Raw genomic sequence first — 57,671 nt, forward strand, 5'->3', positions numbered from 1 at the left:
AGGAAATCATCGGTGAGCCCGTGCACCTCGGTGGCGGCCGGGGGCACGGGCACCCCTGGATCGATCAGCCAGCGCGTCACCCTCGGCCGGGCGCCCGCCATGTCCTGGACGACCAGGGCGGCCGAAACGATCCGGTCCTCCTCGACGTCCACCCCCGTCGTCTCGGTGTCGAATGCGGCCAGTGGCCCTTCGTACCAACACGTCATTCCCGAACTCCTCGCGCATGAGCGGCAGATGTTCCGGCTCTGCCCGAAAAGGGGATACCCGGACAGGTCGTTCGGTACGCGCCGTGTCCGGTGGGCGCCGTACGGTGACCGGCCCGGCGGGCAGCGCCCCCCGGGCCGTCCGCCGGCCTCCCGGCAAACCATTTCGCACGTGGTCCTCCGGGCTCGGTACGATTCAGAACGCGCAGTGTCCGCTGTCGCGCCCCGTGAGTCAGGAGAGACCGGTGTCAGACGTCCGTGTGATCATCCAACGCGATTCCGAGCGGGAAGAGCGCGTGGTGACGACGGGCACTACGGCGGCCGAGCTCTTCCCCGGTGAGCGCACCGTGATCGCCGCGCGCGTGGGCGGTGAGCTGAAGGACCTCGCGTACGAGATCGGTGAGGACGAGGTCGTCGAGCCCGTCGAGATCTCCTCCGAGGACGGCCTGGCCATCCTGCGTCACTCCACCGCGCATGTCATGGCACAGGCCGTGCAGGAGCTGCACCCCGAGGCCAAGCTGGGCATCGGCCCGCCGGTCAAGGACGGCTTCTACTACGACTTCGATGTGGCGACCCCCTTCACCCCCGATGACCTCAAGGCCATCGAGAAGAAGATGCAGGAGATCCAGAAGCGCGGACAGCGCTTCTCGCGCCGCGTCGTCACCGACGAGGCGGCCCGCGAGGAGCTGGCGGCCGAGCCGTACAAGCTGGAGCTCATCGGCATCAAGGGCGCCGCCTCCACCGACGACGGCGCGGATGTCGAGGTGGGCGGCGGCGAGCTGACCATCTACGACAACCTGGACGCCAAGACCGGCGAGCTGTGCTGGAAGGACCTCTGCCGCGGTCCCCATCTGCCCACCACCCGCAACATCCCGGCGTTCAAGCTGATGCGGAACGCCGCCGCGTACTGGCGTGGCAGCGAGAAGAACCCGATGCTCCAGCGCATCTACGGCACCGCGTGGCCGTCGAAGGAGGAACTGAAGGCGCATCTGGAGTTCCTCGCCGAGGCCGAGAAGCGCGACCACCGCAAGCTCGGCAGCGAACTGGACCTGTTCTCCTTCCCCGACGAGGTCGGTTCGGGTCTCGCGGTCTTCCACCCCAAGGGCGGCGTCATCCGCCGGGCGATGGAGGACTACTCGCGCCGCCGGCACGAGGAGGAGGGCTACGAGTTCGTCTACACGCCCCACGCCACCAAGGGGAAGCTCTTCGAGAAGTCCGGGCACCTGGACTGGTACGCCGACGGCATGTACCCGCCCATGCAGCTCGACGAGGGCGTGGACTACTACCTCAAGCCCATGAACTGCCCGATGCACAACCTGGTCTTCGACGCGCGGGGCCGCTCCTACCGTGAGCTTCCGCTGCGGCTCTTCGAGTTCGGGACGGTCTACCGGTACGAGAAGTCGGGCGTCGTGCACGGACTGACCCGGGCCCGCGGCTTCACCCAGGACGACGCGCACATCTACTGCACCAAGGAGCAGATGGCGGACGAGCTGGACTCGACGCTCACCTTCGTGCTGAACCTGCTGCGTGACTACGGTCTGACCGACTTCTATCTGGAGCTGTCCACCAAGGACCCGGAGAAGTTCGTCGGCACGGACGAGGCGTGGGAAGAGGCCACCGAGGTCCTGCGGGCGGTGGCCGAGAAGCAGGGCCTGCCGCTGACCCCCGACCCGGGCGGCGCCGCGTTCTACGGTCCGAAGATCTCGGTGCAGGCGCGGGACGCCATCGGCCGTACCTGGCAGATGTCGACCGTGCAGCTGGACTTCAATCTGCCCGAGCGCTTCAACCTGGAGTACACCTCGCCGGACGGCTCCAAGCAGCGTCCCGTCATGATCCACCGCGCGCTGTTCGGCTCGATCGAGCGCTTCTTCGCGGTGCTCCTCGAACACTACGCGGGCGCGTTCCCGGCGTGGCTGGCGCCGGTGCAGGCGACGGGTATCCCGATCGGCGACGCGCATATTCCGTATCTCCAGGAGTTCGCCAAGGCGGCGCGGGCCAGGGGGCTGCGGGTCGAGGTGGACTCGTCGTCCGACCGTATGCAGAAGAAGATCAGGAACGCGCAGAAGCAGAAGGTCCCGTTCATGATCATCGCGGGCGATGAGGACATGGCCAATGGCGCCGTCTCCTTCCGCTACCGCGATGGTTCGCAGGAGAACGGGATCCCCGTCGACGAGGCCATCGCGAAGATCGCCAAGATCGTCGACGAGCGCGCCCAGGTCTGACAGGACTTCGGACCTACTCGTCTAGACCCCCGGGGAGCCCGCGCTTCCCGGGGGTCTGTCTTTGTCCTCCCTGGCGAAGACCTGGATCAGCCACGACGAGAACGAACCGGTCACCGCGCCGAGCAGCGCCAGCCCGCACGCCATCAGGAACACCGCGAACACCCGGCCGAGCGGCGTCACAGGGGTGACATCGCCATAGCCGACGGTGGTGATCGCCGAGCAGGCCCACCAGACCGAGTCGCCGAACGTGACGATCGTGGCCCCCGGCGCGTCATGCTCCTGCTGGTAGACGGCGAGGGCCGCGGCGAAGCTCAGCAGGACGGACGTGATCCCGGCGTACGCCATCACCCGCGCGTACAGACTGAGCCGGGGGCGGTCCCGGCGCCGCTGGAGCGTCTCATAGGTGTTCACCATCCGCAGCGGTCGCAGCAGCGGCAGTACCAGTACGACGGTGTCCAGCCAGTGCGTACGGACGAACCGGAGCCCCTGGTCGCTGAGCACCAGCCGCACCCCGTAGTCCACCACGAAGAGCAGCCAGATCAGCAGGGCCAGGGCCATCGCGAGGTCGCGCCAGAACGGAGTGGCGCCATGGTTCAGGACGCGTACCGCGTAGCAGAGGAGGAACAGCACCGAGGCCACGAGCAGCGGCAACTCCGTACGCCGCTCCCAGCCGAGCTGCCGGTCGGGCCCATTTCGGACATGCATCGCCCCAGCATCGCGGGGGGCCGTCGGGCGTGGGCCCGGCGACACGCTCCGCGGGGCCTAAGTCATATGCTGCACAGCATGACGAGTGAGCCGGAGCAGCAGATCGGAGTGGGGACCCCGGACGCGTTCCAGCGGCTGTGGACTCCCCATCGGATGGCCTATATCCAGGGCGAGAACAAGCCCACCGGGCCGGGCGCCGAGGACGGCTGTCCCTTCTGCTCCATCCCGTCCAAGTCGGACGAGGACGGACTGGTGATCGCGCGCGGCGAGCGGGTGTACGCGGTGCTGAACCTCTACCCGTACAACGGCGGGCATCTGATGGTGGTGCCGTTCCGTCATGTCGCCGACTACACGGAGCTGGACGAGGCGGAGACCGCCGAGCTGGGCCTGTTCACCAAGCGGGCGATGACCGCGCTCCGTACGGCGTCCGGCGCGCACGGCTTCAACATCGGGATGAACCAGGGCACGGTGGCCGGAGCCGGGATCGCCGCCCATCTGCACCAGCATGTGGTGCCGCGCTGGGGCGGCGACACCAACTTCATGCCCGTCGTCGGACATACGAAGGTGCTTCCGCAGCTGCTCGCCGACACCCGGGCGATGCTGGCCGATGCCTGGCCGCACCGCCCGTAGGCGCGGCACCGCCCGTAGGCAGCGCCGCTACGCGTCGTAGGCGTCGGCCTTCTTCGGTGACAGGTCCTGCACCGCGCCGCTCAGCGAGGACGCGCGGCCCCGGAAGCGCTCGGTGTCCACGCCGTGCTCCTCCAGCACCCGCAGGGCGGCGTTGTGAGCCACGCGCAGCACCGGGGTGGCGGCGCGCATCGCGTCGTCGGCCATGAAGCGGTGGCGCCAGGGCTGATCGGCCCAGGCGTGCCGCAGGCCGAAGGGCTCGGGCAGCGACAGCTTGCCGCCGAGGAAGTCCAGGATCGGCGGATACCAGGTGAAGGGCGCGCGGACCGCGAGCCGCACCACCTCGGGCGGCTCCACCAGGGGCAGCGTGCGCGAGGTGGTCTCCCAGAACCGGATCGTCTTGGCGACCGTGACCGTCTTCGGCGAGGACTTCGTGGTGAACAGGGAGTGCACCGGGCCCAGGGCATGGCCGGTGACCTCGACGCGCAGGGTCTCGTGGAGCACGGTGACCGTGATCATCATGGTGATCACCAGCTGGCCGTCCCAGAGGACGAACTGCACGCCCAGATAGTGCCGGTCGCCGCTGCCGAACTGCTGGTGGTTGCAGATCCGCTGTATCTCGTGCGGCTTGACCTGGAAGGCCTCCACGTCCTGGCCCTCGCGCCGGGACACCGAGCCGGCGCCCTCGCCGACCGGCGACACGATCCAGTGCTTCACCGAAGGCGTCGGGAAACCACCGGAGTTGAGAGGGCCGCGCTCCAGCAGCTTCAGCTGGTCGTGGATCGCCCGTATCACGTCGTAGGCGCGGAACTGATGGATCTCCTTGCCCGCGTCCTTGGGGACCAGTTCCTCGGCGAGCTGCCAGCTGCCCCAGCGGGTGCCCATGCCGAGTATGCCCTTGGGACCGGCGTAGAAGACCATGTTGGACCGCTGCTCGGCGGTGAGCTTCTCCAGGCCCTGGCGCAGCGCCTCGCGAGTGGCGTCGCCCGGGTTCCCCGGCACGGCTTCGGGGATCTTGGCGCCCACCCCGCCGCCCGAGAGGAGATCGTCCCAGCGGGAGCGCAGATCCTTCGCGGTCGTCTCACAGATCCGCCTGGCCACCAGCCAGCCGACGGCGGGCGCGACGATCATGCCGCGCAGATACCAGCCGAGGACGCCGTTGAACGGCAGCGCGACCATGACGATCACGGCGAGCACCGCCACCGCGAGCAGCAGGGCGCCGCCCACCATGCCGGCCCGCTTGTCCTTGGCCCCCGCCAGCGTACGGCGCAGCTGGAACACCCCCAGCCAGAGCAGCAGCCCCGGCAGGAACAGCACCCCGAACACCACGGTCACGGCGGTGAGTTTGGAGTCACGCTCCTTGCGGATACGCGTCGCCGCCAGGGCGTGCTCCACCACGGTCTGCGGCTCCATGCCGAAGGACTGGATCAGCGCGCCACGGCCGCCGCCGAGCATCCTGAGCTGTACGGCACGGGCGAACGCCTCGCCCAGATTCGGCTCGAAGAGCGAGAACTTGCCCTTCGAGACCTTGGACTTGTGCCATTCGTTGTCGGCCTTGAGGATCTCCTCGACCGGGCTGTCCCGGTACGCGGCCGAGGCGAGGGCATGCGTCGCCGCGGTCTGTCCCGCCGAACCCAGGAGCGGGACCTGTGCCCCCGGGCTGAAGTCGAATACGTCGTCCGCCACTGACGCCCCTTCGCCACAAGGATCCGCTGCCGCCGCCGACTTACCGGCGCACGTGCCCCGCACACCTGCTGAGCTGGGCACCACAGCGTAACCGGGCCGCACCCTCCGCGTCAGGAGACCTGGCGCTCTTTCGCCACCCGCGTACCCCGAAAGCCCGGAACAGGGCAATGAACAGGGCAACACCCCGCCCTCGGAACGGACTTGCCGGAGTGGGCTCAGACCGCGACCTCCTCCTGCCCGCGCAGTCGGTCCACGACCGCGGGCGGCATGGGCTCATGGCGCGCGTACGACCGGCTGAACCGGCCCGTGCCGTGCGAGACCGACCGCAGGTCCACCGCGTACCGTCCGATCTCCAGCTCCGGCACCTCGGCCTTGACCAAGGTCCTTCCCGGACCCGCCTGTTCGGTGCCGATCACCCGGCCGCGCCTGCCGGACAGATCGCTCATCACCTGACCCACGTACTCGTCGGGGACGAGGACCGCCAACTCGGCGACCGGCTCCAGCAGATGGATGGAGGCGCCGCCCGCCGCCTCGCGCAGCGCCAGGGCGCCCGCCGTCTGGAACGCGGCGTCGGAGGAGTCCACCGAGTGGGCCTTGCCGTCCAGCAGGGTGATCCGGATGTCGACGAGCGGATGACCCGCCGCGACCCCGCGCGCCGCCTGGAGGCGTATGCCCTTCTCGACGGAGGGAATGAACTGCCGCGGTACGGCGCCGCCCACGACCTTGTCGACGAACTCGATCCCGGACCCGGGAGGCAGCGGATCCACCTCGATCTCACAGATCGCGAACTGTCCGTGGCCACCGGACTGCTTCACATGCCGGCCGCGCCCCGCCGAACTCTCGCCGAAGGTCTCCCGCAGCGCCACCCGGTACGGTACGGCGTCCACCTGCACGCCGTACCGGCTGCGCAGCCGGTCGAGCGCGACCTCCCGATGGGCCTCGCCCAGGCACCAGAGCACCACCTGATGGGTGTCCTGATTCTGTTCGAGCCGCATCGTCGGGTCCTCCGCGACCAAACGCGCGAGCCCCTGCGACAGCTTGTCCTCATCGGCCTTGCTGTGCGCCTCGACGGCCAGCGGCAGCAGCGGGTCGGGCATGGTCCAGGGCTTCATCAGGAGCGGATCGTCCCTGGCGGACAGCGTGTCCCCGGTCTCGGCGCGGGACAGCTTCCCGACACAGGCCAGATCACCGGCGACGCAGTGGGCCAGCACGCGCTGCTGCTTGCCGAACGGGGAGGAGAGCGCGCCGATCCGCTCGTCGACGTCGTGGTCCTCGTGCCCCCGGTCGGTGAGGCCATGACCCGAGACATGGACCGTCTCGTCCGGCCGCAGGGTGCCGGAGAAGACCCGTACGAGAGAGATCCTGCCGACGTACGGGTCCGAGGCGGTCTTGACCACCTCGGCGACCAGCGGACCCTGCGGATCGCAGTGGATCTCCGGGCGCGGGGCGCCCTGTGGAGTGGTCACGGCGGGGGCCGGCCGCTCCAGCGGGGTCGGGAAGCCGCCGGCGATCAGGTCGAGCATCTCGACCGTACCCAGCCCCTGCCGGGCGCCGGGCGGCGCGGGGGCCGCCGCGAGCACCGGATGGAAGACGCCGCGCGCCACGGCCTTCTCCAGATCCTCGATCAGCGTCTTGACGTCGATCTCCGCGCCGCCGAGATAGCGGTCCATGAGGGTCTCGTCCTCGCTCTCCGCGATGATCCCCTCGATCAGCCGGTTACGGGCCTCCTCGATCCGCGGCAGCTCGCCGGGCCCCGGCGGATTCTCCCGGCGCTCCCCGGCGGCGTAATCGAAGATCTTCCGCGACAGCAGCCCCACGAGCCCGGTGGCCGGCGCGTGCCCGTCGGGGCCCTCCGCGCCGTACACCGGGAGGTACAGCGGCAGGACGGCGTCCGGGTCGTCGCCGCCGAAGATCCGCGCGCAGATCCGGGTCATCTCGTCGAAGCCGGTGCGCGCCGTGTCCAGATGTGTGACGACGATCGCGCGCGGCATCCCGACCGCCGCGCACTCGTCCCAGACCGTACGGGTCGCACCCGCCACGGCCTCCGCCTCCTGGGCGGCCGAGACAACGAAGAGGGCCGCGTCCGCGGCACGCAGACCGGCCCTCAGCTCCCCGACGAAATCCGCGTAGCCGGGGGTGTCCAGTAGATTGATCTTGTACCCGCCCCACTCCAGGGGCACGAGGGAGAGCTGTACGGAGCGGTGCTGGCGGTGCTCGATCTCGTCGTAGTCGGAGACCGTCGCGCCGTCCTCGACCCGGCCCGCCCGGTTCACCGCTCCCGCGGTGAGCGCGAGGGCCTCGACCAGGGTGGTCTTTCCCGAACCGCTGTGGCCCACCAGCACCACGTTCCTTACGGACGCGGGCCGGTCGGCCGTCGGCGCCCTTCCGGCGGCCCCGGGCTGTATACGCGCCTTGTCGCCCATGATTCCTGCCTCTCGATCGTCCACGCGTCCACAGGGGGACGGTGGAGAGAGGAGCGGGCCGGGTGAGCCGCGCGGCAGCTCCGGCGAGGCCCGCGCTGGTCCTTCGAGCTTCGCACTCCGGCCATGGTGCGTCCATACGTCGTACGCGGCCGCATGGTGTGGGTGCCCGGGAGTGAGGCGCCGGGGTCCTGGCTACGATGGGCCAGGTCCTGTCCGAAGGCCCACGGAGACCCACCGGACAGGGCCCAGCCGGTGGCCGTCGGGGCCACTCGGCCCACCGAACCTCGGGAAGGCCATGCTGAACAAGTACGCGCGTGCATTCTTCACGCGTGTTCTCACACCGTTCGCCGCGTTTCTGCTCCGCCGTGGAGTCAGTCCGGACGCGGTCACGCTCATCGGTACGGCCGGAGTGATGGCGGGAGCGCTGGTCTTCTTCCCTCGCGGGGAGTTCTTCTGGGGCACCATCGTCATCACCGTCTTCGTCTTCTCCGATCTCATCGACGGCAACATGGCCAGACAGGCAGGGATCTCCAGCCGCTGGGGCGCGTTCCTGGACTCGACCCTCGACCGGGTCGCGGACGGCGCGATCTTCGCCGGCTTCGCGCTCTGGTACGCGGGCACGGGCGACAACAACACGCTGTGCGCCGTCGCGATCTTCTGTCTGGCCAGCGGCCAGGTCGTCTCGTACACCAAGGCCCGGGGCGAGTCCATCGGGCTGCCGGTGGCCGTCAACGGACTGGTCGAGCGCGCCGAGCGGCTGGTCATCTCCCTGGTCGCGGCCGGGCTCGCCGGGCTGCACGGCTTCGGGGTACCCGGTATCGACATCCTGCTGCCGATCGCCCTGTGGATCGTCGCCGTGGGCAGTCTCGTCACACTCGGCCAGCGCGTCGTCACGGTACGCCGCGAGTCCGCCGAGGCCGACGCCGCCGCACGGGGCAGCGGGGCCGCCTCATGAGCGGGGCGCGCGACCGTGTGACCGACGCCCTGTACGGACTCGGCTGGGGCACGGTCAAGAAGCTCCCGGAGCCCGTGGCCACGGCCCTCGGCCGGACCATCGCCGACACCGTGTGGAAGCGGCGCGGGCCGAGCGTGCTGCGCCTCGAAGCCAATCTCGCGCGTGTGGTGCCCGACGCCGGGCCCGAACGGCTCGCCGCGCTCTCCAAGGCCGGGATGCGCTCGTACATGCGCTACTGGATGGAGTCCTTCCGGCTGCCTGCCTGGAGCACGGAACGGGTGCGCGAGGGCGTCGAGATCAAGGACATCGACCTGCTGATGGACGGACTCGCCTCCGGCCGCGGCGTCGTGCTCGCCCTGCCGCACATGGCCAACTGGGACCTGGCGGGAGCGTGGCTCACCCGCGGTCGGGGCGTGCCGTTCACGACGGTCGCCGAGCGGCTCAAGCCCGAGACGCTGTACGACCGGTTCGTCGCCTACCGCGAGAGCCTCGGCATGGAGGTACTGCCGCACACCGGCGGCTCCGCCTTCGGCCGGCTCGCGCGACGGCTGCGGGGCGGCGGTCTGGTCTGTCTGGTCGCCGACCGCGATCTGTCGTCGTCCGGTATCGAGGTCGACTTCTTCGGGGACGCCACCCGGATGCCCGCGGGCCCCGCGCTGCTCGCCCAGCAGACCGGGGCGCTGCTGATGCCGGCGGCGCTCTGGTTCGACGATTCGGCGGTCATGCGGGGACGCGTGTATCCGGCGATCGAGGTGCCTCGGACAGGTACCCGCGCCGAGAAGACGTCTGTGATGACACAGGCGATGGCCGATGCCTTCGCCGACGGAATCGCCGAGCACCCGGAGGACTGGCACATGCTGCAGCGACTGTGGCTCAAAGACCTGGAGCGGGGGCCCGAGTGAGGATCGGCATCGTCTGCCCGTACTCCTGGGACGTGCCGGGCGGCGTCCAGTTCCACATCAGGGACCTGGCGGACCATCTGATCGGGCTCGGACACGAGGTGTCCGTACTGGCCCCCGCGGACGACGAGACCCCGCTCCCGCCGTATGTCGTCTCGGCCGGCCGCGCCGTGCCCGTCCCGTACAACGGCTCGGTCGCCCGGCTGAACTTCGGCTTCCTCTCGGCGGCACGGGTACGGCGCTGGCTGCACGACGGCGCCTTCGACGTGATCCATATCCACGAGCCGACCGCGCCGTCGCTCGGGCTGCTCACCTGCTGGGCCGCGCAGGGCCCCATCGTCGCGACGTTCCACACGTCGAACCCCCGCTCGCGCGCGATGATCGCGGCGTACCCGATCCTCCAGCCCGCGCTGGAGAAGATCAGCGCGCGGATCGCGGTGAGCGAGTACGCGCGACGGACGCTGGTGGAGCACCTCGGCGGCGACGCCGTGGTCATCCCGAACGGCGTCGACGTCGACTTCTTCGCCAAGGCCGAGGTCAATCCGGCCTGGCAGGGGCGGACCATCGGCTTCATCGGCCGGATCGACGAGCCGCGCAAGGGTCTGCCGGTGCTGATGAACGCCCTTCCGAAGATCCTCGCCGTCTACCCGGAGACGCGGCTGCTCGTGGCCGGGCGCGGGGACGAGAAGGAGGCGGTGGAGTCGCTTCCCAAGGAGATGCGGGAGCGCGTCGAATTCCTCGGCATGGTCAGCGACGAGGACAAGGCGCGGCTGCTGCGCAGCGTCGATCTGTATGTCGCGCCCAATACGGGCGGCGAGAGCTTCGGCATCATCCTCGTCGAGGCGCTGTCCGCGGGCGCGGCGGTGCTGGCGAGCGATCTGGACGCGTTCGCGCAGGTCCTGGACCAGGGGGCGGCGGGCGAGCTGTTCACCAACGAGGACGCGGACGCGCTGGCGGGGGCGGCGGTACGGCTGCTGGGCGACACCGAGAGGCGCGCGGAGCTGCGGGAGCGGGGGAGCGCGCATGTGCGGCGCTTCGACTGGTCGACGGTCGCGGCGGACATTCTGGCGGTGTACGAGACGGTGACCGACGGGGCGGCGTTGGTGGCGACGGACGAACGGACGGGGCTGGTGGGGCGCTTGTGGCGGCGGGGGGAGAGCGGCTCGTCGTCGGGCGAGGCGCTGTTCGCGGGCGGGTAGTCCCGGGGGGCGTTGCTCGGGGTGCGGGTGCGTTTCGGCGGGGGCCGGTGGTGCGGTGCCCCGGCCCTGGCCACGCGACCGCGACCCACACCGCATCCGCCCCCCTGCATCCGTAGCCCGTATCCGTACCCCTGTACCCGGCGGCTCCGCCGCCCCGCCGGGAGGCGATACCGTTGCCCGTTGTGATCGAGACCCTTATCTGGATCGTCGTCGCCGTCGTCGCGATCGGCCTCTACCTCAGCTGGACCGCCGGCCGCCTCGACCGCCTCCACGCCCGTATCGACGCCGCCCGCGCCGCCCTCGACGCCCAGTTGCTGCGGCGCGCCTCGGTCACCCAGGAACTGGCCTCTTCCGGCGTGCTCGATCCCGCCGCGTCGATCGTCCTGTATCAGGCCGCGCACGCCGCCCGGCAGGCCGAGGAGGAGCAGCGGGAGGTCGCGGAGAGCGAGTTGAGCCAGGCGCTGCGTGCCGTCTTCGGGGAGGCCGCGCAGGTGGAGGCGGTGCAGGCCGCCCCCGGGGGCGAGGACGCCGCCGGGGAGCTCGCCGCCGCGGTACGGCGCGTACCCATGGCGCGGCGGTTCCACAACGACTCCGTACGCGCGGCCCGCGCGCTGCGGCGGCACCGCAAGGTCCGCTGGTTCCGGCTCGCCGGCCACGCGCCGTTTCCGCTCGCGTTCGAGATGGACGACGAGCCGCCGGTCGCGCTGGCCGACCGGCCGGCCTGAGTCCGCGAAACGAGCCACCGCCTGATTATTGGCCCTTGCTGTGGACTGGTCGCGGGGCGTTCTCTTGGGAGGCACTTCCCCAATCATTTTCAGCCAGTGAGGTCGCTCCGTGTCCACCACGCTTCCCACCGTTCCCCAGTCCCCCGAAACCGGCACCGCGCGTGTGAAGCGCGGGATGGCCGAGCAGCTCAAGGGGGGTGTGATCATGGACGTCGTCACGCCGGAGCAGGCGAAGATCGCCGAGGACGCCGGAGCGGTCGCCGTGATGGCGCTGGAGCGGGTGCCCGCCGATATCCGTAAGGACGGCGGCGTCGCCCGGATGTCCGACCCGGACATGATCGAGGGCATTATCGACGCGGTCTCGATCCCGGTGATGGCCAAGTCCCGGATCGGTCACTTCGTGGAGGCCCAGGTCCTGCAGTCGCTCGGCGTGGACTACATCGACGAGTCCGAGGTGCTGACCCCGGCCGACGAGGTCAACCACTCCGACAAGTGGGCGTTCACCACGCCCTTCGTCTGTGGGGCCACCAACCTGGGTGAGGCGCTGCGCCGGATCGGCGAGGGTGCGGCCATGATCCGCTCCAAGGGGGAGGCGGGCACCGGCAATGTCGTGGAGGCCGTCAGGCATCTGCGGCAGATCAAGAACGAGATCGCCAGGCTGCGCGGGTTCGACAACAACGAGCTGTACGCCGCCGCCAAGGAGCTGCGCGCGCCGTACGAGATCGTCAAGGAGGTCGCGGCGCTCGGCAAGCTGCCGGTGGTGCTGTTCTCCGCGGGCGGTGTCGCCACCCCCGCCGACGCCGCGCTGATGCGCCAGCTCGGCGCCGAGGGCGTCTTCGTCGGGTCCGGCATCTTCAAGTCCGGTGACCCGGCCAAGCGCGCCGCGGCGATCGTGAAGGCCACCACCTTCTACGACGACCCGAAGGTCATCGCGGAGGCGTCCCGGAATCTCGGCGAGGCCATGGTGGGCATCAACTGCGACACCCTTCCCGAGGCCGAGCGCTACGCGAACCGTGGCTGGTAGCCCGCGATGAACACCCCTGTGATCGGCGTCCTGGCGCTCCAGGGCGACGTCCGGGAGCATCTGACGGCCCTGGCGGCGGCGGGAGCCGAGGCACGGACCGTCAGGCGCCCGGCCGAGCTCGACGGCGTCGAGGGGCTGGTGATCCCGGGCGGCGAGTCCACCACGATGTCCAAGCTGGCCGCGCTCTTCGACATGCTGGACCCGCTGCGGGAACGGGTACGTGCCGGGATGCCGGTCTATGGCACCTGCGCCGGGATGATCATGCTCGCCGAGAAGATCCTCGACCCGCGGTCGGGTCAGGAGACGGTCGGCGGGATCGACATGATCGTCCGCCGGAACGCCTTCGGCCGGCAGAACGAGTCCTTCGAGGCGGCCGTCGAGGTCAGCGGTGTGGACGGCGGTCCCGTGGAGGGCGTCTTCATCCGGGCACCCTGGGTCGAGTCGGTCGGCGCGGAGGTGCGGGTGCTCGCGGAGTACGGGGGCCATGTCGTCGCCGTACGGCAGGGCAACGCCCTCGCCACCTCGTTCCATCCGGAGCTGACGGGCGACCACAGGCTGCACCGCTTCTTCACAGACATGGTGCGCTCCGCACGGTGACCGGATCCCGGTAGGATCGCTGCCGAACGGAGCAGGATGGGTTACGCGAAGGAGACAGGCAGATGTCCGGCCACTCTAAATGGGCTACGACGAAGCACAAGAAGGCCGTGATCGATGCCAAGCGCGGCAAGCTCTTCGCGAAGCTGATCAAGAACATCGAGGTCGCGGCCCGTACCGGGGGCGCCGACGTCGACGGTAACCCGACCCTCTTCGACGCCATCCAGAAGGCGAAGAAGAGCTCGGTGCCGAACAAGAACATCGACTCGGCCGTCAAGCGCGGCGCCGGTCTGGAGGCCGGTGGCGCCGACTACGAGACGATCATGTACGAGGGATACGGCCCGAACGGTGTCGCGGTGCTCATCGAGTGTCTGACCGACAACCGCAACCGCGCCGCCTCCGACGTCCGCGTCGCCATGACCCGTAACGGTGGCTCGATGGCCGACCCGGGCTCCGTCTCGTATCTCTTCAACCGCAAGGGCGTCGTCATCGTCCCCAAGGGCGAGCTGGGCGAGGACGACGTCCTGGGCGCGGTGCTCGACGCGGGTGCCGAGGAGGTCAATGACCTCGGTGAGTCCTTCGAGGTGCTCAGCGAGGCGACCGACCTGGTCGCGGTCCGTACCGCGCTCCAGGAGGCGGGAATCGACTACGACTCCGCCGACGCCAACTTCGTCCCGACCATGCAGGTCGAGCTGGACGAGGACGGCGCGCGCAAGATCTTCAAGCTGATCGACGCCCTGGAGGACAGCGACGACGTACAGAACGTCTTCGCCAACTTCGATGTCTCCGACGATGTGATGGAGAAGGTCGACGCCTGACGGCCACGGCTGACACGGCTTCATCTGACGGGCCGACGGGACACGCCCTCCCGTCGGCCCGTCGCGTTGTCGGTGGCGACCGATACTGTGCTGATCAGCGGGAACATTTGACCGAGGGAGGGGGCGCCATGCGGGTGCTGGGAGTTGACCCCGGGCTGACCCGGTGCGGTGTGGGCGTCGTCGAGGGCGTCGCGGGCCGTCCGCTGGCCATGCTCGGCGTCGGCGTGGTCCGTACGCCCGCGGACGCGGAGGCGGGTGCGCGGCTCGTCGCCATCGAGCAGGGCATCGAGGCCTGGCTGGACGAGCACCGGCCCGAACTCGTCGCGGTGGAGCGGGTGTTCGCCCAGCACAATGTGCGTACGGTCATGGGCACCGCACAGGCCAGCGCGATCGCGATGCTCTGTGCCGCGCGCCGCGGTATTCCCGTGGCCCTGCACACCCCCAGCGAGGTCAAGGCGGCCATCACCGGCAGTGGACGTGCGGACAAGGCCCAGGTCGGCGCGATGGTGACGCGGCTGCTGCGGCTCGACGCCCCGCCGAAGCCGGCCGACGCCGCCGACGCCCTGGCGCTCGCCATCTGCCATATCTGGCGTGCCCCCGCGCTGAATCGGCTTCAGCGGGCGCGGGAGGCGGCCCGCCCGTCCCGTATCCCCACCACCGCATCCGTACGGAAGGTCACGCGATGATCGCCTTCGTCAGCGGCCCGGTCGCCGCCCTCGCCCCGACCACGGCCGTGGTCGAGGTCGGCGGCGTCGGCATGGCCGTCCAGTGCACGCCCGGCACGCTCGCCGGACTGCGCGTCGGCCAGGAGGCGAGGCTCGCCACCTCCCTGGTCGTGCGGGAGGACTCCCTGACCCTGTACGGCTTCGCGGACGACGACGAACGCCAGATCTTCGAGCTGTTGCAGACCGCGAGCGGGGTGGGCCCCAGGCTGGCGCAGGCCATGCTCGCCGTGCACAGCCCGGACGCGCTGCGTATCGCCGTCTCCACAGGCGACGAGAAGGCGCTGACCGCGGTCCCCGGCATCGGCAAGAAGGGCGCCCAGAAACTGCTGCTCGAATTGAAGGACCGGCTCGGCGAGCCGGTCGGCGCGGTCGGCCGGCAGGGTGTCGGCTCCGCCGTCTCCGCCTCCTGGAGCGACCAGCTGCACGCCGCCCTGATCGGACTCGGCTATGCCACCCGCGAGGCGGACGACGCGGTCGCGCTGGTCACCCCGCAGGCCGAGGCGGCGCTCGCCGAGGGGGCGCGGCCTCCCGTGCCGGCGCTGCTGCGGGCCGCGCTCCAGAGCCTGAACAGAACGCGTTGAGCCGGCGCTGTCCGCTCCTCAGTGCCGTACGTCAAGGCGCCGTCCAGCGACGCGCCCCTTTCCCGAGGTGAAACAGAGTGAACTGGGACGACAGCAGCGGCGGGACGCCGCCGGACGATATCGCCGATCGGCTCGTCGGCTCGTCCGCCGATGGCGAGGACCAGGCCGTCGAGGCGGCGCTGCGGCCCAAGTCGCTGGGTGAGTTCGTCGGGCAGGAGCGGGTGCGCGAGCAGCTCGACCTGGTGCTGAAAGCGGCCCTGGCGCGTGGCGCGACCGCCGATCACGTACTGCTCTCCGGCGCCCCCGGGCTCGGCAAGACCACCCTCTCCATGATCATCGCCGCCGAGATGAACGCCCCGATCCGGATCACCTCGGGCCCCGCCATCCAGCACGCGGGTGATCTCGCGGCGATCCTCTCCTCCCTCCAGGAGGGTGAGGTTCTCTTCCTGGACGAGATCCACCGGATGTCCCGGCCCGCCGAGGAAATGCTCTACATGGCGATGGAGGACTTCCGGGTCGACGTCATCGTCGGCAAGGGCCCGGGCGCCACCGCCATCCCGCTGGAGCTGCCGCCGTTCACCCTGGTGGGCGCCACCACCCGGGCCGGACTGCTGCCGCCCCCCCTGCGCGACCGCTTCGGTTTCACCGGCCATATGGAGTTCTACGAGAGCGCGGAGCTGGAGCGCGTGATCCACCGCTCCGCCCATCTCCTCGACCTGGAGATCGATGCCGAGGGCGCGGCGGAGATCGCGGGACGCTCCCGTGGCACGCCCCGTATCGCCAACCGGCTGCTGCGGCGCGTACGGGACTACGCGCAGGTCAAGGCGGACGGCGTCATCAACCGCGAGGTGGCGGCCGTGGCCCTCGGGGTCTACGAGGTCGACGCCCGCGGCCTGGACCGGCTCGACCGCGCCGTGCTGAAAGCCCTGCTCAAGCTCTTCGGCGGCGGCCCGGTCGGTCTGTCGACCCTGGCGGTGGCCGTGGGGGAGGAGCGTGAGACGGTGGAGGAGGTCGCGGAGCCCTTTCTCGTACGGGAGGGACTGCTCGCCCGCACTCCGCGCGGCCGGGTCGCCACCCCCGCCGCCTGGGCACACCTGGGGCTCGTCCCCCCTCAGCAGGCCCCGGGAGCGGGCGGACAACCGGGTCTGTTCGGGGCGTGAGGGCGTCGACACTCGCGCGGTCAGGAACCCCGGTGCGATGCTGGGCGTTGTTCCAACGAAGCGGACTCGCTTAGACTCCGCCGATGCCGCCCTTCCGGGTCGGCATGCCCACCCCCGTATACCAGGCCGCTCGACAGCGCGGTCGTGCGAAGGAAGTTCCCTCCCGTGAGTCTCGTGACCCTCCTCCCCTTCATCGTGCTCATCGGGGCCATGTTCCTGATGACCCGGTCCGCCAAGAAGAAGCAGCAGGCAGCCGCACAGATGCGCGACGAAATGCAGCCCGGCACCGGCATCCGCACCATCGGGGGCATGTACGCCACCGTCAAGGAGGTGCACGACGACATGGTTCTTCTGGAGGTCGCTCCTGGCGTCCACGCCGTCTACGCCAAGAACGCCATCGGCGCCGTCCTGGACGACGACGAGTACAACCGCATCGTGCACGGCGAGGACGACCTCAAGAGCGATCTCGACGCTCCGGTCGTCCCGGACGACGCCTCCTCGCTGACCGAGACCGACAGCACCCCGGACGACGCCAAGATCGACCTGGGCAAGAAGCCCGAGGCCGACGACGCCGAGCCCAAGGACGGCAAGGCCGACGGCGAGGCCGGCGCGAAGTAGTCCCGACCGTGCCGACGGGCCGCCCTGCGGCCCGTCGCGGCGTACGGTTGCGCTGGAATTCTGCGGGGGCAGGTCCCCACAACACTTCGTGGCCGCTCCGGCGCACACCCGGCGTGGGGCGGTTGGACAGGGAGAAACGAGAAGGTGGCAGCACCTAATAAGGGCCGCAGGCAAGCGGGGTCCCCAGGCAGGCCAGGGCGCACCCTGGCACTGTTCCTGATTGCCATGGTCGCCCTCACGGGCGGGATGTTCTGGTCCGGTCATGTCACGCCACGCCTGGGGATCGACCTCGCCGGCGGCACGAGCATCACGCTCCAGGCGAAGAACACGCCGGGCAAGCCGAACGCGATCAACAAGACCAACATGGACACCGCCGTCAGCATCATCGAGCGGCGTGTCAATGGTCTTGGTGTCTCGGAGGCCGAGGTCCAGACCCAGGGCAGCAGCAACATCATCGTCAACATCCCCAAGGGGACGAACGAGAAGCAGGCCCGTGATCAGGTCGGCACCACGGCCCAGCTGTACTTCCGGCCGGTACTGACGGTCGCCGCGGGCGGCCCGGCCGCTCCGGCGCCCTCCACCAGCGGCTCCCCGAGCGGTTCTCCGAGCGGCTCTCCCTCTCCCTCCGCGGGCGACCCGTCGAGCGACGAGTCGGCCGGCAACCCCGACCCGTCGGCGAGCTCCACCGCTCAGGGCCGTGCCGTCACCGACGCGCTGAAGGACGAGACGCCCTCTCCGGGCGCGTCCGGCTCGGACAAGCCCGCCTCCTCCGGGAGCCCCGACCCCTCCACCACGCCCTCCGCAGACCCGGCCACGGCCGCGCTGGAGAAGAAGTTCACGGACCTGGACTGCACCGACGAGGCCGCGCGCACCAAGGCCAACCAGGGAGCCACGCCCAAGGACACGATCGTGGCCTGTGGCACCAACTCGGCCGGTGAGTGGGAGAAGTACATCCTCGGCCCCGCCGAGCTGGAGGGCACGGACGTCGACGACGCCAAGGGCGTTCTCGACCAGCAGCGTGGCATGTGGATCGTCACGATGGACTTCACCGGTGGCGGCACGAAGAAGTTCCAGTCCATCACCGGCAAGCTCTCCCAGCAGCAGCCGCCGATGAACCAGTTCGCCATCGTGCTCGACGGCAATGTCGTCTCGGCGCCCTCGGTGAGCCAGACGCTCGGCGGCAGCGCCGAGATCTCCGGCAGCTTCACCCAGCAGTCCGCCCAGGACCTGGCCAACATCCTGTCCTACGGCGCGCTGCCGCTTTCCTTCCAGGAGCAGAGCGTCACGACGGTCACCGCCGCGCTCGGTGGTGAGCAGCTCCAGGCGGGTCTGATCGCCGGCGCGATCGGCCTCGGACTGGTGGTCATCTACCTGGTGGCCTACTACCGCGGCCTCGCGGGCATCGCGATCGTCAGCCTCGGCGCCTCGGGCATCATGACGTACACGATCATGTCGCTGCTCGGCCCGGGTATCGGCTTCGCGCTGAACCTGCCCGCCGTGTGTGGCGCGATCGTCGCCATCGGTATCACCGCGGACTCGTTCATCGTCTACTTCGAGCGCATCCGCGACGAGATCCGCGAGGGCCGCACGCTCCGGCCCGCCGTCGAGCGCGCCTGGCCGCGCGCCCGGCGCACGATCCTGGTCTCCGACTTCGTATCGTTCCTCGCCGCCGCCGTGCTGTTCCTCGTCACGGTCGGCAAGGTCCAGGGCTTCGCGTTCACCCTCGGTCTGACCACGCTCCTCGACGTGGTCGTGGTGTTCTTCTTCACCAAGCCGGTGATGACGCTCCTGGCGCGCACGAAGTTCTTCGCCAGCGGCCATCCCTGGTCCGGACTGGACCCGAAGCGGCTCGGCGCCAAGCCCCCGCTGCGCCGCTCCCGCCGTGTCAGCGCTCACACCGACCCGAAGGAGGCGTGAGATGTCGCGACTCGGCGCACTCGGCGCCCGGCTCTACCGCGGCGAAGTCGGCTACGACTTCATCGGGAAGCGCAAGTTCTGGTACGCGCTCTCGATCCTGATCACCATCGCGGCCATCGCGGGCGTGATGGTGCGCGGCCTCAACATGGGCATCGAGTTCAAGGGCGGTGCCGTCTTCACCGTCCCGAGCACGAGCGTCTCCGTGACGCAGGCCCGGACGGACGCCCAGGAGGCCTCCGGCCACGACGCGATCGTCCAGAAGCTCGGCAACGGCGGTATGCGGATCCAGGTCACCGAACTGGACACCAAGCAGGCCGACAGCGTGCGGACGCAGCTCGCCAAGGACCTGAACGTCGACGAGGCGAAGATCAACGCCGAACTCGTCGGTCCGAGCTGGGGCGCGACCATCGCCAACAAGGCCTGGACGGGCCTCGGGATCTTCATGGTCCTGGTGGTGATCTATCTGGCCATCGCCTTCGAATGGCGCATGGCGGTCGCGGCACTGGTCGCCCTGATCCACGACCTCACCATCACCGTCGGTGTGTACGCACTGGTCGGCTTCGAGGTCACCCCGGGTACGGTGATCGGTCTGCTCACCATCCTCGGTTACTCCCTCTACGACACCGTCGTCGTCTTCGACAGTCTCAAGGAGGGGTCGAACGGGATCACCAAGCAGACCCGCTGGACCTACAGCGAGATCGCCAACCGCTCGATCAACAGCACGCTGGTGCGTTCCATCAACACCACCGTGGTCGCGCTCCTGCCGGTCGCCGGGCTGCTCTTCATCGGCGGCGGTTTCCTCGGCGCCGGCATGCTGAACGACATCTCGCTCTCGCTCTTCGTCGGCCTCGCCGCCGGTGCGTACTCCTCGATCTTCATCGCCACGCCGCTCGTCGCCGACCTCAAGGAACGCGACCCGCAGATCAAGGCGCTGAAGAAGCGGGTGCTCGCCAAGCGGGCCTCCGCCGCCGCCAAGGGTGAGCCCGCCGAGGGGCCCTCGGACGGCGCCGATGCCCTGGAGGACGCTCCGGAGGACGTGGTTCCGGGAGCAGCGCCGGCGGCCGCTGTCGCCGGTCAGCGGGGCCGGGGCGGCCGAGGCCGCCCGTCGGGTTCGGGGAGGCGTCGGTGACCGACACCAGTACGCGGGAGCTGCTTCTCAGCCGCATCCGTGATGTCGCGGACTACCCCAAGCCGGGCGTGGTCTTCAAGGACATCACTCCGCTGCTGGCCGACCCGAAGGCCTTCGCGGCGCTGACCGACGCGCTCGCGGAGCTGTGCGCGCGGCATGGCGCGACGAAGATCGTGGGCCTGGAGGCCCGCGGCTTCATCCTGGCGGCCCCCGTGGCGGTCCGGGCGGGCGTCGGCTTCATCCCCGTGCGCAAGGCCGGGAAGCTCCCCGGCGCGACGCTGTCGCAGGCGTACGAGCTGGAGTACGGCTCCGCGGAGATCGAGGTCCACGCGGAGGACCTGGACGAGGACGACCGGGTTCTCGTCATCGACGACGTGCTGGCCACCGGCGGTACGGCCGAGGCCTCGCTGGAGCTGGTCCGGCGGGCCGGCGCCGAGGTGGTGGGCGTCGCGGTCCTGATGGAGCTGGGTTTCCTGGGCGGCCGGGCCAGGCTGGAGCCCGCCCTGCGCGGGGCCCCGCTGGAGGTTCTGATCTCGCTCTGAGCGGCTCTTCGAACCATACGGACGGGCACCCGGGAACAACCGGGTGCCCGTCCGTCGTTCTGTGGGCTCCAGGATCCTGGGGCGAGAGGTACGCCCGAGGTCGATACGATGGAACCTCCGGGCCTGACCGGGGGACCTGGATCCGCACGAGGAGCGCCCTTGCCAGAAGAGGTCCAGCCACTGGCCGCCGCAACGCCCGATCACTCCGCCGAGCAGGCCGCGGCGGCATCAGCCGTGTCGCGGCACAAGGCCGCGGTCGCGGCGGAGGAGAAGGCCGCCCGCGCGTCCGCGGAGACCTCGGACGTGGGCCCCGCGGGGGCGACCCCGGCACCCCTGCCCGCCGCGCCCTCGGAGCGCCCCGCCACGCCCGTCAGCGCCCCCAAGCCCGGCCCCACGGCCACGCCGCGCTCCGGCGGGTCCTCCAATCGTGTACGGGCCCGTCTCGCCCGGCTGGGGGTGCAGCGCTCGTCGCCGTACAACCCGGTGCTCGAACCGCTGCTGCGGACCGTGCGGGGCAACGACCCGAAGATCGAGACGGCCACGCTCCGCCAGATCGAGCGCGCCTACCAGGTCGCCGAGCGCTGGCACCGCGGTCAGAAGCGCAAGAGCGGCGACCCGTACATCACCCATCCGCTCGCGGTCACGACCATCCTCGCGGAGCTGGGCATGGACCCGGCCACTCTGATGGCGGGTCTGCTGCACGACACCGTCGAGGACACCGAGTACGGGCTCGACACACTGCGCCGCGACTTCGGCGACCAGGTCGCGCTGCTCGTCGACGGCGTCACCAAGCTGGACAAGGTCAAGTTCGGTGAGGCGGCGCAGGCCGAGACCGTACGCAAGATGGTCGTCGCCATGGCCAAGGACCCGCGGGTCCTGGTCATCAAGCTCGCCGACCGGCTGCACAACATGCGCACCATGCGGTATCTCAAGCGGGAGAAGCAGGAGAAGAAGGCCCGCGAGACGCTGGAGATCTACGCGCCCCTGGCCCATCGGCTGGGCATGAACACCATCAAGTGGGAGCTGGAGGACCTCGCCTTCGCGATCCTCTACCCGAAGATGTACGACGAGATCGTCCGGCTCGTCGCGGAGCGCGCCCCCAAGCGGGACGAGTATCTGGCCATAGTGACCGACGAGGTCCAGTCGGATCTGCGCGCCGCCCGGATCAAGGCCACCGTCACCGGCAGGCCGAAGCACTACTACAGCGTGTACCAGAAGATGATCGTCCGCGGCCGGGACTTCGCGGAGATCTACGACCTGGTGGGCATTCGCGTTCTCGTCGACACCGTCCGTGACTGCTACGCGGCGCTCGGCACCGTCCACGCGCGGTGGAATCCGGTCCCCGGCCGGTTCAAGGACTACATCGCGATGCCCAAGTTCAACATGTACCAGTCGCTGCACACGACGGTCATCGGACCCAACGGCAAGCCCGTCGAGCTCCAGATCCGTACGTTCGACATGCACCGTCGCGCGGAGTACGGCATCGCCGCGCACTGGAAGTACAAGCAGGAGGCCGTCGCGGGCGCCTCCAAGGTGCGTACGGACGTGCCCAGGAACGCGGGCAAGGGCGCCGGCCAGGACACCGTCAACGACATGGCGTGGCTGCGCCAGCTGCTGGACTGGCAGAAGGAGACCGAGGACCCCAGCGAGTTCCTGGAGTCGCTCCGCTTCGACCTGTCCCGCAACGAGGTCTTCGTCTTCACACCCAAGGGCGATGTCATAGCGCTGCCCGCCGGTGCCACCCCCGTCGACTTCGCGTACGCCGTACACACCGAAGTCGGCCATCGCACCATAGGAGCCCGGGTCAACGGGCGGCTCGTACCTCTCGAATCGACGCTGGACAACGGCGATCTGGTGGAGGTCTTCACCTCCAAGGCGTCCGGGGCGGGCCCCTCGCGCGACTGGCTCGGCTTCGTCAAGTCGCCGAGGGCCAGGAACAAGATCCGCGCCTGGTTCTCCAAGGAGCGCCGCGACGAGGCGATCGAGCAGGGCAAGGACGCCATCGCGCGGGCCATGCGCAAACAGAACCTGCCGATCCAGCGGATCCTCACCGGCGACTCGCTCGTCACGCTCGCGCACGAGATGCGCTATCCCGACATCTCGTCCCTGTACGCGGCGATCGGCGAGGGCCATGTGGCCGCGCAGGGCGTCGTACAGAAGCTCGTGCAGGCCCTCGGCGGCGAGGAGGCGGCCAACGAGGACATCGCCGAGAGCGCGCCGCCCTCGCACGGCCGCGGCAAGCGCCGCGCCAACGCCGACCCCGGGGTGGTCGTCAAGGGCGTCGAGGACGTCTGGGTCAAGCTCGCCCGCTGCTGTACGCCGGTCCCGGGCGACCCGATCATCGGCTTCGTCACGCGCGGCAGTGGAGTCTCGGTGCACCGCGCCGACTGCGTCAATGTCGACTCGCTCTCCCAGCAGCCCGAGCGGATCCTCGAAGTCGAGTGGGCGCCGACCCAGTCGTCGGTCTTCCTGGTCGCCATCCAGGTCGAGGCGCTGGACCGCTCCCGGCTGCTGTCGGATGTCACCCGTGTCCTGTCCGACCAGCATGTGAACATCCTGTCCGCGGCCGTCCAGACCTCCCGCGACCGGGTCGCCACCTCCCGTTTCACCTTCGAGATGGGCGACCCGAAGCACCTGGGACACGTACTGAAGGCGGTACGGGGCGTGGAGGGCGTCTACGACGTCTACCGGGTCACCTCCGCGCGCAGACCGTAAGCCGCGACTGACAGCGAAGGGGCTCCCCGCGGTGGACGCGGGGAGCCCCTTCGCTTGTCGGACGAGAGCCGAGCGGTCAGGTCAGCCGCCGAACTCCTGGAGACCCTTCAGGGCCTGGTCCAGCAGGGCCTGCCGGCCCTCCAGCTCCTTGACGAGCTTGTCCGCCTTGGCGTTGTTGCCCGCCGCGCGCGCCGCGTCGATCTGCGTACGCAGCTTGTCCACCGCGCCCTGGAGCTGACCCGTCAGACCCGCGGCACGCGCCCGTGCCTCCGGGTTCGTCCGGCGCCACTCGTTCTCCTCGGACTCCTGAAGCGCCCGCTCCACCGCGTGCATCCGGCCCTCGACCTTGGGCCTGGCGTCACGCGGTACATGGCCGACGGCCTCCCAGCGCTCGTTGAGCGCCCGGAACGCGGCCCTGGCCGCCTTGAGGTCGGTGACCGGCATCAGCCGCTCGGCCTCGGTCGCGAGATCCTCCTTGATCTTGAGGTTCTCGGTCTGCTCGGCGTCCCGCTCGGCGAAGACCTCCCCGCGCGCGGCGAAGAAGACGTCCTGGGCGCCGCGGAAGCGGTTCCACAGATCGTCCTCGGCCTCGCGCTGGGCGCGGCCCGCCGCCTTCCACTCGGTCATCAGCTCGCGGTAGCGGGCGGCCGTACCGCCCCAGTCGGTGGAGCCGGACAGCGATTCGGCCTCCGCGACCAGCTTCTCCTTGGCCTTACGGGCGTCCTCGCGCTGCGCGTCGAGCGCGGCGAAGTGGGCCTTGCGGCGCTTGGAGAACGCGGAACGGGCGTGCGAGAAGCGGTGCCACAGTTCGTCGTCGGACTTCCGGTCCAGCCTCGGCAGGCCCTTCCAGGTGTCCACCAGCGCCCGCAGCCGCTCACCGGCCGACCGCCACTGGTCGCTCTGCGCCAGCTCCTCCGCCTCGGTGACCAGCGCCTCCTTGGCGTGGCGCGCCTCGTCGGTCTGCTTCGCCCGCTGCGCCTTGCGCTCCTCACGGCGCGAATCGACCGTCGCCACCAGTGCGTCGAGCCGCTTGCGCAGCGCTTCGAGATCGCCCACGGCGTGGTGCTCGTCGACCTGGCCACGCAGATGCTCGATCGCCGTCGTCGCATCCTTCGAGGACAGATCGGTGGTCTTCACCCGCCGTTCGAGGAGGCCGATCTCGACAACCAGGCCCTCGTACTTGCGCTCGAAATAGGCCAGAGCCTCCTCCGGAGAGCCAGCCTGCCACGATCCGACGACCTGTTCGCCGTCGGCCGTACGCACGTACACGGTGCCCGTCTCATCGACACGGCCCCACGGGTCGCTGCTCACAGCGCCTCCTCCACCTGATGTCCATGAGGGGTGTGGCCCCCGGGCATCATCCACAGTTTCCTGGGACGGGCTGCGCCCGCCCTGCACAACGCCAATCTAGGCGACCGGCCGCCCGGCTGTCCGCACTCAGCACGGCCGAAATTCACAGGGTCACGCCTTGTCGACCGTGCCCTTCTCCACGGTGACGGTCTTCTTGGGGGCGCCGTCGCCCGTGCCGCCGTCCACTCCGGCCTTCGCCACGGCTTCCACCGTCTTCAGACCGGCGTCGTCCATGGTCCCGAACGGCGTGTAGCTGGGCGGGAGTTTGGTGTCCTTGTAGACCAGGAAGAACTGGCTGCCGCCGGTGTGCGGCTGGCCGGTATTGGCCATCGCGACCGTCCCCGCCGGGTACGTGACCGAGCCGTCGGCGCCCGCCTTGCCCAGAGCCGTCAGATTCTCGTCCTCGATCGTGTAGCCAGGACCGCCGGTGCCGTCGCCCTTGGGATCGCCGCACTGGAGCACGAAGATGCCCTCGGTGGTCAGCCGGTGACACTTCGTGTCGTCGAAGTACTTCTTGTCCGCGAGCGCCTTGAACGAGTTCACCGTGTGCGGTGTCTTCTTGGCGTCCATCGCGATGGAGATGTCGCCCTGGCTCGTCTTGAGCGCCATCGTGTACGTGGCGTTCTTGTCGATGGTCATCTTCGGCTCGGGCTCGCTGCTCTCGCTCGGCGAGGGCGAGGCGGGGGCCGAGGCGCTCGATTCCGGACTGGCGGCCTTGTCGCTGCTGTCGCCGTCCGACAGGCCGACCGAGGCGTACGCCGCGGCTCCCGCGAGCACCACCACGGCCAGCACCGACGCGATGATGACATTGCGGCGCTTCGCCTTCTGCCGGGCCTCCGTCCGGCGCTGCTGCTGCCGCTCGAACTTCTCCCGGGCGAGCTGGCGCCGCCGCTGATCGCTGTTGACCACCGGGTCCACTCCTCGTATCTGTGTGTGATCTGTCCGGCCTGCTTCAGGGCCTGCCAGACAGGCCCGAGCCCGTACGGTATATGGGTTCGCTGTGGATATGGGTTCGCTGTGGATTGAGGACCGCCGGTAGTCTCTGAACTGCTGCATTCTCCCGACGGACGACATATAAGGACGATCGTGCTCATTGCCGGGTTCCCCGCCGGGGCCTGGGGGACCAATTGCTATCTGGTCGCCCCCGCCGCGGGCGAGGAGTGCGTGATCATCGACCCGGGCCACCAGGCCGCTCAGGGTGTTGAGGACGCGGTGCGCAAACACCGGCTCAAGCCCGTCGCCGTCATCCTGACCCATGGACACATCGACCATGTCGCCTCGGTCGTCCCCGTGTGCGGGGCACATGACGTACCGGCATGGATCCACCCCGCGGACCGTTACATGATGAGCGACCCCGAGAAGGCGCTCGGCCGCTCGATCGGGATGCCGCTGATGGGCGAGCTGACCGTGGGGGAGCCGGACGAGGTCAAGGAGCTGACTGACGGCGCGCAACTGGCGCTGGCGGGCCTGGAGTTCACCGTCGCGCACGCGCCGGGCCATACCAAGGGGTCGGTGACGTACGGAACGCCCGAGGCGGTCGGTGGCGCGGATGTCCCGCCGGTCCTCTTCTCGGGCGACCTGCTCTTCGCCGGCTCCATCGGACGCACCGATCTGCCCGGCGGCGACCACGCCGAGATGACGGAGTCGCTGGCACGGGTGTGCCTGCCGCTCGACGATTCGACCGTGGTGCTGTCCGGACACGGCCCCCAGACGACCATCGGCCGCGAGCGCGCCACCAACCCCTATCTCAGGGAACTGGCCGCCGGCCACGGAAGCGGCCCGACCGCCGCACCGCGACGAGGAATGTGAAGCACCGATCTCCATGAGCACCTTCCAGGCCCCCAAGGGCACCTACGATCTGATCCCGCCCGCCTCGGCGGTCTATCTCGCGGTGCGCGAGGCCATCTCGGCGCCGCTGAGGAACTCCGGCTACGGCTATGTCGAAACGCCCGGTTTCGAGAACGTCGAGCTGTTCGCGCGCGGGGTCGGTGAGTCCACCGACATCGTCTCCAAGGAGATGTACGCCTTCGAGACCAAGGGCGGCGACAAGCTGGCGCTGCGCCCCGAAGGCACCGCGTCCGTGCTGCGCGCCGCGCTGGAGGCCAATCTGCACAAGGCCGGGAATCTGCCGGTCAAGCTCTGGTACTCCGGCTCGTACTACCGCTACGAGCGCCCGCAGAAGGGCCGCTACCGTCACTTCTCGCAGGTCGGGGCGGAGGCGATCGGCACGGAGGACCCCGCGCTGGACGCCGAACTGATCATCCTGGCCGACCAGGCGTACCGCTCCCTGGGGCTGCGCGACTTCCGTATCCTGCTCAACTCGCTGGGTGACAAGGAGTGCCGCCCCGTCTACCGCGAGGCGCTCCAGGGCTTCCTGCGCGGGCTCGACCTGGACGAGGACACGCGCCGGCGCATCGAGATCAACCCGCTGCGGGTGCTCGACGACAAGCGCGCCGACGTACAGAAGCAGCTCGTCGGGGCGCCGATGCTGCGCGACTATCTCTGCGACGCGTGCAAGGCGTACCACGAGGAAGTGCGCGAGCTGCTGACGGCCGCCGGGGTGGCGTACGAGGACGACGAGAAGCTCGTACGCGGTCTCGACTACTACACCAGGACCACCTTCGAGTTCGTCCACGACGGGCTCGGCGCGCAGTCCGCGGTGGGCGGCGGCGGCCGTTACGACGGGCTCTCCGAGATGATCGGCGGCCCGGCCCTCCCGTCGGTCGGCTGGGCGCTCGGCGTGGACCGTACGGTGCTGGCGCTGGAGGCCGAGGGGATCGAGCTCGACCTCCCGAACGCCACCAGTGTCTTCGCGGTGCCGCTCGGCGAGGAGGCGCGGCGGCGGCTGTTCGCCGTCGTCACCGAGCTGCGCAAGGCCGGGATCCCCGCGGACTTCTCGTACGGCGCGAAGGGACTCAAGGGCGCCATGAAGAACGCCAACAGGTCCGGTGCCCGCTTCACGATCGTCGCGGGCGAGCGCGATCTCGCGGAGGGTGTCGCGCAGCTCAAGGACATGGAGAGCGGCGAGCAGTCGGCGGTGGCTCTCGACGGCCTGGTGACGGAGCTGACACAGCGGCTCGGCTGACCGCGCGTAGTCGGTGCGGGGCCTGGGCGGAGACCGTCCGGGCCCCGCTCTCTTTATGCCGGGCGAACGGTGGGCCACGGGGGCCGTGCGGCACAATGAGGCTGCCCCGTGGGTCCCTGGGTACGGGAACTCCCTGAGTGTTGGGAACAGCGATGATGACGAGAGCAGTGGTGGACGACGTCTCCTCGGAACGGGAGGAGGGGACGGCCACGGGCACGGTCGGCGGCAGCCGTGCGTTCGCGCTCCTGCTGGTCATCACGGGTGCGGCGGGGCTGCTGGCCGCCTGGGTGATCACTCTCGACAAGTTCAAGCTGCTGGAGGACCCGAACTTCACCCCCGGTTGCAGCCTGAACCCGGTGGTCTCCTGCGGCAACATCATGAAGAGCGACCAGGCGTCGGCCTTCGGCTTCCCGAACCCGATGCTCGGACTCGTCACCTACGCCGTGGTGATCTTCATCGGGGTCGGACTGCTCGCCGGGGCCCGCTACCGGCGCTGGTTCTGGCTCGGGCTCAACGCGGGCACCCTCTTCGGGGTCGGATTCTGCACCTGGCTCCAGTACCAGTCGCTGTACACCATCAACTCGCTCTGCCTGTGGTGCTGCCTGGCCTGGGTCGCCACGATCCTGATGTTCTGGTACGTGACGTCCCACAACATCCGCCGGGGCGTACTGCCCGCGCCGTCCTGGCTGCGCGGTTTCCTGAGCGAGTTCACGTGGGTGCTGCCGGTGCTGCACATCGGGATCATCGGGATGCTCATCCTGACCCGCTGGTGGGACTTCTGGACCGGCTGAGGTCGCCGGAGGCGGGCCGGATCCCCGACGGCGACGGCGCTGTCAGTGGTCTGGCATAGGCTTCACGCGTGGAGCCCGACCTCTTTACCGCAGCGGCGGAAGACCGCCAGGAGAAGGACCCGTCCAGCAGCCCTCTGGCCGTCCGGATGCGCCCGCGCGTCCTCGACGAAGTCGTCGGCCAGAGTCATCTGCTGAAGCCGGGTTCCCCGCTGCGGAGACTGGTGGGTGAGGGCAACGGCGGCCCCGCCGGTCCTTCGTCCGTGATCCTCTGGGGCCCGCCGGGCACGGGCAAGACGACCCTCGCGTATGTCGTCTCCAAGGCGACCAACAAGCGGTTCGTCGAGCTGTCCGCGATCACCGCGGGCGTCAAAGAGGTCAGGGCCGTCATCGACGGGGCCCGCCGCGCCTCCGGTGGCTTCGGCAAGGAGACCGTCCTCTTCCTCGACGAGATCCACCGCTTCAGCAAGGCCCAGCAGGACTCCCTGCTGCCCGCAGTCGAGAACCGCTGGGTCACCCTCATCGCCGCCACCACCGAGAATCCGTATTTCTCGGTGATCTCCCCGCTGCTCTCGCGCTCCCTGCTGCTCACGCTGGAGCCGCTCACCGACGACGATCTGCGCGCTCTGCTGCGGCGGGCGCTCGCCGAGGAGCGCGGCCTCGGCGGCGCGGTCACGCTCCCCGACGACGCCGAAGCGCATCTGCTGCGGATCGCGGGCGGCGACGCCCGGCGCGCGCTGACGGCGCTGGAGGCGGCGGCCGGCGCGGCGATCGACAAGAGCGAGAAGGAGATCAGCCTCAGGACCGTGGAGGAGACCGTCGACCGGGCGGCGGTGGCCTACGACCGTGAGGGCGATCAGCACTACGACGTGGCGAGCGCGCTCATCAAATCCATCCGGGGCTCCGACGTGGACGCGGCGCTGCACTATCTGGCCCGGATGATCGAGGCGGGGGAGGACCCCCGGTTCATCGCCAGACGGCTGATGATCTCGGCGAGCGAGGACATCGGTCTGGCCGATCCGACCGCCCTGCCGATAGCGGTCGCCGCCGCCCAGGCCGTGGCCATGATCGGTTTCCCGGAGGCCGCTCTCACCCTGAGCCATGCCACCATCGCGCTGGCGCTGGCCCCCAAGTCGAACGCGGCCACGACCGCCATCTCCGCCGCCCTGGAGGATGTGAAGAAGGGGCTGGCGGGGCCGGTCCCCGCGCATCTGCGCGACGGCCACTACAAGGGCGCGGCCAAGCTCGGCCATGCCCAGGGCTATATCTATCCGCACGATGTGCCGGGCGCGATCGCGGCCCAGCAGTACCTCCCGGACGAGGTGCGGGGCAGGCGTTACTACGAGCCCACGCGGTACGGCGCGGAGGCGCGCTACGCCGATGTGGTCGACAAGGTGCGCGAGCGGCTGCGCGGGGACGGCGCCTGAGCCGGCTATCCGGCGGCCGCGTCGAAGAGCGTGTGCATCGCGTACCGCAGCTCGTTGACGTTCCGCACCGGTTCGGGGAAGTCGAAGCGGGCGTCGAAGCACCGCACTCCGGTGAAGCGCACCCGTAGCCCGAAGCGGTCGAGCGCGACAGGTACGGCGACGGTTCCGGGCGTCCCGGCGATGGTTCCGGTGGCGGTCCCGGCCGCCGAGGAGTCCCCGGCCCGCTCGCCGAGCAGCCCGCGCAGCGACTGGACCTCCGCGCTGTGGGCGGAGTGCAGATGCTGGAGCAACTCCGCCTCGTGCTCCACCAGCGGATCGGCCGCGGCCGTCGCGAAGTCCTCCGGCTCCACCGTTTCCGCGCCCCAGAGATCGTCCACACACGCCTCGCCGACCTCCAGACGCAGCGTCATCAGCCCGGGCTCCGCCCCGCCCGGTGCGCGGGTGAGCCAGCCGGAGAGCCAGGCCCGTCCCCGGATACGGTGGGGTACGGACACGGGCGCGACGTCCGTGATCTCCAGCACCGCGGTCAGCTCGTCGTCCTGCGCGTGGGTCGCGGCGCGCACGGCGGGGGAGTCGGCGGGGAACGCGAGGAACACCTCACCGTCCGGTCCGACGCTCCGGGTGTCGGGCATCAGCTGGTAGGGCTTGGCCCCGTCCAGGCCCGGAATGATCAGTACTGCCGAGCATGTACTCTGTACGAGAGTTCGTGTGCGCTCGGCTGCTGACGGCATCCGATCGATTTCAAGCCCGCTGGGACGCGGCTGACCATGAGCTGATCGGACCTCCGTCGAATCGTCGCTCTGTGCGCCGAGGCTGTCTGTGATGCGCGTGGTGTTCCCAGGGCGAGACATGCGATCTCCTTAAGTAAGGTGAGCCTAACCTAACCTACAACGGAGGTCTGGAGAACGTGCCTAACCAGTCGCGTCCCAAGGTCAAGAAGTCTCGCGCGCTCGGTATCGCGCTGACGCCGAAGGCCGTCAAGTACTTCGAGGCCCGTCCCTACCCGCCGGGCGAGCACGGCCGTGGACGCAAGCAGAACAGTGACTACAAGGTCCGTCTGCTGGAGAAGCAGCGCCTGCGCGCCCAGTACGACATCAGCGAGCGCCAGATGGCCCGCGCCTACGACCGCGCCCGCAAGGCCGAGGGCAAGACGGGCGAGGCCCTGGTCGTCGAGCTGGAGCGCCGCCTCGACGCGCTCGTCCTGCGGTCGGGTATCGCCCGCACCATCTACCAGGCCCGCCAGATGGTCGTGCACGGCCACATCGAGGTCAACGGTGGCAAGGTCGACAAGCCGTCGTTCCGTGTCCGTCCCGACGACGTCGTGATGGTCCGCGAGCGCAGCCGCGAGAAGGTCCCCTTCCAGGTCGCGCGCGAGGGTGGCTACGACACCGACGGCGAGACCCCGCGCTACCTGCAGGTCAACCTGAAGGCCCTGGCGTTCCGCCTGGACCGTGACCCGCAGCGCAAGGAGATCCCGGTCATCTGCGACGAGCAGCTGGTCGTCGAGTACTACGCCCGCTGACCCGGACACCACCCGGCTTCAGGCGTCTCGGCCCGCCGCTTCCCCGCCCCGTGCGGTGGGGGAGCCGGCGGGCTTCCGCGTTCTCCGGGCCCGCCGCCGGGACGCCTCCGGTTGATGCGGCGGCGCGGCGGCCGGCCGCCGCTCGGTGAGCGCCCGCTCCACCGCCGCGCTCATCGACAGCCCGAGCCCTTCGTCCTCGTACGCCGCGTACCGCTCCGTACCCAGCGCCTCGCTCGCGCGCCGCTCGCACAGCGCGCGCGGCGCACCGAAGAAACCGGAGTCGAACAGCTTCGGACCGACCGACTCCCACAGCCGGTTCGCGGCCCCCTGGAGCACCGCGGCCTCCGCCGGATCGCCCTCGCTCGCCGTCACCAGCGCTATCAGTTCGACGGACAGCACCAGACCCACCAGATCGTTGAACCCATGGTGGATGGTGATCGACTCCGTGACCAGCGCGCGCGCCTCGGCGTGCGCGTCGCGCGTCCAGGCCCCGTAGGCCAGCACATACAGCGCGTACGCCCGGGTCCAGCGCTCACCGCTGTCCTCGCAGATCTCGCGGACCTCCGCACACAGGGCGACGGCCCCCTCCAGATCGCCCTGGAAGATCAGCGACATGGCCAGCTCGACCTGGCCCATCAGCACATTGCTGTTCAGCTCGCCGAGTTCCCGGTACGCGTCGAGCGCCGAGCGCAACAGCCGTTCGGCGCGCGGCATGTCATCGGTGAGCAGCGCCTGACAGCCCAGCCGGTGCACGGCATAGGCGCGCGCCAGCGCGTTGCCGGTACGGGCGGCCTCCTCCCGGCACTCGTGCAGGGCGCCCACCGCGGCCGTGCTGTCCCCCTGGAGAACCGCCACATAGCCGAGTACCCACAGGGCCTTGAGCCGTGACTCGTCGTACGGGGTGTCCAGTGCGAGGGCCCGGACCAGCCAGTGCCGCCCTTCGGTCAGTCGGCCGCATCCCGCCCAGTAGAACCAGAGCGTGCCCGCCAGATGCTGGCCCAGATGCGCTTCTTCGGGACTCTCCAGACACAGTTCGAGCGCCGCGCGCAGATTGGGCAGCGCGCTCTCCGTACCGGCCGCCACATCGGACTGGCGCGGGCTGAACCAGTCCAGCTCGTACCAGGTCGCCAGCCCCATGTACCAGTCGCGGTGCCGCCGGCGCATCCGGTCGGTGTCCTCCAGGGCCTCCAGCCACTCGGCGCCGTACGCCCTGACGGTGTCCAGCATCCGGTAGCGCGTACCCGCCGGGCTCTCCTCGCGGACGACGAGGGACTGCGAGATCAGCTCGGCGAGGACGTCCAGGACCTCTTCGTCCGGCAGTTCCGGTCCGCCGCACACATACTCGGCCGCCTCCAGATCGAACGGTCCGGCGAAGACCGACAGCCGTGCCCACAGCAGCCGTTCGGCCGGGGTGCACAGCTCGTGGCTCCAGCCGATCGCGGTCCTGAGTGTCTGATGGCGCGGCGGTGCGCCCCGTCTGCCGTCGGTGAGCACCCGGAAGCGGTCCCCGACGCGGTCGAGGATCTGCTCGACGGAGAGGACATGGAGCCGTCCGGCCGCCAGTTCCAGTGCGAGCGGGATCCCGTCGAGGCGCCGGCACAGCTCCTGTACCGCGGCGGATGGGGCGTCGGCCGGCCGAGGGCCGGGCGATACGGCGGCGGCCCGTTCCGTGAAGAGCCGGATCGCGTCCGTCTCCGTCATCGGGGTGAGGGAGAAGGTGAGCTCACCGTCCACCCGGAGCGGGCGTCTGCCGACCGCGAGCACCCGTAACTCCGGTGCCCTGAGCAGCAGTTCCCGTACGAGCGTGGCGCAGGCGTCGACAAGCTGCTCGAACCCGTCGATGACCAGCAGCAGTTGACGGGTGGCGAGATGACCGGCGAGCACCCGGCGCGTGGGCCTGCTGCTGTGGTCCGTCAGTCCGAGCGCCTCCACCAGCGCGTGTTCGAGGAGTTCGGGGTCGCGGAGCGCGGAGAGTTCGACGAGCCAGATGCCATCGCAGTAGCGTTTCTTCAGCGCGTCGGCCGCCTTCAGCGCCAGCCGGGTCTTGCCGACTCCGCCCACCCCCACCACCGTGACCAGCCGGGACTGCCCGAGATGCCGTGTCAGAGCGGCCAGCTCGTCGGCGCGCCCCACGAAGCGGTTCAGCTCAGCGGGGAGATTGCCCGGAGCCGGGGCGGGCACGGCCGACGGAGGGCCGGAGCGAAAGGGGCGTCGCATGGGACACGCAGAGTACTCAACTGGCCGCACTCCGTACAATCTTTCTCGCTGAACGCCACCCTGGGCGTCGTTAATGCGGTACGGGACGCGACCCCCGGCGCGATAGGGTCGGAGGACGACTTTCCAGTCGCTTTCCAGATGACCGTCGACGATCAGGGAGCGGTGCGGCGTGACCGGTGGAGAGGTTGCCGGGATCCTGGTGGCCGTGTTCTGGGCCATCCTGGTCTCCTTCCTGGCCGTGGTGCTGGTGAGGCTGGCTCAGACGCTCAAGGCGACCACCAGACTGGTGGCGGAGGTGACCGAACAGGCCGTGCCGCTGCTGGCGGACGCGTCGGCGACGGTCCGCTCCGCGCAGACCCAGCTCGACCGCGTGGACGCCATCGCGACGGACGTCCAGGAAGTCACCTCCAACGCCTCGGCGCTCTCCACGACGGTCGCCTCGACCTTCGGCGGACCGCTGGTCAAGGTCGCGGCATTCGGCTACGGCGTACGCCAGGCGCTCGGGCGCCGAGCGGCACCGGGCACCGGCACGGCGCCCGAGCCGGCCGTCCGGCGCACGGTCATCGCCGGGCGCACGCTGCCGTCCGCCCGGCGCAGGAAGAAGAAGGGCTGACGCAGCGATGTTCCGCCGTACGTTCTGGTTCACCGCGGGCGCGGCAGCCGGCGTCTGGGCCACCACCAAGGTCCACCGCAAGCTCAAGCAGCTGACCCCGGAGAGCCTTGCCGCCCAGGCCGCGAACAAGGCGATCGACGCCGGGCACAAAGTCAGGGAATTCGCTGTTGACGTCAGGGCCGGAATGGTGCGGCGCGAGGCGGAGCTGGGCGAGGCCCTCGGCCTCGAAGCACCCGCCGACCCCGCGCTCCCCGCCCCCCGGCGCCTCGCCGCCATTCAGAACCACCACCCGCGTCACTACGACTCGCACAACCGGAATGAGGACCACTGATGGAGTCGGCTGAAATTCGTCGCCGCTGGCTGAGCTTCTTCGAGGAGCGCGGTCACACCGTCGTCCCTTCGGCGTCGCTCATCGCGGACGACCCGACTCTGCTGCTGGTCCCGGCGGGCATGGTGCCCTTCAAGCCGTACTTCCTCGGCGAGGTCAAGCCGCCGCACCCGCGCGCCACCAGCGTGCAGAAGTGCGTGCGCACACCGGACATCGAAGAGGTCGGCAAGACCACCCGGCACGGCACGTTCTTCCAGATGTGCGGCAACTTCTCCTTCGGCGACTACTTCAAGGAAGGCGCGATCACCTACGCCTGGGAGCTGCTCACCAGCTCCGTGGCGGACGGCGGTTACGGGCTCGACCCGGAGCGCCTGTGGATCACCGTCTACCTCGACGACGACGAGGCCGAGCAGATCTGGCGCGAGAAGATCGGCGTACCGGCCGAGCGCATCCAGCGCCTGGGCAAGAAGGACAACTACTGGTCCATGGGCGTGCCGGGCCCTTGCGGCCCCTGCTCGGAGATCAACTACGATCGCGGCCCCGAATTCGGGATCGAGGGCGGCCCCGCCGTCAACGACGAGCGCTATGTGGAGATCTGGAACCTGGTCTTCATGGAGTTCGAGCGCGGTGAGGGGACCGGCAAGGAGGACTTCGAGATCCTCGGTGAGCTGCCGTCCAAGAACATCGACACCGGTCTCGGCCTCGAACGTCTCGCCATGATCCTCCAGGGCGTACAGAACATGTACGAGACCGACACCCTGCGCGTCGTCATGGACAAGGCCACCGAGCTGACCGGGGTGCGCTACGGCGCCGACCACGGCTCGGACGTCTCCCTGCGGGTGGTCGCCGACCACATCCGTACGTCCGCCATGCTCATCGGTGACGGTGTCACCCCGGGCAACGAAGGCCGCGGTTATGTGCTGCGCCGCATCATGCGCCGCGCCATCCGCAATATGCGGCTCCTCGGCGCCACCGAACCGGTCGTCGCCGATCTGATCGACGTGGTCATCAAGACCATGGGCGAGCAGTACCCGGAGCTGGAGACCGACCGCAAGCGCATCGAGACCGTGGCCCTCGCCGAGGAGGCCGCCTTCCTCAAGGCCCTCAAGGGCGGCACGAACATCCTCGACACCGCCGTCACCGAGACCAAGTCCGCCGGCGGACGGGTTCTCTCCGGCGACAAGGCGTTCCTGCTCCATGACACCTGGGGCTTCCCGATCGACCTCACCCTGGAGATGGCCGCCGAACAGGGCCTCTCCGTGGACGAGGACGGCTTCCGGCGGCTCATGAAGGAGCAGCGGGAGCGGGCCAAGGCCGATGCCAAGGCCAAGAAGTCCGGCCACGCCGACCTCTCCGCCTACCGCGCCGTCGCCGACAGCAGCGGTTCCACGGAGTTCACCGGCTACACCTCCACCGCGGGCGAGTCGACCATCGTCGGTCTGCTCGTCGACGGTGTGCCCTCGCCCGCCGCCACCGAGGGCGACGAGGTCGAGATCGTCCTCGACCGCACGCCCTTCTATGCCGAGGGTGGTGGCCAGCTCGCCGACCAGGGCCGGATCAAGCTCGACACCGGAGCCGTCATCCAGGTCCGCGATGTCCAGCAGCCGGTTCCCGGTGTCTCCGTGCACAAGGGTTCCGTGCAGGTCGGCGAGGTGACGGTGGGCTCCTCCGCCTACGCCGCCATCGACATCAACCGCCGCCGCGCCATCGCCCGCGCCCACAGCGCCACGCACCTCACCCACCAGGCCCTGCGTGATGCCCTCGGCCCGACGGCCGCCCAGGCCGGCTCGGAGAACTCGCCGGGCCGCTTCCGCTTCGACTTCGGTTCGCCCGCCGCCGTACCCGGCACGGTCCTCCTCGATGTCGAGCAGAAGATCAATGAGGTCCTGGCCCGCGAGCTGGATGTGCAGGCCGAGGTCATGTCGATCGACGAGGCCAAGAAGCAGGGCGCCATCGCCGAGTTCGGCGAGAAGTACGGCGAGCGGGTCCGTGTCGTCACCATCGGCGACTTCTCCAAGGAGCTGTGCGGCGGTACGCATGTCCACAACACCGCCCAGCTGGGTCTGGTGAAGCTGCTCGGCGAGTCGTCGATCGGCTCCGGGGTACGGCGTATCGAGGCTCTGGTCGGCGTGGACGCCTACAACTTCCTCGCCAAGGAGCACACCGTCGTCGCCCAGCTCCAGGAGCTGGTCAAGGGCCGTTCCGAGGAACTGCCCGAGAAGATCTCCGGCATGCTGGCCAAGCTGAAGGACGCCGAGAAGGAGATCGAGAAGTTCCGCGCGGAGAAGGTGCTCGCCGCCGCCGCCGGACTCGCCGAGAGCGCCAAGGACGTACGGGGCACGGCGCTGGTCACCGGACAGGTCCCGGACGGCACCTCGGCCGACGATCTGCGCAAGCTGGTCCTCGATGTCCGGGGCCGTATCCAGGGCGACCGGCCGGTCGTCGTGGCGCTGTTCACCACGGCCAACGGGCGCCCGCTGACGGTCATCGCCACCAACGAGGCCGCCCGAGGACGCGGTCTCAAGGCCGGTGACCTGGTCCGTACCGCCGCCAAGACCCTCGGCGGCGGCGGTGGCGGCAAGCCGGACGTCGCCCAGGGCGGCGGTCAGAACCCGAACGCCATCGGGGACGCCGTCGCCGCCGTGGAACGCCTCGTCGCCGAGACGGCCTGACGTCGTATGCGACGCGGACGCCGGCTGGCGATCGATGTCGGGGACGCCCGGATCGGGGTCGCCTCGTGCGATCCCGACGGGATCCTCGCCACGCCGGTGGAGACCGTGCCGGGACGCGATGTCCCGGCCGCCCACCGGCGGCTGCGCCAGATCGTCGAGGAGTACGAACCGATCGAGGTGCTGATCGGGCTCCCGCGCTCCCTCAACGGGGGCGAGGGTCCGGCCGCGGTAAAGGTACGTACGTTCGCCGAGGAGATGGCGCGGTCCATCGCACCGCTGCCCGTACGACTGGTCGATGAGCGGATGAGCACAGTGACGGCCAGTCAGGGCCTGCGCGCCTCGGGCGTGAAAGCGAAGAAAGGCCGGTCCGTGATCGACCAAGTGGCGGCGGTCGTCATTCTCCAGAGCGCGCTTGAGGCCGAACGGGTATCAGGTAATCCTCCCGGCGAGGGCGTCGAAGTGGTCATCTGATCGCGATACGGTAACGTTCCGCGCGATGCGCCAGTGTTCGAACAGCCGGCGCACAGCAAAGAGGCGAAACGGACGCGGTGCCACGGCGCTCCGCGGTCATCGTCTCGCGGCTCTAGGGGATCGATGACTGACTATGGCCGGGGCTCCGGCTCCGAACCGTGGCACCCAGGGGACCCCTTGTACGGGGACCAGGGGTGGGCGGCACAGCAGGCCACCGACGGCAGCGCTCCCTATGCCGGGCAGCCTCAGCAGCAGTACGCGCAGCAGCCGCACCCGCAGGGGCAGGCACCGTACGGGGGTGGTCAGGACCCGTACCAGCAGCAGTACCACCAGTCAGGTGGGCAGCCGCACTACGAGGGGCAGCCGCAGTACGACGGCCAGCAGTACCACAACCCCCAGTACGGTGAGCCGCAGCAGTCCCACCAGGCGCAGCAGTACGGCGGACAGCAGCAGCACCCCCATCAGCAGCATGCCCAGCAGCCGCAGCAGCATGCCCATCAGCAGCATGCGCAGCAGGCGCGGCAGTCCCATCAGCAGCATCCGCAGCCTCAGTACAACGACCCGCAGTACAACGGCAGTTGGGACAACGGCCAGCAGGCCACCATGCCGTACGGCGGACAGCCCGGGACGTCCTACGACTCGCACCAGCCCGCCGGCTATGGCGACAACCAGGATTACTACGCCACCCCCGACGCGTATCCGCCTCCGCAGCCGCCCGCTCAGCGACGCGTCGAGCCGGAGCCCGCGCCCGATCAGGGTGACGGCTGGGAGGGCGAGCAGCAGAAGGAGACCCACCCCTTCTTCACCGGTGACGGCGGTGACGACGAGGACGCCGAACCGGGCGAGGGCCGCCGGGGCGGCGGCAGAGACCGTCGCGGCAAGACGAAGAAGAAGGGCCGCAACGGCGTCGCCTGCGTGGTGGTGGCCGCGGTACTGGTCGGCGGTGTCGGTGGCGTCGGCTATGTCGGCTACCAGTACTGGCAGACGAAATTCGGCCCGCCGCCGGATTTCGCCGGTACCGGATCGGGTTCCGTGGAGGTGGAGGTTCCACAGGGGGCGGGTGGTTATGAGATCGCCGCACTCCTGGTGAAGAAGGGCGTGGTGAAGAGCCAGCGCGCCTTTGTCTCCGCGCAGCAGGCGAATCCCAAGGGAAATACCATTCAGGCGGGCGTCTACCGGCTCAGCAAGAAAATGTCCGCGGCGAACGCGGTGAAGACCATGCTCAGCCCGAGCAGCCGAAACGCGCTGGTCATTCCCGAGGGCAAGCGCAATGTCTGGGTCTATGAGCAGATCGACAAGCGGCTCGAACTCAAGAAGGGCGAGACCGCCGCTGTCGCCAAGGCGGAGGCGAAGAACCTCGGTCTGCCGACGTGGGCGAATGACAACAACGACGTCAAGGACCCGCTGGAGGGTTTCCTCTTCCCCGCGAGCTATCCGGTCGCCAAGGGAATGAAGCCCGAGGCCGTCCTCAAGAAGATGGTCGCCCGCGCCAATGCCGAATACGGCAAGCAGGACCTCAAGGGCGAGGCCGAGAAGCTCGGACTGAAATCACCGCTCCAGCTGATCACGGTCGCGAGCCTCGTCCAGGCGGAAGGCAAGTTCAAGCACGACTTCGACAAGGTCGCGCGCGTCGTCTACAACCGCCTCCAGCCGGAGAACACGGAAACCGTCGGACGTCTTGAGTTCGACTCCACGGTCAACTACATCAAGAGCCAGAGCAGACTGGATCTCGGTGCGGTCGACGATCTCCGGAAGATCAAGGATCCGTACAACACCTATGACATCAAGGGGCTGCCCCCGGGGCCGATCGGAAACCCGGGCGCCGACGCTCTGAATTCGTCGATCGATCCGGCGGACGGTCCTTGGTACTACTTCGTCTCGGTGACCTCGGACAAGACGCTCTTCGCCGTCACGAATGAGGAGCACGAGGAGAACCGTCAGCAGTACGAGAAGGAAAGCAAGAAACCGTGACCAGACGCCGGCGGGCGGCGGTCCTCGGATCGCCCATCGCCCACTCCCTGTCCCCGGTGCTGCATCGCGCCGCGTACGACGCGCTGGGCCTCGACAACTGGTCGTACGACCGGTTCGAGGTCGGCGAGGTCGGGCTCCCCGGCTTCTTCGAGACGCTGCGGGACGATCCGTCCTGGGCCGGTCTCTCGCTGACCATGCCGCTCAAGCGGGCCGTCATCCCGCTGCTGGACGAGATCACCGACACCGCCGCCGCGGTGGAGGCGGTCAACACCGTCGTTCTGGGTGACGACGGCCGGTGCACAGGCGACAACACCGATATCCCCGGCATGATCGCCGCGCTGCGTGAGCGCGGCGTCGAGAAGGTGGAGTCCGCGGCGATCCTCGGCGCGGGGGCGACCGCCTCGTCCGCCGTCGCGGCGCTCTCCCTGATCTGTACGGGCCCGGTCACCGCGTACGTACGCAGCGAGACCCGCGCGGCCGAGATGCGTGGCTGGGCCGAGCGGCTCGCCGTCGATGTCCGGATCGACGAGTGGGCGCGGGCGGACCGGGCTCTGCGCGCCCCTCTCGTGATCGCCACGACCCCGGCCGGTGCCACCGACGAGCTGACCGCGGCCGTCCCCGCCGGGGCCGGAACGCTCTTCGACGTGCTGTACGAGCCCTGGCCGACACCGCTCGCCGCGGCCTGGGAGAAGCACGACGGGGCGGTCATCGGCGGGCTCGATCTGCTGGTGCACCAAGCGGTGCTCCAGGTGGAACTGATGACGGGCCGCTCGCCCGCACCCCTCGCCGCCATGCGGGCGGCGGGAAACGCCGCGCTCGGCGGGAGCAACGGGGACGCTGCCGGCTCGTCCCCGTCCCCGTCCTCGTCCTGACGGGCGGGCGCCTCGCCCCTCAGGCCCCTCTCCGCACGTCTTTGTCCGCGTATCGGACCGTGTCGTCGGTCGGCCTCCCGGCCGTGGGAGGATCGGACAAGGCGGGCCAGGGCCGCGCACCCGGTCGTGCCGCTGCAGTTCCGGGCGCGAGTATGAGGAGCACCGTTGAGCAGGTTGCGCTGGCTGACCGCGGGGGAGTCCCACGGCCCCGCACTCGTGGCGACGCTGGAGGGACTTCCCGCCGGTGTGCCCATCACCACGGAGATGGTGGCGGACCACCTGGCCCGGCGGCGCCTCGGTTATGGGCGCGGTGCCCGGATGAAGTTCGAGCGTGACGAGGTCACCTTCCTCGGCGGTGTACGGCACGGTCTGACCATGGGATCACCTGTCGCGATCATGGTGGGCAACACCGAGTGGCCCAAGTGGGAACAGGTCATGGCGGCCGATCCGGTCGACCCCGAGGTGCTGGCGGGACTGGCCCGTAACGAGCCGCTGACCAGGCCTCGGCCCGGCCACGCCGATCTCGCCGGGATGCAGAAGTACGGCTTCGACGAGGCCCGGCCGGTCCTGGAGCGTGCCAGCGCCCGGGAGACCGCCGCGCGGGTCGCCCTGGGAGCGGTGGCGCGCTCGTATCTCAAGGAGACGGCCGGGATCGAGATCGTGTCCCATGTCGTCGAGCTGGCCGCGGCCAAGGCTCCGTACGGGGTGTACCCGGTCCCGTCCGATGTGGCGAAGCTGGACGCGGATCCGGTGCGCTGTCTGGACGCGGACGCGAGCGAGGCGATGGTCGCGGAGATCGACCAGGCGCACAAGGACGGCGACACCCTCGGCGGTGTGGTCGAGGTGCTGGCGTACGGAGTGCCCGTCGGGCTCGGCTCGCATGTGCACTGGGACCGCAGGCTCGACGCGCGTCTCGCCGCCGCCCTGATGGGCATTCAGGCGATCAAGGGCGTCGAGATCGGCGACGGCTTCGGACTGGCACGGGTGCCGGGATCGCAGGCGCACGACGAGATCGTGGCGACCGATGACGGCATCAGGCGCGCGTCCGGCCGCTCCGGCGGCACCGAGGGCGGGCTGACGACCGGTGAGCTGCTGCGGGTACGGGCCGCGATGAAGCCCATCGCGACCGTGCCGCGCGCGCTGGCCACCGTCGACGTGGTCACCGGTGAGGCGACGAAGGCGCACCACCAGCGCTCCGACGTATGTGCCGTGCCGGCCGCCGGCATCGTCGCCGAGGCCATGGTCGCGCTGACCCTCGCGGACGCGGTCGCCGAGAAGTTCGGCGGCGACAGCGTGCCCGAGACGCGGCGCAATGTCCGCTCGTACCTCGACAACCTCCGGATCCGATGAGCGGGCCGGATCCGATGGGGAAGGCGGCTCCGGTGAAGGGGACGGATCAGGTGAGCGCACCGGTCATCGTGCTGGTCGGACCGATGGGGGTCGGCAAGTCCACCGTCGGTGAGCTGCTCGCCGAGCGTCTTGGCACCGGCTTCCGCGACAGCGACGCCGATATCGTCGCCGCCCAGGGGCGGTCGATCGCGGACATCTTCGTGGACGAGGGCGAGCCGCGCTTCCGCGAGCTGGAGCACGAGGCGGTGGGGCGGGCGATCGCCGAGCACCGGGGCGTACTGGCCCTCGGCGGCGGCGCGGTCCTCGACGCCGCCACGCGTGAACTGCTCGCCGGGCTCCCGGTCGTCTATCTGTCGATGGAGGTCGGCGAGGCCGTCAAGCGGGTCGGGCTGAACATCGCCCGGCCGCTGCTGGCCGTCAACCCCCGCCAGCAGTGGAAGACGCTGATGGAGGCCCGCCGCCATCACTACACGGATGTGGCCCGGGTGGTGGTCCCGACCGACGACCGCACCCCCGAAGAGGTCGCCGAGGCCGTCCTCGACGCGCTGGAGCTCAAGCACCTCCCGGCAGAAGAACCCCGGACCCCCGGCAAGGAGAACCCCGCATGACGGACCAGACAGTCACCCGTATCCAGGTCGGCGGCACCGCCGGACACGACCCGTACGAGGTGCTGGTCGGCCGGCAGCTGCTGGGGGAGCTGCCCGCGCTCGTCGGCCCGAAGGCCAAGCGGGTCGCGGTTCTGCACCCGGAGGCGCTGGAGGGTACGGGCGAGGCGCTGCGCCAGGATCTCGCGGACCAGGGGTACGAGGCCGTCGCGATCCAGGTGCCCAACGCCGAGGAGGCCAAGACCGTCGAGGTCGCGGCGTACTGCTGGAAGGCGCTCGGACAGACCGGTTTCACCCGTACCGATGTGATCATCGGTGTCGGCGGTGGGGCCACCACCGACCTGGCCGGGTTCGTCGCCGCGACCTGGCTGCGCGGGGTGCGCTGGATCGCCGTACCGACCACGGTGCTCGCCATGGTCGACGCGGCGGTGGGCGGCAAGACCGGTATCAACACCGCCGAGGGCAAGAACCTCGTCGGCGCCTTCCACCCGCCCGCCGGGGTGCTCTGCGACCTCGCCGCGCTGGACTCGCTGGGCGTCCACGACTACGTCAGCGGCATGGCCGAGGTCATCAAGGCGGGCTTTATCGCGGACCCGGCCATCCTCGATCTCGTCGAGTCCGACCCCGAGGGCGCGCGCACGCCCTCCGGCCCGCACACCGCCGAGCTGATCGAGCGTTCGATCCGGGTGAAGGCCGAGGTCGTCTCCAATGACCTCAAGGAATCGGGACTGCGCGAGATCCTGAACTACGGCCACACCCTCGCCCACGCGATCGAGAAGAACGAACGCTACAAGTGGCGGCACGGCGCCGCCGTCTCCGTCGGCATGGTCTTCGCCGCGGAGCTGGGCCGGCTCGCCGGCCGGCTGGACGACGCGACCGCGGACCGCCACCGCTCCGTGCTGGAGTCCGTCGGGCTGCCGCTGACCTACCGCGGTGACCAGTGGCCCAAGCTGCTGGAGACGATGAGGGTCGACAAGAAGTCCCGCGGCGATCTGCTGCGCTTCATCGTGCTGGACGGGCTCGCCAAGCCGACCGTCCTGGAGGGTCCCGACCCGGCGGTGCTGCTCGCCGCGTACGGGGAGGTGTCGGCGTGAGCCGACGGGTCCTCGTACTCAACGGCCCCAACCTCGGCCGGCTCGGCTCGCGCGAGCCCGATGTCTACGGCGCGACGTCGTACGCGGGTCTGGTGGACGCCTGCCGTGAGCTCGGCAAGGAGCTCGGCTTCGAGGTCGACGTCCGTGAGACGAACGACGAGGGGGAGATGATCCGCTGGCTGCACGAGGCCGCGGACGGTTCAATTCCGGTCGTTCTCAACCCCGGTGCGTTCACCCACTACTCGTACGGAATGCGGGACGCGGCAGCTCAGCGCACCGCGCCGCTCATCGAGGTGCATATCTCGAATCCGTACGCACGGGAGGAATTCCGCCATACGTCGGTGGTCGCGGCCGTCGCCAGCGGTACGGTCGCGGGCTTCGGCATCGGCTCGTACCGGCTCGCCCTTCGGGCGCTGGCGGAGGAAGTGTCCGGCTGACAGGGCACTGTCGGCGCACCCCGGCCGTTGCCAGTGCGGCGGCCGGGGGCGGTACCGTTCGGTAGCGCGCGGCCGACAGGGCAGGGAGTCGCCGACCAGCGTCAGTCGCACGAGACGGAGTGGCACCGGATGCAGCACTCAGCGGGGGTTCCGTTGCCGCCTCCCCAGGGACCGGGGTACGGATCCGGCGGATGGGCGCAGCGGGGGCCGGGGCAACCTCCCGTGCCCCCTCAGCCGCCCGCGCCCCATCAGCCCCCGGGGCCGCACCACGCGGCCGCGCCCCACCAGCCGCCCGGTCCGCACCAGCCGCCCGGCCCGCGTCCGGCGCACGCGCCGCACGGCGCGCCCGTACCGCCGCAGGGGCCGCCCGCCGGGCCGCCCTCCGCGGACTCCACCGGACACATCCAACTGCCGCCCGGCGGCCCGGTTCCCATGCCCGCCCCGCCACGCGCCCCCGACGGCGGCACCGGCGCGGCGACCCTCGCCGTCCTGCTGATCGGCCCGGCCGGCGCGGGCAAGACGACCGTGGCCCGGCACTGGGCGATGAGCCGTCAGGTGCCCACCGCCCACATCAGCCTCGACGATGTACGCGAATGGGTCTGCTCCGGCTTCGCCGATCCCCAGTCCGGATGGAACGACCACTCCGAGGCGCAGTACCGGCTGGCCCGCCGTACCTGCGGCTTCGCCGCGCGCAACTTCCTCGCCAACGGCATCTCCTGCATCCTGGACGACGCGGTCTTCCCCGACCGGCCCGTCGTCGGCCTCGGCGGCTGGAAGCGCCATGTCGGCCCCGGTCTGCTGCCGGTGGTCCTGCTGCCGGGTCTGGAGATCGTGCTGGAGCGCAACGCCGAGCGCAGTGGCAACCGCCGGCTCTCCGACGAGGAGGTGGCCGGCATCCACGGCCGGATGGCCGGCTGGTACGGCTCGGGACTGCCGATCATCGACAACACCAAGTACGACGTGGAGACCACGGCCCGGGTACTCGACGAGATCCTCGCCCGTTCCCTCACGAGCCCGCCCAGCTGGTGACGGCCGACGAGCGGCCGGCCGCGCGCGGGCGGGGACATACGGCGCCCCCCGGTCGGACGCGCTGAACCGGCCGGGTGACGCTCTCGCTCATACGCTCGGGTCATGTCAGACGTGTATGCGGCGCGCCGCGCGCGGCTGCGTGACCGGTGCTCGGCGGCGGGCGACGCGGCGGCCCTGGTCTCCGGCCCCGCCAATGTCCGCTACCTCGCGGGCGGGGCGCCCCCCAGCGCCGTACTGCTGCTCGGCCCCGGTCCCGACGGAGACATCCTGTTCTGCCCGCGTCCCCCCGCGGACGACGACGCCGGGGGACGGCGGATCGACGAACACCTCCGGCTCACCGTGCTGCCCCACACCACCGGCGACCCCGCGATCGCCGCCGCCGGAACCCTCGGCTCGTCGGCCGCCGGGACCCTCGCCGTGGAGGAGCACCATCTGACCGTCGCCCGGCACCGTGCGATCGGCTCGGTCGCGCCACGGCTGCGGCTGACCGATCTGGGCGGCGCGGTCGAGCAGCAGCGGATCGTCAAGGACGAGGAGGAGATCGCCTGTCTGCGGATCGCGGCCGAGATCGCCGACCAGGCGCTGGGCGAGCTGTTGGAGTCGATCCTGGTGGGCCGCACCGAACGCCATCTCGCGCTGGAGCTGGAGCGGCGCCTCGTCGACCACGGCGCGGACGGCCCCGCCTTCCCGACCGCCGTCGCCACCGGCCCCAACTCCGGTCGCTGCGGGCACCATCCCTCGGACCGCCGGGTCGAGGAGGGTGATTTCCTCTCCGTCGGCCTCGGTGCCGACTACCGCGGCTACCGCTGTCTGATCGGCCGCACGTTTGTCATCGGGACCTCCCCGGCCGACTGGCAGATCGAGCTGTACGAGCTGGTTTTCGCGGCACAACGGGCAGGTCGGGAGGCCCTTGTGCCGAGCGCCGGCTACCGCGAGGTGGACCATGCCACCCGCTACCCGCTGGAGGCCGCGGGGCACGGTGAGGGGCTCGCACCCCGTACGGGACATGGGGTCGGACTCGAAATCGACGAGGACCCGCAGCTCGCCCCCACGGCCATGGGTAAACTGGACGCTTGTGTGCCGGTCACCGTCGGACCGGGGGTCCACCTCCCGGGCCGGGGCGGTGTCCGGATCGATGACACGCTCGTCGTCCGCCCCGAGGCGGACGGCGGACCCGAGCTACTCACCATCACGACCAAGGAACTGCTCGCGCTCTAGCGCGCACCCTCGGTCGTCCACCAGCTTCAGTCCAGGAGATTCCGCAACCGTGGCTTCCACGAACGACCTCAAGAACGGCCTGGTGCTCAAGCTCGACGGGGGCCAGCTCTGGTCCGTCGTCGAGTTCCAGCACGTCAAGCCCGGCAAGGGCCCGGCCTTCGTGCGCACCAAGCTGAAGAACGTGCTCTCCGGCAAGGTCGTCGACAAGACCTTCAACGCCGGCGTGAAGGTCGAAACGGCCACCGTTGACCGCCGCGACATGCAGTTCTCGTTTATGGACGGCGAGTACTTCGTCTTCATGGACATGCAGACCTACGACCAGCTGATGGTCGACCGCAAGGCCGTGGGTGACGCCGCCAACTATCTGATCGAGGGCTTCACGGCCAGCGTCGCCACCCACGAGGGCGAGGTGCTCTATGTCGAGCTGCCCGCCGCCGTCGAGCTGACGATCCAGCACACCGACCCCGGCGTCCAGGGTGACCGCTCCACCGGCGGTACCAAGCCCGCCACGCTGGAGACCGGCTACGAGATCGGTGTCCCGCTCTTCATCACCACCGGTGAGAAGATCAAGGTCGACACGCGCTCCGGTGAGTACCTCGGCCGGGTGAACAGCTAACCGTGGCTGCCCGGAACAAGGCCCGTAAGCGCGCCTTCCAGATTCTCTTCGAGGCCGACCAGCGCGGGGCGTCCGTGCAGACGGTCCTCGCGGACTGGATACGGCATGCCCGGACCGACGACCGTCAGCCGCCGGTGGGCGAGTACACGATGGAGCTGGTCGAGGGGTACGCGGAGTACGCGGACCGTATCGACGAGCTGATCTCCACCTACTCGGTGGGCTGGACGCTCGACCGGATGCCCGTCGTCGACCGGAACATCGTGCGGCTCGGCGCGTACGAGCTGGTGTGGGTGGACGAGACCCCGGACGCGGTGGTGATCGACGAGGCGGTCCAGCTCGCCAAGGAGTTCTCCACCGATGATTCCCCGTCCTTCGTGAACGGCCTGCTGGGCCGCTTCAAGGACCTCAAGCCGAGCTTGCGCCGCGTCTGAGCGGCCTCCGGACCACGGAGAAGGCCGGTGGTACCGCGAAAGCGCCGGACGGGCTGCTCCAGCCCTGTCCGGCGCTTTGCCGCTCCCCGGCCCCGGGGTGCTTCCCGGGGCGCCCGGAGCTCGTTGTCAACGCACCGGAGGGCGGCCCCGTACGCATACGGGACCGCCCCTCCGGAGGTGACGTTTCTGCTGGTCTGTGGCGGGTTGGGTCAGCCCTCCTCGTGGGCGACCGCGCGACGCGCGTCGGCGTCCAGAACGCCCCAGCTGATCAGTTGCTCGGTCAGGACCGAGGGCGACTGGTCGTAGATCACGGCAAGCGTGCGCAGGTCGTCCTGCCGGATCGACAGCACCTTGCCGTTGTAGTCGCCGCGCTGGCTCTGGATCGTCGCCGCGTAACGCTGGAGGGGGCCCGCCTTCTCCTGCGGCACATGGGCCAGTCGCTCCAGGTCGAGGACGAGCTTCGGCGGCGGCTCGGCGGCTCCACCGGGGGTCGTGCCGGGAAGAAGCTCCTGCACGGGGACCCCGTAGAAATCCGCCAGCTCGGCGAGGCGCTGCACCGTTACGGCACGGTCGCCACGCTCGTACGAACCGACCACCACTGCCTTCCAGCGCCCCTGGGACTTCTCCTCCACGCCATGGAGCGAGAGGCCCTGCTGGGTGCGGATGGCGCGGAGTTTGGCCCCGAGCTGCTTTGCGTATTCGCTGGACATATAGCTCCCCGGACGAAGTCTGGTAACTCACTGTGAGGTTACGCAGCGTTACTTGGATGCGTCAAGCCGAAGGAGTCGCAGCGAGGTCATCAGCGGGCTTTCCGCCGTGCCACGACAGGGGTGCGTCCAAGTACTCCATCGGCTTCCTGCTAGCCTGAGTGGCGTAATTTCGACGTCCTTTAAGATCCGTCCCGTGAGGCGGAGAAGGAGGTCCGTTTCTGATGGACACCAGCGACACCAGCGAGACCACCGGTCATTTCGGCGGGACCGGCCGTACAGAAGGCCTGGGCGAGGCGGCACGCCCCGTCCTGGAGGCCCCCGACATCGCGCGGGCCCTGACCCGTATCGCCCACGAGATCGTCGAACGCGCCAAGGGCGCCGACGACGTGGTGCTGCTCGGCATTCCGACCCGCGGAGTCTTCCTGGCCCGCCGACTGGCCGGAAAGCTCGCGGAGATCACCGGCCGCTCGATCCCCGTCGGCTCCCTCGACATCACGATGTACCGCGACGATCTGCGTCTGCGGCCCGCCCGCGCGCTGGCCCGTACCGACATCCCCGGTGACGGCGTCGACAGTCGGCTGGTCGTGCTCGTCGACGACGTGCTCTTCTCCGGCCGTACGATCCGGGCCGCCCTCGACGCGCTCGGCGACATAGGGCGCCCGCGCGCCGTCCAGCTCGCCGTACTCGTCGACCGGGGCCATCGCGAGCTGCCGATCCGCGCCGACTACGTGGGCAAGAACCTGCCCACCTCGCTGCGCGAGACCGTCAAGGTCCAGCTCGCCGAGGAGGACGGCCGGGACACCGTCCTGCTCGGCCTCAAGCGGCCCGCCGCGTCCGGCGACAGCTAGCAACGCCTCCGTACGCCGCCCATCCCGTACGGACGCCCTGGCGCGCCCGCACGCCCGCATACCCAGACAACGGAGCACTCTCGATGCTGCGCCTCCCGGGGGCCGGCCCCCGTACACCCGGCCATCTCATCTCCGCCGCGGACCTCAGCCGCGACGAGGCCGTGCTGATCCTCGACACCGCCGAGGAGATGGCGCGGGTCGCCGACCGGCCCATCAAGAAACTGCCGACCCTGCGCGGCCGTACCGTGGTGAACCTCTTCTTCGAGGACTCGACCCGCACCCGGATCTCCTTCGAGGCCGCCGCCAAGCGTCTGTCGGCCGATGTCATCAACTTCTCCGCCAAGGGCTCGTCCGTCTCCAAGGGCGAGTCGCTCAAGGACACCGCGCTGACCCTGGAGGCGATGGGTGCCGACGCCGTCGTCATCCGGCACGGCGCCTCCGGCGCCCCGTACCGCCTCGCCACCTCCGGATGGATCGACGGCGTGGTCGTCAACGCGGGCGACGGTACGCACGAACACCCCACACAGGCGCTGCTCGACGCCTTCACCCTGCGCCGCCGGCTGGTCGGCGCGGACGCGGGCATCGGGCGCGATCTCGACGGGCGGCGCGTCACCATCGTCGGCGACGTGCTGCACAGCAGGGTCGCCCGCTCCAATGTCCTGCTCCTGCACACGCTCGGGGCCCAGGTCACCGTGGTCGCCCCGCCCACGCTCGTACCGATCGGGGTCGAACGGTGGCCGTGCGAGGTCTCGTACGATCTTGACCGGGTGCTGCCGGAATCCGACGCCGTGATGATGCTGCGGGTGCAGCGCGAGCGGATGAACGCCGCCTTCTTCCCGACTGAGCGCGAGTACTCCCGCCGCTACGGGCTGGACGGCGAGCGCATGGGCCGTATGCCCGAGAAGTCGATCGTGATGCACCCGGGACCGATGAACCGCGGCATGGAGATCACCGCGGAGGTCGCCGACTCCGACCGCTGCACGGCCGTCGAGCAGGTCGCCAACGGTGTCTCCATCCGGATGGCCGTGCTCTATCTGCTGCTGGGCGGCAACGAGCCCGCCGTCACCCATTCCCGCCTGAACGCCGAGGAGAACAAGTAACCATGAGCAAGATTCTGATCCGGGGCGCGCGGGTACTGGGCGGCGAGGCACAGGACGTACTGATCGACGGCGAGACCATCGCCGAGGTGGGCACCGGCCTGCCCACGGATGGCGCGACGACCGTCATCGAGGCCGAGGGGCGGATCCTGCTGCCCGGTCTGGTCGATCTGCACACCCATCTGCGCGAGCCCGGCCGTGAGGACTCCGAGACCGTGCTGACCGGCACGAAGGCCGCGGCCGTGGGCGGTTTCACCGCCGTCCACGCCATGGCGAACACCTTCCCGGTGGCCGACACCGCCGGTGTGGTCGAGCAGGTCTGGCGGCTGGGCAGGGAGTCGGGCTACTGCGATGTCCAGCCCGTCGGCGCCGTCACCGTCGGTCTGGAGGGCAAGCACCTGGCCGAGCTGGGCGCGATGAACGACTCGGCCGCCGGCGTCCGGGTCTTCTCCGACGACGGCAAGTGCGTGGACGACGCGGTGATCATGCGCCGTGCGCTGGAGTATGTGAAGGCCTTCGACGGGGTGATCGCCCAGCACGCCCAGGAACCGCGGCTGACCGAGGGCGCCCAGATGAACGAGGGCATCGTCTCGGCCGAGCTGGGCCTGGGCGGCTGGCCCGCCGTGGCCGAGGAGTCGATCATCGCCCGTGATGTCCTCCTCGCCGCCCATGTCGGCTCCCGCGTACACATCTGCCATCTCTCCACCGCCGGCTCGGTGGAGCTGGTCCGCTGGGCGAAGTCCAAGGGCTGGAACGTCACCGCCGAGGTCACCCCGCACCATCTGCTGCTCACCGACGAACTCGTACGGTCGTACAACCCGGTCTACAAGGTGAACCCGCCGCTGCGTACCGAGGCCGATGTGACGGCCCTGCGCGAGGCCCTCGCGGACGGCACGATCGACTGTGTCGCCACCGACCACGCGCCGCACCCCCACGAGGACAAGGACTGCGAGTGGGTCGCCGCGGCCATGGGCATGGTGGGGCTGGAGACGGCGCTGTCGGTGGTCCAGGAGACGATGGTCGAGACCGGACTGCTCGACTGGGCCGGGGTCGCCGACCGGATGTCGTTCCGGCCGGCCCGCATCGGCAGGCTCGACGGCCACGGCCGTCCCGTCTCGCCGGGTGAGCCCGCCAACCTGACCCTGGTGGATCCGGCATACCGTGGTGCCGTGGACCCCGCGGGGTTCGCCTCCCGCAGCCGTAACACCCCCTACGAGGGGCGTGAGCTGCCGGGGCGGGTGACCCACACCTTCCTGCGGGGCCGTGCCACGGTCGTCGACGGGAATCTGGCGTGAGTACTGCGAATCTTCTGCTTCCTCTGGCCGCCGAACAGAAATCGGCGGAGGTGACCGACTGGGCCGCCCGCGTCGGCTGGGTCCTCGGTCTGCTGCTCTTCATCGCCTTCGTGTACTGGCTGATGCGCCAGGGCTGGAAGTGGCGCGGCAGCCTCCAGTCCGATCTGCCGGAGCTGCCCCGCTCGCCCGGGACGCCCGGTGCGGCCAAGCTGAGCATGAGCGGTCGCTACCACGGTTCCACGACCGCCGGGCAGTGGCTCGACCGGATCGTGGCCCATGGTCTCGGCGCCCGCAGCCGCGTCGAGCTGACGCTCACGGACGCGGGGCTGGATGTCGTACGCCCCGGGGCGAACGACTTCTTCATCCCGGCCGACCGGCTGCGCGAGGCCCGGCTCGACAAGGGCATCGCGGGCAAGGTCCTGGCCGAGGGCGGGCTGCTGATCGTCACCTGGCAGCACGGCGACACGCTGATCGACTCCGGTTTCCGCTCCGACCACTCCGCCGAGCACACCGCATGGGTCGAGGCCATCAACCTCACCCACCACTTCACGACGACGGAAGGCCCCGCACGATGACCACCTCCACCCCGGGAACCGCCCGCGACAAGGCGACTCCCGCCGTACTCGTCCTGGAGGACGGCCGCAGCTTCCGCGGCCGTGCCTACGGGGCCGTGGGGGAGACCTTCGGCGAGGCGGTGTTCTCCACCGGCATGACCGGCTACCAGGAGACCCTGACCGACCCGTCGTACCACCGCCAGGTCGTCGTGATGACCGCGCCGCACATCGGCAACACCGGCGTCAACGACGAGGACGCCGAATCGCGGCGGATCTGGGTCTCCGGCTATGTCGTACGCGACCCCGCGCGCACCCCCTCCAACTGGCGCTCCCGGCGCTCTCTCGACGACGAACTGGTCGCCCAGGGCGTCGTCGGCATCAGCGGGATCGACACCCGCGCGCTCACCCGCCATCTGCGCGAGCGCGGCGCGATGCGCGTCGGTATCTTCTCCGGCGCCTCCCTGGCGGACGAGGCGACACTGCTCGCCCGTGTCCAGCGGGCCCCCGAGATGACCGGCGCCGATCTGTCCGCCGAGGTCGCCACCGAGCGGCCCTATGTCGTCCCCGCGATCGGCCCCGACGGCGCACCCGTCCCGCTCGGCTCGGCGCGCTTCACCGTCGCCGCGCTCGACCTGGGCATCAAGGGCATGACCCCGCACCGGATGGCCGAGCGCGGCATAGAGGTGCATGTGCTGCCCGCCAACGCCACCCTCGACGAGGTGTACGCGACCGGTCCCGACGGGGTCTTCCTCTCCAACGGCCCCGGCGACCCGGCCACCGCCGATCTCACCGTCGTCAAGGGCGTGCTGGAGCGCGGCACCCCGCTCTTCGGTATCTGCTTCGGCAACCAGCTGCTCGGCCGCGCGCTCGGGTTCGGCACGTACAAGCTGAAGTACGGGCACAGGGGGATCAACCAGCCGGTGCAGGACCGTACGACCGGCAAGGTGGAGGTCACCGCCCACAACCACGGATTCGCCGTCGACGCACCGCTCGACCGGGTCTCCGACACCCCCTACGGCCGCGCCGAGGTCTCCCACGTCTGTCTCAACGACAACGTGGTCGAGGGGCTCAGGCTGCTCGACCGGCCGGTCTTCAGCGTCCAGTACCACCCAGAGGCGGCCGCGGGCCCGCACGACGCCGCCTACCTGTTCGACCGCTTCACAGAGCTCATGGAGGGCCAGCGTGCCTAAGCGCACCGATATCCAGTCCGTCCTGGTCATCGGTTCAGGACCGATCGTCATCGGCCAGGCCGCTGAGTTCGACTACTCCGGTACCCAGGCGTGCCGCGTCCTCAAGTCCGAGGGTCTGCGGGTCATCCTGGTCAACTCCAACCCCGCCACGATCATGACGGACCCGGAGATCGCCGACGCCACCTATGTCGAGCCGATCACCCCCGACTTCGTCGAGAAGATCATCGCCAAGGAGCGCCCCGACGCGCTGCTGCCCACCCTCGGCGGGCAGACCGCGCTCAACACCGCGATCGCGCTCCATGACGCGGGCACGCTCGACAAGTACGGCGTCGAGCTGATCGGCGCCAATGTCGAGGCGATCAACAAGGGCGAGGACCGCGACCTCTTCAAGGACGTCGTCAACGCCGTCAAAGCCAAGATCGGCCACGGCGAGTCCGCGCGCTCGGTCATCTGCCACTCCATGGACGACGTGCTCAAGGGCGTCGACGAGCTGGGCGGCTACCCCGTCGTCGTACGCCCCTCCTTCACCATGGGCGGCGCCGGCTCCGGCTTCGCGCACACCGAGGAGGATCTGCGCCGGATCGCCGGACAGGGCCTGATGCTCTCCCCGACCACCGAGGTGCTTCTTGAGGAGTCCATCCTCGGCTGGAAGGAGTACGAGCTGGAGCTGATGCGCGACAAGCACGACAACGTCGTGGTCGTCTGCTCCATCGAGAACTTCGACCCGATGGGTGTGCACACCGGCGACTCCATCACCGTCGCGCCCGCGATGACGCTCACCGACCGCGAGTACCAGATCCTGCGGGACATCGGCATCGCCGTGATCCGCGAGGTCGGCGTCGACACCGGCGGCTGCAACATCCAGTTCGCGATCAACCCCGACGACGGCCGGGTCATCGTCATCGAGATGAACCCGCGCGTCTCCCGCTCCTCGGCGCTCGCCTCCAAGGCCACCGGATTCCCGATCGCGAAGATCGCGGCCCGGCTGGCCGTCGGCTACACGCTGGACGAGATCCCCAACGACATCACCGAGAAGACCCCGGCGTCCTTCGAGCCCACGCTCGACTATGTCGTCGTGAAGGTGCCGCGCTTCGCCTTCGAGAAGTTCCCGGCGGCCGACGCCAGCCTCACCACCACCATGAAGTCGGTCGGCGAGGCCATGGCCATCGGCCGTAACTTCACCGAGGCGCTGCAGAAGGCGCTGCGCTCGCTGGAGAAGGCGGGCAGCCAGTTCGACTTCACCGGCGAGGCGGGCGGGCCGGCCGAGAAGGACGCGCTGCTGGAGACCGCCAAGGTGCCCACCGACGGCCGGATCAACATGGTCATGCGCGCCATCCGGGCCGGTGCCACCCCCGACGAGGTCTTCGACGCGACGAAGATCGATCCGTGGTTCGTCGACCAGCTGTTCCTGATCAAGGAGTACGCGGACGAGCTGGCCGCGGCGCCCGAGCTGGACTCCGTACTGCTCGCCGAGGCGAAGCGGCACGGCTTCTCCGACGTCCAGATCGCCGGTATCCGCGGGCTGCGCGAGGACGTGGTCCGTGAGGTCAGGCACGCGCTCGGCATCCGCCCCGTCTACAAGACGGTCGACACCTGCGCCGCCGAGTTCGCCGCGAGGACCCCGTACTTCTACTCCTCGTACGACGAGGAGAGCGAGGTCGCGCCGCGCGAGAGGCCCGCCGTGATCATCCTCGGCTCCGGCCCCAACCGGATCGGCCAGGGCATCGAGTTCGACTACTCCTGTGTCCACGCCTCCTTCGCGCTCAGCGCGGCGCCCACTCCGGCGGGGGGCTACGAGACCGTGATGGTCAACTGCAACCCGGAGACCGTCTCCACCGACTACGACACCTCCGACCGGCTCTACTTCGAGCCGCTCACGCTGGAGGACGTCCTGGAGATCGTGCACGCAGAGACGCTGGCCGGGCCCGTCGCGGGCGTCATCGTCCAGCTCGGCGGCCAGACCCCGCTGGGTCTCGCCCAGGCGCTCAAGGACAACGGCGTACCGATCGTCGGCACGCCTCCCGAGGCGATCCACGCCGCCGAGGACCGCGGCGCCTTCGGCCGGGTCCTCGCCGAGGCCGGGCTGCCCGCGCCCAAGCACGGTACCGCCACCACCTTCACCGAGGCCAAGGCCATCGCCGACGAGATCGGCTACCCCGTACTGGTCAGGCCCTCGTACGTCCTCGGCGGGCGTGGCATGGAGATCGTGTACGACGAGATCAGGCTCTCCTCGTACATCGCCGAGTCCACCGAGATCAGTCCCACCCGGCCGGTCCTGGTGGACCGGTTCCTCGACGACGCCATCGAGATCGACGTGGACGCCCTCTACGACGGTACGGAGCTGTATCTCGGCGGAGTCATGGAGCACATCGAGGAGGCCGGGATCCACTCCGGCGACTCGGCGTGCGCCCTGCCCCCCATCACGCTGGGCGGCTTCGACATCAAGCGGCTGCGTGCCTCGACCGAGGCCATCGCCAAGGGGGTCGGGGTCCGCGGGCTGATCAATATCCAGTTCGCGATGGCCGGCGACATCCTGTACGTCCTGGAGGCCAACCCGCGCGCCTCCCGTACGGTCCCCTTCACCTCGAAGGCGACGGCCGTACCGCTCGCCAAGGCGGCGGCCCGTATCTCGCTCGGCGCCACCATCGCCGAACTGCGTGCGGAGGGACTGCTGCCGGCCCAGGGCGACGGCGGCACGCTGCCGCTCGACGCGCCGATCTCCGTCAAGGAGGCCGTGATGCCGTGGTCGCGCTTCCGCGACATCCACGGGCGCGGGGTGGACACCATCCTCGGCCCGGAGATGCGTTCGACCGGTGAGGTGATGGGCATCGACTCCGTCTTCGGCACGGCGTACGCCAAGTCGCAGGCCGGCGCGTACGGCCCGCTGCCCACCAAGGGCCGCGCCTTCATCTCCGTCGCCAACCGCGACAAGCGCTCGATGATCTTCCCGGCGCGTGAGCTGGTCGCCCATGGCTTCGAACTGCTCGCCACCTCGGGCACCGCGGAAGTGCTCAAGCGCAATGGCATCAACGCCACCGTCGTACGCAAGCAGAGCGAGGGCGAGGGCCCGGACGGCGAGAAGACCATCGTCCAGTTGATCCACGACGGAGGGGTCGACCTGATCGTCAACACCCCGTACGGCACCGGCGGCCGGCTCGACGGCTATGACATCCGTACGGCGGCCGTGGCACGCGGCGTCCCCTGCCTGACGACGGTCCAGGCGCTGGCCGCCGCCGTCCAGGGCATCGACGCCCTCAAACACGGTGAGGTCGGCGTCCGTTCCCTCCAGGAACACGCCGAACACCTGACCGCGGCACGCGACAACTAGCCGGCCCGAGGACGGGGGACACCGCGACCGGTGTCCCCCTCTTCATGAGGTCTCTTCGAGGACACACCACTTCATGTACAAGATCTTCTTCAGGCTGGTCTTCCGCCGGATGGACCCGGAGCGCGCCCACCACCTGGCGTTCCGCTGGATCCGGATCGCCGCCCGTATCCCCGTCCTGCGTACGTTCGTCGCCGCCGCCCTGGCGCCGCGCCACCGCGAACTGCGCACGGAGGCGTTCGGACTGCGGATGCACGGCCCCTTCGGGCTCGCCGCGGGCTTCGACAAGAACGCCGTGGCCATCGACGGCATGACGATGCTCGGCTTCGACCACATCGAGATCGGTACGGTCACCGGCGAGCCGCAGCCAGGCAACCCGAGGACACGGCTCTTCCGGCTCATGGCCGACCGCGCGCTGATCAACCGGATGGGCTTCAACAACGAGGGCTCGGCCGCCGTCGCGGCCCGGCTGGCGGCGCGCAGGCCGGTCTTCAGAACCACCGTCGGCGTCAACATCGGCAAGACCAAGGTCGTCCCCGAGAGTGAGGCGATCGGCGACTACGTGCTCTCGACGGAGCGGCTGGCCGGACACGCCGACTATCTCGTGGTCAACGTCAGCTCGCCCAACACCCCCGGGCTGCGCAGCCTCCAGGCCGTCGACCAGCTGCGGCCGCTGCTCACCGCCGTACGCGAGGCGGCCGACCGTACCGTCACCCATCGCCGGGTGCCGCTCCTGGTCAAGATCGCGCCCGATCTCGCCGACGAGGACATCGACGCCGTCGCCGACCTGGCCGTGGAACTGGGTCTGGACGGCATCATCGCCACCAACACCACCATCGCGCGGGACGGGCTCGGCCTGGTCTCGGACCCGGCCCTCGTCGCGGAGACGGGCGGACTGTCCGGCGCGCCGCTGAAGGCGCGCTCACTGGAGGTGCTGCGGCGGCTGTACACGCGTGTGGGCGACCGGATCACGCTCGTCGGGGTCGGCGGGGTCGAGACCGCGGAGGACGCCTGGCAGCGGATCCTCGCGGGCGCCACGCTCGTCCAGGGCTACAGCGCCTTCATCTACGAGGGCCCGTTCTGGAGCCG

General features: G+C 69.9%; 52 protein-coding genes (2 of these 52 cut by a window edge). 43 read left to right on the forward strand and 9 right to left on the reverse strand.

Going from position 1 to position 57,671, the window contains the following annotated elements:
• A protein-coding gene (locus tag AB0M67_RS11295; RefSeq protein WP_365744922.1) for an exonuclease domain-containing protein crosses the window boundary here: on the reverse strand, positions 1 to 206 show its 5' end (the start). The gene continues 529 nt to the left of window position 1, outside the view; only the first 206 of its 735 coding nucleotides appear in the window; the start codon lies at positions 204 to 206; the stop codon falls past the left edge of the window.
• Between the two features lie 242 nt (positions 207 to 448).
• Between AB0M67_RS11295 and thrS the strand changes: the two genes are divergently transcribed.
• On the forward strand, positions 449 to 2,425 hold the full coding sequence (gene thrS / locus AB0M67_RS11300) for a threonine--tRNA ligase (protein WP_365744924.1): 1,977 nt from the start codon (positions 449 to 451) through the stop codon (positions 2,423 to 2,425).
• 21 nt (positions 2,426 to 2,446) lie between these two features.
• Here the strand turns inward: thrS and AB0M67_RS11305 are convergent, their stop codons facing one another.
• Positions 2,447 to 3,130, reverse strand: coding sequence for a potassium channel family protein (locus AB0M67_RS11305; RefSeq protein ID WP_365744926.1), 684 nt, complete (start codon positions 3,128 to 3,130; stop codon positions 2,447 to 2,449).
• A gap of 66 nt (positions 3,131 to 3,196) precedes the next feature.
• On the opposite strand from AB0M67_RS11305, the gene AB0M67_RS11310 reads away from it, so the two are divergent.
• Positions 3,197 to 3,760, forward strand: coding sequence for an HIT domain-containing protein (locus tag AB0M67_RS11310; protein ID WP_365744928.1), 564 nt, complete (start codon positions 3,197 to 3,199; stop codon positions 3,758 to 3,760).
• Between the two features lie 27 nt (positions 3,761 to 3,787).
• Here the strand turns inward: AB0M67_RS11310 and AB0M67_RS11315 are convergent, their stop codons facing one another.
• Both AB0M67_RS11315 and AB0M67_RS11320 read right to left on the reverse strand, forming a co-directional pair.
• Complete coding sequence (locus AB0M67_RS11315; RefSeq protein WP_365744930.1) at positions 3,788 to 5,443, reverse strand: hypothetical protein; 1,656 nt, start codon at positions 5,441 to 5,443, stop codon at positions 3,788 to 3,790.
• Positions 5,444 to 5,658: 215 nt separating this feature from the next.
• Entirely contained in the window at positions 5,659 to 7,866 is a 2,208-nt protein-coding gene (locus AB0M67_RS11320; RefSeq protein WP_365744932.1) for an elongation factor G-like protein EF-G2, read from the reverse strand.
• Between the two features lie 295 nt (positions 7,867 to 8,161).
• Between AB0M67_RS11320 and pgsA the strand changes: the two genes are divergently transcribed.
• From pgsA to AB0M67_RS11395, 15 genes are all read left to right on the forward strand, one after another.
• Complete coding sequence (gene pgsA, locus AB0M67_RS11325; protein WP_365744934.1) at positions 8,162 to 8,821, forward strand: phosphatidylinositol phosphate synthase; 660 nt, start codon at positions 8,162 to 8,164, stop codon at positions 8,819 to 8,821.
• The gene (locus tag AB0M67_RS11330; protein WP_365744936.1) at positions 8,818 to 9,723 is read left to right on the forward strand and encodes a phosphatidylinositol mannoside acyltransferase; all 906 of its coding nucleotides are present in this window, start codon (positions 8,818 to 8,820) and stop codon (positions 9,721 to 9,723) included. Before pgsA ends, AB0M67_RS11330 begins: the two co-directional genes overlap by 4 nt.
• Positions 9,720 to 10,919: a glycosyltransferase family 4 protein gene (locus AB0M67_RS11335; protein WP_365744938.1), complete on the forward strand. Its 1,200-nt coding sequence runs from the start codon at positions 9,720 to 9,722 to the stop codon at positions 10,917 to 10,919. Before AB0M67_RS11330 ends, AB0M67_RS11335 begins: the two co-directional genes overlap by 4 nt.
• 182 nt (positions 10,920 to 11,101) lie before the next feature.
• Complete coding sequence (locus AB0M67_RS11340) at positions 11,102 to 11,644, forward strand: hypothetical protein (RefSeq protein WP_249951053.1); 543 nt, start codon at positions 11,102 to 11,104, stop codon at positions 11,642 to 11,644.
• 109 nt (positions 11,645 to 11,753) lie between these two features.
• On the forward strand, positions 11,754 to 12,668 hold the full coding sequence (gene pdxS, locus AB0M67_RS11345) for a pyridoxal 5'-phosphate synthase lyase subunit PdxS (RefSeq protein WP_030355468.1): 915 nt from the start codon (positions 11,754 to 11,756) through the stop codon (positions 12,666 to 12,668).
• Between the two features lie 6 nt (positions 12,669 to 12,674).
• Complete coding sequence (pdxT, locus tag AB0M67_RS11350; protein WP_365744941.1) at positions 12,675 to 13,265, forward strand: pyridoxal 5'-phosphate synthase glutaminase subunit PdxT; 591 nt, start codon at positions 12,675 to 12,677, stop codon at positions 13,263 to 13,265.
• 62 nt (positions 13,266 to 13,327) lie between these two features.
• Positions 13,328 to 14,080: a YebC/PmpR family DNA-binding transcriptional regulator gene (locus AB0M67_RS11355; protein WP_365744943.1), complete on the forward strand. Its 753-nt coding sequence runs from the start codon at positions 13,328 to 13,330 to the stop codon at positions 14,078 to 14,080.
• Positions 14,081 to 14,208: 128 nt separating this feature from the next.
• Positions 14,209 to 14,766: a crossover junction endodeoxyribonuclease RuvC gene (ruvC, locus tag AB0M67_RS11360; RefSeq protein WP_365744945.1), complete on the forward strand. Its 558-nt coding sequence runs from the start codon at positions 14,209 to 14,211 to the stop codon at positions 14,764 to 14,766.
• On the forward strand, positions 14,763 to 15,386 hold the full coding sequence (gene ruvA, locus AB0M67_RS11365; RefSeq protein WP_365744947.1) for a Holliday junction branch migration protein RuvA: 624 nt from the start codon (positions 14,763 to 14,765) through the stop codon (positions 15,384 to 15,386). The genes ruvC and ruvA overlap by 4 nt, the downstream gene beginning before the upstream one ends.
• A gap of 77 nt (positions 15,387 to 15,463) precedes the next feature.
• Positions 15,464 to 16,546 (forward strand): Holliday junction branch migration DNA helicase RuvB, encoded by a 1,083-nt coding sequence (ruvB, locus tag AB0M67_RS11370; protein WP_365744948.1) that lies wholly within the window; start codon positions 15,464 to 15,466, stop codon positions 16,544 to 16,546.
• A gap of 165 nt (positions 16,547 to 16,711) precedes the next feature.
• Positions 16,712 to 17,164, forward strand: a complete 453-nt coding sequence (gene yajC / locus AB0M67_RS11375; RefSeq protein ID WP_365744950.1) for a preprotein translocase subunit YajC — start codon at positions 16,712 to 16,714, stop codon at positions 17,162 to 17,164.
• A 144-nt stretch (positions 17,165 to 17,308) separates the two neighbouring features.
• Positions 17,309 to 19,081: a protein translocase subunit SecD gene (gene secD, locus AB0M67_RS11380; RefSeq protein ID WP_365744952.1), complete on the forward strand. Its 1,773-nt coding sequence runs from the start codon at positions 17,309 to 17,311 to the stop codon at positions 19,079 to 19,081.
• Between the two features lies 1 nt (position 19,082).
• Positions 19,083 to 20,210 (forward strand): protein translocase subunit SecF, encoded by a 1,128-nt coding sequence (secF, locus tag AB0M67_RS11385; protein WP_365744954.1) that lies wholly within the window; start codon positions 19,083 to 19,085, stop codon positions 20,208 to 20,210.
• A complete protein-coding gene (locus AB0M67_RS11390) occupies positions 20,207 to 20,752 on the forward strand; it encodes an adenine phosphoribosyltransferase (protein ID WP_365744956.1) in 546 nt (181 codons plus the stop codon). The genes secF and AB0M67_RS11390 overlap by 4 nt, the downstream gene beginning before the upstream one ends.
• Positions 20,753 to 20,911: 159 nt before the next feature.
• A complete protein-coding gene (locus AB0M67_RS11395; protein ID WP_365744958.1) occupies positions 20,912 to 23,467 on the forward strand; it encodes a bifunctional (p)ppGpp synthetase/guanosine-3',5'-bis(diphosphate) 3'-pyrophosphohydrolase in 2,556 nt (851 codons plus the stop codon).
• A gap of 81 nt (positions 23,468 to 23,548) precedes the next feature.
• Here the strand turns inward: AB0M67_RS11395 and AB0M67_RS11400 are convergent, their stop codons facing one another.
• Both AB0M67_RS11400 and AB0M67_RS11405 read right to left on the reverse strand, forming a co-directional pair.
• Positions 23,549 to 24,778, reverse strand: coding sequence for a DUF349 domain-containing protein (locus tag AB0M67_RS11400; protein ID WP_365744960.1), 1,230 nt, complete (start codon positions 24,776 to 24,778; stop codon positions 23,549 to 23,551).
• 150 nt (positions 24,779 to 24,928) lie between these two features.
• Positions 24,929 to 25,726 (reverse strand): peptidylprolyl isomerase, encoded by a 798-nt coding sequence (locus AB0M67_RS11405; RefSeq protein ID WP_365744962.1) that lies wholly within the window; start codon positions 25,724 to 25,726, stop codon positions 24,929 to 24,931.
• A gap of 177 nt (positions 25,727 to 25,903) precedes the next feature.
• On the opposite strand from AB0M67_RS11405, the gene AB0M67_RS11410 reads away from it, so the two are divergent.
• The 4 genes from AB0M67_RS11410 to AB0M67_RS11425 all read left to right on the forward strand — a co-directional run bounded on the left by AB0M67_RS11410 (position 25,904) and on the right by AB0M67_RS11425 (position 30,117).
• Positions 25,904 to 26,626, forward strand: a complete 723-nt coding sequence (locus AB0M67_RS11410; protein WP_365744964.1) for an MBL fold metallo-hydrolase — start codon at positions 25,904 to 25,906, stop codon at positions 26,624 to 26,626.
• Between the two features lie 13 nt (positions 26,627 to 26,639).
• Positions 26,640 to 27,902 carry a histidine--tRNA ligase gene (gene hisS, locus AB0M67_RS11415; RefSeq protein WP_365744966.1) on the forward strand — a complete coding sequence of 421 codons (1,263 nt, stop codon included), beginning with the start codon at positions 26,640 to 26,642 and terminating at the stop codon, positions 27,900 to 27,902.
• 152 nt (positions 27,903 to 28,054) lie between these two features.
• Positions 28,055 to 28,693, forward strand: a complete 639-nt coding sequence (locus AB0M67_RS11420; RefSeq protein WP_365744968.1) for a vitamin K epoxide reductase family protein — start codon at positions 28,055 to 28,057, stop codon at positions 28,691 to 28,693.
• A gap of 68 nt (positions 28,694 to 28,761) precedes the next feature.
• Positions 28,762 to 30,117, forward strand: coding sequence for a replication-associated recombination protein A (locus AB0M67_RS11425; RefSeq protein ID WP_365744970.1), 1,356 nt, complete (start codon positions 28,762 to 28,764; stop codon positions 30,115 to 30,117).
• Between the two features lie 5 nt (positions 30,118 to 30,122).
• Here AB0M67_RS11425 and AB0M67_RS11430 read toward each other — a convergent pair whose 3' ends face one another.
• A complete protein-coding gene (locus tag AB0M67_RS11430) occupies positions 30,123 to 30,848 on the reverse strand; it encodes a DUF2470 domain-containing protein (RefSeq protein WP_365744972.1) in 726 nt (241 codons plus the stop codon).
• 176 nt (positions 30,849 to 31,024) lie between these two features.
• Between AB0M67_RS11430 and rpsD the strand changes: the two genes are divergently transcribed.
• On the forward strand, positions 31,025 to 31,639 hold the full coding sequence (gene rpsD / locus AB0M67_RS11435; RefSeq protein WP_030355486.1) for a 30S ribosomal protein S4: 615 nt from the start codon (positions 31,025 to 31,027) through the stop codon (positions 31,637 to 31,639).
• Between the two features lie 18 nt (positions 31,640 to 31,657).
• Here the strand turns inward: rpsD and AB0M67_RS11440 are convergent, their stop codons facing one another.
• A complete protein-coding gene (locus tag AB0M67_RS11440) occupies positions 31,658 to 33,856 on the reverse strand; it encodes an AAA family ATPase (RefSeq protein ID WP_365744974.1) in 2,199 nt (732 codons plus the stop codon).
• Between the two features lie 169 nt (positions 33,857 to 34,025).
• Between AB0M67_RS11440 and AB0M67_RS11445 the strand changes: the two genes are divergently transcribed.
• The 14 genes from AB0M67_RS11445 to nusB all read left to right on the forward strand — a co-directional run bounded on the left by AB0M67_RS11445 (position 34,026) and on the right by nusB (position 47,563).
• Positions 34,026 to 34,469 carry a DUF948 domain-containing protein gene (locus tag AB0M67_RS11445; RefSeq protein ID WP_249951033.1) on the forward strand — a complete coding sequence of 148 codons (444 nt, stop codon included), beginning with the start codon at positions 34,026 to 34,028 and terminating at the stop codon, positions 34,467 to 34,469.
• A gap of 7 nt (positions 34,470 to 34,476) precedes the next feature.
• Positions 34,477 to 34,800 carry a DUF6167 family protein gene (locus tag AB0M67_RS11450; protein WP_365744976.1) on the forward strand — a complete coding sequence of 108 codons (324 nt, stop codon included), beginning with the start codon at positions 34,477 to 34,479 and terminating at the stop codon, positions 34,798 to 34,800.
• Positions 34,800 to 37,469 (forward strand): alanine--tRNA ligase, encoded by a 2,670-nt coding sequence (alaS, locus tag AB0M67_RS11455; protein WP_365744978.1) that lies wholly within the window; start codon positions 34,800 to 34,802, stop codon positions 37,467 to 37,469. Before AB0M67_RS11450 ends, alaS begins: the two co-directional genes overlap by 1 nt.
• 6 nt (positions 37,470 to 37,475) lie before the next feature.
• Complete coding sequence (gene ruvX / locus AB0M67_RS11460; protein WP_365744979.1) at positions 37,476 to 37,940, forward strand: Holliday junction resolvase RuvX; 465 nt, start codon at positions 37,476 to 37,478, stop codon at positions 37,938 to 37,940.
• Between the two features lie 123 nt (positions 37,941 to 38,063).
• Entirely contained in the window at positions 38,064 to 39,911 is a 1,848-nt protein-coding gene (gene mltG / locus AB0M67_RS11465) for an endolytic transglycosylase MltG (RefSeq protein WP_365744981.1), read from the forward strand.
• Entirely contained in the window at positions 39,908 to 40,783 is an 876-nt protein-coding gene (locus AB0M67_RS11470; protein WP_365744983.1) for a shikimate dehydrogenase, read from the forward strand. Before mltG ends, AB0M67_RS11470 begins: the two co-directional genes overlap by 4 nt.
• A gap of 165 nt (positions 40,784 to 40,948) precedes the next feature.
• Positions 40,949 to 42,133 (forward strand): chorismate synthase, encoded by a 1,185-nt coding sequence (gene aroC, locus AB0M67_RS11475; protein WP_249951027.1) that lies wholly within the window; start codon positions 40,949 to 40,951, stop codon positions 42,131 to 42,133.
• An 83-nt stretch (positions 42,134 to 42,216) separates the two neighbouring features.
• Positions 42,217 to 42,741, forward strand: coding sequence for a shikimate kinase (locus AB0M67_RS11480; protein ID WP_365745179.1), 525 nt, complete (start codon positions 42,217 to 42,219; stop codon positions 42,739 to 42,741).
• Positions 42,738 to 43,832: a 3-dehydroquinate synthase gene (gene aroB, locus AB0M67_RS11485; protein ID WP_365744985.1), complete on the forward strand. Its 1,095-nt coding sequence runs from the start codon at positions 42,738 to 42,740 to the stop codon at positions 43,830 to 43,832. Before AB0M67_RS11480 ends, aroB begins: the two co-directional genes overlap by 4 nt.
• On the forward strand, positions 43,829 to 44,269 hold the full coding sequence (gene aroQ, locus AB0M67_RS11490; RefSeq protein WP_249951024.1) for a type II 3-dehydroquinate dehydratase: 441 nt from the start codon (positions 43,829 to 43,831) through the stop codon (positions 44,267 to 44,269). Before aroB ends, aroQ begins: the two co-directional genes overlap by 4 nt.
• 129 nt (positions 44,270 to 44,398) lie before the next feature.
• On the forward strand, positions 44,399 to 45,298 hold the full coding sequence (locus AB0M67_RS11495) for a Pro-rich N-terminal domain-containing protein (RefSeq protein WP_365744987.1): 900 nt from the start codon (positions 44,399 to 44,401) through the stop codon (positions 45,296 to 45,298).
• Positions 45,299 to 45,400: 102 nt separating this feature from the next.
• Entirely contained in the window at positions 45,401 to 46,516 is a 1,116-nt protein-coding gene (locus AB0M67_RS11500) for an aminopeptidase P family protein (RefSeq protein WP_365744989.1), read from the forward strand.
• A 49-nt stretch (positions 46,517 to 46,565) separates the two neighbouring features.
• On the forward strand, positions 46,566 to 47,132 hold the full coding sequence (efp, locus tag AB0M67_RS11505) for an elongation factor P (RefSeq protein ID WP_365744991.1): 567 nt from the start codon (positions 46,566 to 46,568) through the stop codon (positions 47,130 to 47,132).
• Between the two features lie 2 nt (positions 47,133 to 47,134).
• The gene (gene nusB / locus AB0M67_RS11510; RefSeq protein WP_030355501.1) at positions 47,135 to 47,563 is read left to right on the forward strand and encodes a transcription antitermination factor NusB; all 429 of its coding nucleotides are present in this window, start codon (positions 47,135 to 47,137) and stop codon (positions 47,561 to 47,563) included.
• Between the two features lie 209 nt (positions 47,564 to 47,772).
• On the opposite strand, the gene bldD is transcribed toward nusB, so the two are convergent.
• On the reverse strand, positions 47,773 to 48,273 hold the full coding sequence (gene bldD, locus AB0M67_RS11515; RefSeq protein ID WP_030355502.1) for a transcriptional regulator BldD: 501 nt from the start codon (positions 48,271 to 48,273) through the stop codon (positions 47,773 to 47,775).
• 221 nt (positions 48,274 to 48,494) lie between these two features.
• Here bldD and pyrR point away from each other — a divergent pair, with 221 nt between their 5' ends.
• The 7 genes from pyrR to AB0M67_RS11550 form a co-directional block, all read left to right on the forward strand.
• Entirely contained in the window at positions 48,495 to 49,121 is a 627-nt protein-coding gene (pyrR, locus tag AB0M67_RS11520; RefSeq protein ID WP_365744994.1) for a bifunctional pyr operon transcriptional regulator/uracil phosphoribosyltransferase PyrR, read from the forward strand.
• A gap of 83 nt (positions 49,122 to 49,204) precedes the next feature.
• Complete coding sequence (locus AB0M67_RS11525) at positions 49,205 to 50,221, forward strand: aspartate carbamoyltransferase catalytic subunit (RefSeq protein ID WP_365744996.1); 1,017 nt, start codon at positions 49,205 to 49,207, stop codon at positions 50,219 to 50,221.
• Positions 50,222 to 50,223: 2 nt separating this feature from the next.
• Positions 50,224 to 51,513 carry a dihydroorotase gene (locus AB0M67_RS11530; RefSeq protein ID WP_365744997.1) on the forward strand — a complete coding sequence of 430 codons (1,290 nt, stop codon included), beginning with the start codon at positions 50,224 to 50,226 and terminating at the stop codon, positions 51,511 to 51,513.
• Positions 51,510 to 52,088 (forward strand): hypothetical protein, encoded by a 579-nt coding sequence (locus tag AB0M67_RS11535; RefSeq protein WP_365744999.1) that lies wholly within the window; start codon positions 51,510 to 51,512, stop codon positions 52,086 to 52,088. Before AB0M67_RS11530 ends, AB0M67_RS11535 begins: the two co-directional genes overlap by 4 nt.
• Positions 52,085 to 53,257, forward strand: a complete 1,173-nt coding sequence (carA, locus tag AB0M67_RS11540; protein WP_365745001.1) for a glutamine-hydrolyzing carbamoyl-phosphate synthase small subunit — start codon at positions 52,085 to 52,087, stop codon at positions 53,255 to 53,257. Before AB0M67_RS11535 ends, carA begins: the two co-directional genes overlap by 4 nt.
• Entirely contained in the window at positions 53,250 to 56,585 is a 3,336-nt protein-coding gene (gene carB, locus AB0M67_RS11545) for a carbamoyl-phosphate synthase large subunit (protein WP_365745002.1), read from the forward strand. The genes carA and carB overlap by 8 nt, the downstream gene beginning before the upstream one ends.
• A 73-nt stretch (positions 56,586 to 56,658) precedes the next feature.
• Positions 56,659 to 57,671: the 5' portion of a quinone-dependent dihydroorotate dehydrogenase gene (locus tag AB0M67_RS11550; protein ID WP_365745004.1), read on the forward strand. 97 nt of this gene lie beyond the right edge of the window; the window shows 1,013 of its 1,110 coding nt (coding positions 1–1,013); it begins with the start codon at positions 56,659 to 56,661; the stop codon falls past the right edge of the window.

The organism is Streptomyces sp. NPDC051662 (genome assembly GCF_040681655.1).
In the GTDB taxonomy this organism is placed as follows: domain Bacteria; phylum Actinomycetota; class Actinomycetes; order Streptomycetales; family Streptomycetaceae; genus Streptomyces.

Coding starts and splice junctions, on each gene's coding strand:
- aroB (WP_365744985.1), top strand. CDS start 42,738: ATGACGGACCAGACAGTCACCCGTATCCAGGTCGGCGGCACCGCCGGA.
- AB0M67_RS11330 (WP_365744936.1), top strand. CDS start 8,818: ATGAGCGGGGCGCGCGACCGTGTGACCGACGCCCTGTACGGACTCGGC.
- AB0M67_RS11420 (WP_365744968.1), top strand. CDS start 28,055: ATGATGACGAGAGCAGTGGTGGACGACGTCTCCTCGGAACGGGAGGAG.
- hisS (WP_365744966.1), top strand. CDS start 26,640: ATGAGCACCTTCCAGGCCCCCAAGGGCACCTACGATCTGATCCCGCCC.
- pdxT (WP_365744941.1), top strand. CDS start 12,675: ATGAACACCCCTGTGATCGGCGTCCTGGCGCTCCAGGGCGACGTCCGG.
- AB0M67_RS11320 (WP_365744932.1), bottom strand. CDS start 7,866: ATGGGCGACAAGGCGCGTATACAGCCCGGGGCCGCCGGAAGGGCGCCG.
- ruvX (WP_365744979.1), top strand. CDS start 37,476: ATGCGACGCGGACGCCGGCTGGCGATCGATGTCGGGGACGCCCGGATC.
- pyrR (WP_365744994.1), top strand. CDS start 48,495: ATGGACACCAGCGACACCAGCGAGACCACCGGTCATTTCGGCGGGACC.
- AB0M67_RS11530 (WP_365744997.1), top strand. CDS start 50,224: ATGAGCAAGATTCTGATCCGGGGCGCGCGGGTACTGGGCGGCGAGGCA.
- ruvC (WP_365744945.1), top strand. CDS start 14,209: ATGCGGGTGCTGGGAGTTGACCCCGGGCTGACCCGGTGCGGTGTGGGC.
- ruvA (WP_365744947.1), top strand. CDS start 14,763: ATGATCGCCTTCGTCAGCGGCCCGGTCGCCGCCCTCGCCCCGACCACG.
- AB0M67_RS11430 (WP_365744972.1), bottom strand. CDS start 30,848: ATGCCGTCAGCAGCCGAGCGCACACGAACTCTCGTACAGAGTACATGC.
- AB0M67_RS11440 (WP_365744974.1), bottom strand. CDS start 33,856: ATGCGACGCCCCTTTCGCTCCGGCCCTCCGTCGGCCGTGCCCGCCCCG.
- AB0M67_RS11305 (WP_365744926.1), bottom strand. CDS start 3,130: ATGCATGTCCGAAATGGGCCCGACCGGCAGCTCGGCTGGGAGCGGCGT.
- AB0M67_RS11310 (WP_365744928.1), top strand. CDS start 3,197: ATGCTGCACAGCATGACGAGTGAGCCGGAGCAGCAGATCGGAGTGGGG.
- AB0M67_RS11355 (WP_365744943.1), top strand. CDS start 13,328: ATGTCCGGCCACTCTAAATGGGCTACGACGAAGCACAAGAAGGCCGTG.
- AB0M67_RS11495 (WP_365744987.1), top strand. CDS start 44,399: ATGCAGCACTCAGCGGGGGTTCCGTTGCCGCCTCCCCAGGGACCGGGG.
- AB0M67_RS11480 (WP_365745179.1), top strand. CDS start 42,217: ATGGGGGTCGGCAAGTCCACCGTCGGTGAGCTGCTCGCCGAGCGTCTT.
- mltG (WP_365744981.1), top strand. CDS start 38,064: ATGACTGACTATGGCCGGGGCTCCGGCTCCGAACCGTGGCACCCAGGG.
- AB0M67_RS11450 (WP_365744976.1), top strand. CDS start 34,477: ATGTTCCGCCGTACGTTCTGGTTCACCGCGGGCGCGGCAGCCGGCGTC.
- AB0M67_RS11500 (WP_365744989.1), top strand. CDS start 45,401: ATGTCAGACGTGTATGCGGCGCGCCGCGCGCGGCTGCGTGACCGGTGC.
- AB0M67_RS11525 (WP_365744996.1), top strand. CDS start 49,205: ATGCTGCGCCTCCCGGGGGCCGGCCCCCGTACACCCGGCCATCTCATC.
- pgsA (WP_365744934.1), top strand. CDS start 8,162: ATGCTGAACAAGTACGCGCGTGCATTCTTCACGCGTGTTCTCACACCG.
- bldD (WP_030355502.1), bottom strand. CDS start 48,273: ATGTCCAGCGAATACGCAAAGCAGCTCGGGGCCAAACTCCGCGCCATC.
- alaS (WP_365744978.1), top strand. CDS start 34,800: ATGGAGTCGGCTGAAATTCGTCGCCGCTGGCTGAGCTTCTTCGAGGAG.
- carA (WP_365745001.1), top strand. CDS start 52,085: ATGACCACCTCCACCCCGGGAACCGCCCGCGACAAGGCGACTCCCGCC.
- secF (WP_365744954.1), top strand. CDS start 19,083: ATGTCGCGACTCGGCGCACTCGGCGCCCGGCTCTACCGCGGCGAAGTC.